This window comes from Streptomyces sp. ST2-7A (assembly GCF_021390475.1).
GTDB lineage: Bacteria > Actinomycetota > Actinomycetes > Streptomycetales > Streptomycetaceae > Streptomyces.
In genome coordinates this window covers 57,672-115,342 of the sequence record NZ_JAJUWS010000003.1, presented here as the reverse complement: position 1 = coordinate 115,342, position 57,671 = coordinate 57,672, and the positions used below count along the sequence as shown (strand labels likewise).

Annotated in this window: 41 protein-coding genes and 4 pseudogenes (2 of these 45 cut by a window edge); 23 read left to right on the top strand and 22 right to left on the bottom strand. The window is 73.5% G+C overall.

The window, feature by feature from the left end; genetic code table 11:
- The 5 genes and pseudogenes from leuS to LZF96_RS03055 all read left to right on the top strand — a co-directional run.
- Positions 1 to 2,156, top strand: partial view of a leucine--tRNA ligase gene (gene leuS / locus LZF96_RS03075; protein ID WP_233865363.1) — the 3' portion only. Its footprint begins 712 nt before the window's first position; the window shows 2,156 of its 2,868 coding nt (coding positions 713-2,868); the start codon falls outside the window, past its left edge; the stop codon is at positions 2,154 to 2,156.
- Positions 2,157 to 2,343: 187 nt separating this feature from the next.
- Entirely contained in the window at positions 2,344 to 2,979 is a 636-nt protein-coding gene (locus tag LZF96_RS03070) for a hypothetical protein (RefSeq protein ID WP_233865362.1), read from the top strand.
- 25 nt (positions 2,980 to 3,004) lie between these two features.
- The gene (locus LZF96_RS03065; RefSeq protein ID WP_233865361.1) at positions 3,005 to 3,865 is read left to right on the top strand and encodes a DegV family protein; all 861 of its coding nucleotides are present in this window, start codon (positions 3,005 to 3,007) and stop codon (positions 3,863 to 3,865) included.
- A gap of 1,057 nt (positions 3,866 to 4,922) precedes the next feature.
- Positions 4,923 to 5,675: a ComEA family DNA-binding protein gene (locus LZF96_RS03060; protein ID WP_308294137.1), complete on the top strand. Its 753-nt coding sequence runs from the start codon at positions 4,923 to 4,925 to the stop codon at positions 5,673 to 5,675.
- Between the two features lie 359 nt (positions 5,676 to 6,034).
- Positions 6,035 to 8,041: pseudogene (locus LZF96_RS03055) on the top strand (ComEC/Rec2 family competence protein); the annotation flags it as partial.
- A gap of 334 nt (positions 8,042 to 8,375) precedes the next feature.
- Here the strand turns inward: LZF96_RS03055 and LZF96_RS03050 are convergent.
- A complete protein-coding gene (locus LZF96_RS03050; RefSeq protein WP_233865489.1) occupies positions 8,376 to 8,603 on the bottom strand; it encodes a hypothetical protein in 228 nt (75 codons plus the stop codon).
- A gap of 157 nt (positions 8,604 to 8,760) precedes the next feature.
- On the opposite strand from LZF96_RS03050, the gene holA reads away from it, so the two are divergent.
- A complete protein-coding gene (gene holA / locus LZF96_RS03045; protein WP_233865359.1) occupies positions 8,761 to 9,783 on the top strand; it encodes a DNA polymerase III subunit delta in 1,023 nt (340 codons plus the stop codon).
- Positions 9,784 to 9,886: 103 nt separating this feature from the next.
- Here holA and LZF96_RS03040 read toward each other — a convergent pair whose 3' ends face one another.
- Both LZF96_RS03040 and rpsT read right to left on the bottom strand, forming a co-directional pair.
- Positions 9,887 to 11,011 carry a hypothetical protein gene (locus LZF96_RS03040; protein WP_233865358.1) on the bottom strand — a complete coding sequence of 375 codons (1,125 nt, stop codon included), beginning with the start codon at positions 11,009 to 11,011 and terminating at the stop codon, positions 9,887 to 9,889.
- Positions 11,012 to 11,534: 523 nt separating this feature from the next.
- Positions 11,535 to 11,801 carry a 30S ribosomal protein S20 gene (gene rpsT, locus LZF96_RS03035; RefSeq protein ID WP_233865356.1) on the bottom strand — a complete coding sequence of 89 codons (267 nt, stop codon included), beginning with the start codon at positions 11,799 to 11,801 and terminating at the stop codon, positions 11,535 to 11,537.
- 442 nt (positions 11,802 to 12,243) lie between these two features.
- On the opposite strand from rpsT, the gene lepA reads away from it, so the two are divergent.
- Positions 12,244 to 14,112, top strand: coding sequence for a translation elongation factor 4 (lepA, locus tag LZF96_RS03030; RefSeq protein ID WP_233865354.1), 1,869 nt, complete (start codon positions 12,244 to 12,246; stop codon positions 14,110 to 14,112).
- A 534-nt stretch (positions 14,113 to 14,646) separates the two neighbouring features.
- A complete protein-coding gene (locus LZF96_RS03025) occupies positions 14,647 to 16,533 on the top strand; it encodes a long-chain fatty acid--CoA ligase (protein ID WP_233865346.1) in 1,887 nt (628 codons plus the stop codon).
- Positions 16,534 to 16,653: 120 nt separating this feature from the next.
- Here the strand turns inward: LZF96_RS03025 and hemW are convergent, their stop codons facing one another.
- From hemW to LZF96_RS03010, 3 genes are all read right to left on the bottom strand, one after another.
- Complete coding sequence (gene hemW / locus LZF96_RS03020) at positions 16,654 to 17,886, bottom strand: radical SAM family heme chaperone HemW (protein WP_233865344.1); 1,233 nt, start codon at positions 17,884 to 17,886, stop codon at positions 16,654 to 16,656.
- An 80-nt stretch (positions 17,887 to 17,966) separates the two neighbouring features.
- Positions 17,967 to 18,827 carry a DUF3097 domain-containing protein gene (locus LZF96_RS03015; protein ID WP_233865488.1) on the bottom strand — a complete coding sequence of 287 codons (861 nt, stop codon included), beginning with the start codon at positions 18,825 to 18,827 and terminating at the stop codon, positions 17,967 to 17,969.
- A gap of 138 nt (positions 18,828 to 18,965) precedes the next feature.
- Positions 18,966 to 19,715: an MBL fold metallo-hydrolase gene (locus LZF96_RS03010; RefSeq protein WP_233865342.1), complete on the bottom strand. Its 750-nt coding sequence runs from the start codon at positions 19,713 to 19,715 to the stop codon at positions 18,966 to 18,968.
- 538 nt (positions 19,716 to 20,253) lie between these two features.
- Here LZF96_RS03010 and hrcA point away from each other — a divergent pair.
- The 3 genes from hrcA (at position 20,254) to LZF96_RS02995 (ending at position 23,224) form a co-directional block, all read left to right on the top strand.
- A complete protein-coding gene (gene hrcA, locus LZF96_RS03005; protein ID WP_233865332.1) occupies positions 20,254 to 21,270 on the top strand; it encodes a heat-inducible transcriptional repressor HrcA in 1,017 nt (338 codons plus the stop codon).
- Positions 21,271 to 22,401: a molecular chaperone DnaJ gene (dnaJ, locus tag LZF96_RS03000; RefSeq protein WP_233865331.1), complete on the top strand. Its 1,131-nt coding sequence runs from the start codon at positions 21,271 to 21,273 to the stop codon at positions 22,399 to 22,401.
- Between the two features lie 64 nt (positions 22,402 to 22,465).
- Complete coding sequence (locus LZF96_RS02995; RefSeq protein WP_233865329.1) at positions 22,466 to 23,224, top strand: 16S rRNA (uracil(1498)-N(3))-methyltransferase; 759 nt, start codon at positions 22,466 to 22,468, stop codon at positions 23,222 to 23,224.
- A gap of 127 nt (positions 23,225 to 23,351) precedes the next feature.
- Here LZF96_RS02995 and LZF96_RS02990 read toward each other — a convergent pair whose 3' ends face one another.
- Both LZF96_RS02990 and LZF96_RS02985 read right to left on the bottom strand, forming a co-directional pair.
- Positions 23,352 to 23,543, bottom strand: a complete 192-nt coding sequence (locus LZF96_RS02990) for a methionine/alanine import family NSS transporter small subunit (protein WP_233865328.1) — start codon at positions 23,541 to 23,543, stop codon at positions 23,352 to 23,354.
- Complete coding sequence (locus tag LZF96_RS02985; protein ID WP_374203077.1) at positions 23,543 to 25,195, bottom strand: sodium-dependent transporter; 1,653 nt, start codon at positions 25,193 to 25,195, stop codon at positions 23,543 to 23,545. The genes LZF96_RS02990 and LZF96_RS02985 overlap by 1 nt, the downstream gene beginning before the upstream one ends.
- 446 nt (positions 25,196 to 25,641) lie before the next feature.
- Between LZF96_RS02985 and LZF96_RS02980 the strand changes: the two genes are divergently transcribed.
- Positions 25,642 to 28,950 (top strand): S41 family peptidase, encoded by a 3,309-nt coding sequence (locus tag LZF96_RS02980; RefSeq protein WP_233865326.1) that lies wholly within the window; start codon positions 25,642 to 25,644, stop codon positions 28,948 to 28,950.
- Positions 28,951 to 29,088: 138 nt separating this feature from the next.
- On the opposite strand, the gene LZF96_RS02975 is transcribed toward LZF96_RS02980, so the two are convergent.
- On the bottom strand, positions 29,089 to 30,498 hold the full coding sequence (locus LZF96_RS02975; RefSeq protein ID WP_374203072.1) for an HTTM domain-containing protein: 1,410 nt from the start codon (positions 30,496 to 30,498) through the stop codon (positions 29,089 to 29,091).
- Positions 30,499 to 30,738: 240 nt separating this feature from the next.
- Here LZF96_RS02975 and LZF96_RS02970 point away from each other — a divergent pair, with 240 nt between their 5' ends.
- Positions 30,739 to 31,098, top strand: coding sequence for a histidine triad nucleotide-binding protein (locus LZF96_RS02970; RefSeq protein WP_233865324.1), 360 nt, complete (start codon positions 30,739 to 30,741; stop codon positions 31,096 to 31,098).
- 68 nt (positions 31,099 to 31,166) lie between these two features.
- Positions 31,167 to 32,090: a ribonuclease Z gene (locus LZF96_RS02965; protein WP_233865487.1), complete on the top strand. Its 924-nt coding sequence runs from the start codon at positions 31,167 to 31,169 to the stop codon at positions 32,088 to 32,090.
- Positions 32,091 to 32,371: 281 nt separating this feature from the next.
- On the opposite strand, the gene era is transcribed toward LZF96_RS02965, so the two are convergent.
- The 6 genes and pseudogenes from era to LZF96_RS02935 form a co-directional block, all read right to left on the bottom strand.
- Positions 32,372 to 33,325 (bottom strand): GTPase Era, encoded by a 954-nt coding sequence (gene era / locus LZF96_RS02960; protein ID WP_233865486.1) that lies wholly within the window; start codon positions 33,323 to 33,325, stop codon positions 32,372 to 32,374.
- Positions 33,326 to 33,354: 29 nt separating this feature from the next.
- Positions 33,355 to 33,717: a cytidine deaminase gene (locus LZF96_RS02955; RefSeq protein WP_233865323.1), complete on the bottom strand. Its 363-nt coding sequence runs from the start codon at positions 33,715 to 33,717 to the stop codon at positions 33,355 to 33,357.
- 513 nt (positions 33,718 to 34,230) lie between these two features.
- Positions 34,231 to 35,538 (bottom strand): annotated as a pseudogene (locus LZF96_RS02950) (hemolysin family protein); the annotation flags it as partial.
- A 94-nt stretch (positions 35,539 to 35,632) separates the two neighbouring features.
- Positions 35,633 to 36,130, bottom strand: a complete 498-nt coding sequence (gene ybeY, locus LZF96_RS02945; protein WP_233865322.1) for an rRNA maturation RNase YbeY — start codon at positions 36,128 to 36,130, stop codon at positions 35,633 to 35,635.
- Positions 36,131 to 36,143: 13 nt separating this feature from the next.
- A complete protein-coding gene (locus tag LZF96_RS02940; RefSeq protein ID WP_233865320.1) occupies positions 36,144 to 37,247 on the bottom strand; it encodes a PhoH family protein in 1,104 nt (367 codons plus the stop codon).
- 147 nt (positions 37,248 to 37,394) lie between these two features.
- The gene (locus tag LZF96_RS02935; RefSeq protein WP_233865485.1) at positions 37,395 to 38,540 is read right to left on the bottom strand and encodes a PfkB family carbohydrate kinase; all 1,146 of its coding nucleotides are present in this window, start codon (positions 38,538 to 38,540) and stop codon (positions 37,395 to 37,397) included.
- Positions 38,541 to 38,728: 188 nt separating this feature from the next.
- Between LZF96_RS02935 and LZF96_RS02930 the strand changes: the two genes are divergently transcribed.
- Positions 38,729 to 40,156, top strand: coding sequence for a 6-phospho-beta-glucosidase (locus tag LZF96_RS02930; RefSeq protein ID WP_233865318.1), 1,428 nt, complete (start codon positions 38,729 to 38,731; stop codon positions 40,154 to 40,156).
- A 384-nt stretch (positions 40,157 to 40,540) separates the two neighbouring features.
- Here LZF96_RS02930 and LZF96_RS02925 read toward each other — a convergent pair whose 3' ends face one another.
- Positions 40,541 to 41,215, bottom strand: coding sequence for a zinc ribbon domain-containing protein (locus LZF96_RS02925; protein WP_233865316.1), 675 nt, complete (start codon positions 41,213 to 41,215; stop codon positions 40,541 to 40,543).
- Positions 41,216 to 41,579: 364 nt separating this feature from the next.
- Positions 41,580 to 43,319, bottom strand: a complete 1,740-nt coding sequence (leuA, locus tag LZF96_RS02920) for a 2-isopropylmalate synthase (protein WP_233865484.1) — start codon at positions 43,317 to 43,319, stop codon at positions 41,580 to 41,582.
- Between the two features lie 654 nt (positions 43,320 to 43,973).
- On the opposite strand from leuA, the gene LZF96_RS02915 reads away from it, so the two are divergent.
- The 5 genes and pseudogenes from LZF96_RS02915 to LZF96_RS02895 all read left to right on the top strand — a co-directional run bounded on the left by LZF96_RS02915 (position 43,974) and on the right by LZF96_RS02895 (position 50,696).
- Positions 43,974 to 46,217, top strand: coding sequence for an MMPL family transporter (locus tag LZF96_RS02915; protein ID WP_233865314.1), 2,244 nt, complete (start codon positions 43,974 to 43,976; stop codon positions 46,215 to 46,217).
- 107 nt (positions 46,218 to 46,324) lie between these two features.
- Complete coding sequence (locus LZF96_RS02910; RefSeq protein WP_233865312.1) at positions 46,325 to 47,782, top strand: sensor histidine kinase; 1,458 nt, start codon at positions 46,325 to 46,327, stop codon at positions 47,780 to 47,782.
- A gap of 437 nt (positions 47,783 to 48,219) precedes the next feature.
- A complete protein-coding gene (locus LZF96_RS02905) occupies positions 48,220 to 48,885 on the top strand; it encodes a response regulator transcription factor (protein WP_233865483.1) in 666 nt (221 codons plus the stop codon).
- A pseudogene (recO, locus tag LZF96_RS02900) lies at positions 48,882 to 49,625 on the top strand (DNA repair protein RecO); the annotation flags it as partial. The gene LZF96_RS02905 and the pseudogene recO, both read left to right, overlap by 4 nt.
- Positions 49,626 to 49,853: 228 nt before the next feature.
- Positions 49,854 to 50,696 (top strand): isoprenyl transferase, encoded by an 843-nt coding sequence (locus LZF96_RS02895; RefSeq protein ID WP_233865310.1) that lies wholly within the window; start codon positions 49,854 to 49,856, stop codon positions 50,694 to 50,696.
- A gap of 109 nt (positions 50,697 to 50,805) precedes the next feature.
- Here LZF96_RS02895 and LZF96_RS27250 read toward each other — a convergent pair.
- The 5 genes and pseudogenes from LZF96_RS27250 to LZF96_RS02875 all read right to left on the bottom strand — a co-directional run.
- Positions 50,806 to 51,126, bottom strand: a pseudogene (locus LZF96_RS27250) (dihydrofolate reductase family protein); the annotation flags it as partial.
- Positions 51,127 to 51,610: 484 nt separating this feature from the next.
- Positions 51,611 to 52,066 carry a Fur family transcriptional regulator gene (locus LZF96_RS02890; RefSeq protein WP_308294136.1) on the bottom strand — a complete coding sequence of 152 codons (456 nt, stop codon included), beginning with the start codon at positions 52,064 to 52,066 and terminating at the stop codon, positions 51,611 to 51,613.
- 65 nt (positions 52,067 to 52,131) lie between these two features.
- Positions 52,132 to 53,049, bottom strand: a complete 918-nt coding sequence (locus LZF96_RS02885; RefSeq protein WP_233865481.1) for a metal ABC transporter permease — start codon at positions 53,047 to 53,049, stop codon at positions 52,132 to 52,134.
- Between the two features lie 113 nt (positions 53,050 to 53,162).
- Positions 53,163 to 53,918: a metal ABC transporter ATP-binding protein gene (locus tag LZF96_RS02880; RefSeq protein ID WP_233865306.1), complete on the bottom strand. Its 756-nt coding sequence runs from the start codon at positions 53,916 to 53,918 to the stop codon at positions 53,163 to 53,165.
- An 88-nt stretch (positions 53,919 to 54,006) separates the two neighbouring features.
- Complete coding sequence (locus LZF96_RS02875) at positions 54,007 to 55,185, bottom strand: metal ABC transporter substrate-binding protein (RefSeq protein ID WP_233865304.1); 1,179 nt, start codon at positions 55,183 to 55,185, stop codon at positions 54,007 to 54,009.
- A gap of 237 nt (positions 55,186 to 55,422) precedes the next feature.
- On the opposite strand from LZF96_RS02875, the gene LZF96_RS02870 reads away from it, so the two are divergent.
- The 3 genes from LZF96_RS02870 to dusB form a co-directional block, all read left to right on the top strand.
- Positions 55,423 to 56,805, top strand: a complete 1,383-nt coding sequence (locus LZF96_RS02870; RefSeq protein ID WP_233865303.1) for a glycine--tRNA ligase — start codon at positions 55,423 to 55,425, stop codon at positions 56,803 to 56,805.
- A 415-nt stretch (positions 56,806 to 57,220) separates the two neighbouring features.
- Complete coding sequence (locus LZF96_RS02865) at positions 57,221 to 57,532, top strand: hypothetical protein (protein WP_233865302.1); 312 nt, start codon at positions 57,221 to 57,223, stop codon at positions 57,530 to 57,532.
- 118 nt (positions 57,533 to 57,650) lie between these two features.
- Positions 57,651 to 57,671 carry the 5' end (the start) of a tRNA dihydrouridine synthase DusB gene (dusB, locus tag LZF96_RS02860; RefSeq protein ID WP_267940381.1) on the top strand. Its footprint extends 1,215 nt past the window's final position, so only the first 21 of its 1,236 coding nucleotides appear in the window; its start codon is at positions 57,651 to 57,653; its stop codon lies off the right edge, out of view.

Genomic DNA, 57,671 nt, shown 5'->3' with positions numbered 1-57,671 from the left:
GCCGTTCCGAGCGCGGCAACTTCCCAGTCTTCAAGTCCCGTCTGCGGCAGTGGAACATGCGGATCACCGCCTACGCCGACCGCCTGCTGGACGACCTGGAGCCGTTGGACTGGCCCGAGGCCATCAAGCTGCAGCAGCGCAACTGGATCGGCCGCTCCGAGGGCGCCCGGATCGACTTCACCGTCCCGGCGGCCGAGGGCGCCGAGGGCAACGGCGGAGCCGAGCACGCCGTCGCGGTCTTCACCACCCGTCAGGACACCCTGTTCGGTGCCACCTACATGGTCCTGGCGCCCGAACACCACCTGGTCGACGCCGTCGTCCCCGAGGCATGGCCCGAGGGCACCCGACCGGCCTGGACCGGCGGCCGGGCCGATCCCCGTGAGGCCGTCGCCGCCTACCGCAAGCGGACCGCCGCCAAGTCCGACGTCGAGCGGCAGGCCGACGCCCGGGAGAAGACCGGTGTCTTCACCGGCGCCTTCGCGGTCAACCCCGCCAACGGTGAGCGGGTACCGATCTTCATCGCCGACTACGTGCTGATGGGCTACGGAACCGGCGCCATCATGGCCGTTCCCGCCCACGACTCCCGCGACTTCGCCTTCGCCCGCGCCTTCGACCTGCCGATGCGCTGTGTGGTCCGGCCCACCGACGGTCGGGGCACCGACCCCGCCGGGTGGGACGACGCCTTCGTCTCCCACGAGGCCGAGATCATCGACTCCGCCGGCCCCGACATCATCCTGGACGGTCTGGACGTGCCGGCCGCCAAGAAGCGGATGACGGCCTGGCTGGAGCGCGGGGGCGTCGGCGAGGGCACCATCAACTACCGTCTGCGCGACTGGCTGTTCAGCCGGCAGCGGTACTGGGGGGAGCCCTTCCCCATCGTCTACGACGAGGACGGGATCGCCCATGCCCTGCCCGAGTCGATGCTGCCGCTGGAACTGCCGGAGATCGACGACTACAGCCCCCGCACCTTCGACCCCGAGGACGCGGACACCCGGCCCGAGACGCCGCTGTCACGGAACCGGGAGTGGGTGGAGGTCGAGCTGGACCTGGGCGACGGGCCGCGCCGCTACCGGCGGGAGACCAACACCATGCCCAACTGGGCGGGCTCCTGCTGGTACGAACTGCGCTACCTGGATCCCCGGAACACCGACCGCCTGGTCGACCCCGGGGTCGAGCGGTACTGGATGGGCCCGCGCGACGGGATGCCGCTGGGCGGCGTGGACCTGTACGTCGGCGGGGCCGAGCACGCCGTGCTGCACCTGCTGTACGCCCGCTTCTGGTCCAAGGTCCTGTACGACCTGGGACACATCTCCTCCGCCGAGCCCTTCCACCGGCTGTTCAACCAGGGCATGATCCAGGCGCACGTCTACCGGGACTCCCGCGGCTTCCCGGTGCCCGCCGGCGAGGTCGAGGAGCGCGACGGCCGCTGGTACCACGGTGACGAGCCCGTCGGGCGCGAACTGGGCAAGATGGGCAAGTCACTGAGGAACGCGGTCACCCCCGACGAGATCTGCGCCGAGTACGGCGCGGACACCCTGCGGCTGTACGAGATGGCCATGGGGCCGCTGGACGTCTCCCGACCGTGGGACACACGTGCCGTGGTCGGTCAGTTCCGTCTGCTGCAGCGCCTGTGGCGGAACGTGGTGGACGAGACCACCGGTGAGTCGGTGGTGGTCGACGAGCAGCCGGACGAGGCAACCCTGCGGGCGATGCACAAGGCCATCGACGGCGTCGGCCGCGACCTGGACGCCCTGCGGTTCAACACGGCGATCGCCAAGATCACCGAGCTGAACAACCACGTCACCAAGCAGCCCCGGGTGCACCGGGAGGTCGCGGAGACGCTGGTCCTGCTGATCGCCCCGCTGGCCCCGCACATCGCGGAGGAGTTGTGGAGCCGGCTGGGCCACACCGACTCGGTGGTCCACCGGCCCTACCCGCTCGCCGACCCCGCCTATGTGGTGGACGAGACGATCACCTGTGTGATCCAGATCCGGGGCAAGGTCAAGGCACGGCTGGAGGTCGCGCCCGACATCGCCGAGACGGAGCTGGAGAGCATCGCACTGGCGCACCCGGTGGTTCGCGGTGCCCTCGGGGACGCGGGGATCCGCAAGGTGATCGTCCGGGCGCCGAAGCTGGTCAACATCGTGCCCGCCTGAAACGGTCCCCGGGGCGGCCCCGCGCGCTCCTCGGCACCCCGGTCCGTCCCCTAGGGGGCGGGCCGGGGGCCTTCCGGGGGGCGGAGGAGTGCCGTCCGGGCCCCCGGCCCTCTACCCTGGGGAGGGGACGGGCGCCGACCGCCCGTCGTCCACCGACGGCGCAACGCCGAGAGAGACGGAGCGGCTCATGGATATCCTGCTCACCGTGCTCGCACTGGGACTTCTGGCCTTCCTGGTGTTCGTGGCACTCGTGGTGCGCGGGGCCCGGGCCGCCAAGCGCCACATCGACCGGGGGGTCCGCGAGGCCCGCCGCTCCTTCTCGGACGCCGGCCTTCGCGCCCGCGGGGCCCAGCCCGGCCCGATCGGCGAATTGGCACGCGTCCGCCGGGAGATGCGGATGTCCCTGGACCACACCCGCAAGGTGCTCGAGTCCGGATCCTCCGACGACCCGGCCCTGGCCGAGGCCCTGGCCCTGGTGGAGCGACTCGGTGAGCACGCCGGTGCCCTGGATCGGGAGATGGGGGTGCTGATGGACCACGAGCCGAACCGCGCGAGGGTGGCCGAACGCCTGCCCGAGCTTCGGGAACGCGCCGGACGCATCCGGAGCTCGGCCGACTCGCTGCGCAACGCGGCCCTGGACCGGGTGCACCATCACGACGCCGACGAGATCGACGGGCTGCACCGTCAGATCGAGATCGAGTCCGGGGCCCTGCGCCACTGGGATCCGGTCCGGCCGGCCCCGGGGCCGGCGGAGGAGAAGCTGCCGCCCACTGCCGGGTACCGGCGGCTGACCGACCGGAACCGACCACGCGACGCACACTGACGGGGCCTGTCGTATTCTCCGAGCCATGTCCCGGAGATCCGCCTCCCGAGCCCTGGCCGTCGTCACCGATTCCACCGCCTACCTGCCCCGGGCGGAACTCGGACGTCACGAGATCACCGAGGTGCCGCTGACCGTGGTCATCGAGGGCCGCGCGTTGGAGGACGGCACCCCGGAAGCGGCCCGTCGGCTCGAGCGGGCCCTGGGCCGACACGGCTCGGTCACCACCTCGCGCCCCAACCCGGAGACCTTCGCGGCCACCTATGACGAACTCGCCGAGGCGGGTGCCCGGGAGATCGTCTCCCTGCACCTGTCGGCCGAGATCTCCGGGACCCGGGACGCCGCCCTGTTGGCCGCCCGGGAAGCCCCCGTCCCCGTGCGGGTCGTGGACACCCGCATGGTCGCCATGGGACTGGGCTTCGCCGTCCTCGCCGCCGCGGCCGTCGCCGGGGCGGGCGGCACCGCCGAGGAGGCCGAGGCGGCGGCCCTCGAGCGCACCGCCTCCACCCGGGCGCTGTTCTGCGTGGACACCCTGGAACACCTGCGACGCGGTGGGCGCATCGGCGCCGCCCGCGCCCTGCTGGGCTCCGCCCTGGCGGTCAAGCCGATCCTGGAGCTGGCGGACGGGCGGATCGAGATGCTGGATCGGGTGCGGACGACCAACCGGGCGGTGGCCCGGCTGGAGGAACTGGTGGTGGAACACGCCGGCGACCGCCCCGTGGACATCGCGATCCACCACCTCGCGGCCGGCGAACGCGCCGAACAACTGGGGACCCGGCTGCGGGAGCGCCTGAACGCGTCCGCGCCGCCGCACATCAGCGAGGTGGGCGCGGTGCTCGGCGCGCACACCGGCCCCGGACTGCTGGGCGCCGTCGTCGCCCCGCGCTGATCCGGGGGACGCGCCCCTCCGCTCCGCGCCCCGCCGCCGGTCGACCTGCCCGGGGCCGCCGGGGGCCCCGCAGAACCCCGCGCCGTCGTCGCCGTCGTCGCTCTCGTGCTCATGTCGCCTCCCCGACCGCGCCGCCCGGGCGGTCACCGGGCGGGAGGGGCGCCGGCCCGGGCCGTCCGGCATGCGTGCCGGGAGCGAGCGCCCTCACCCCTTATGACGTTCCGGAAGGGCCGTTACCGCGCACGTCGGCGGCTCCTTCATCCGATCGGGTGAGCGAGTTGTCCACAAGCGGGGTGTCATCCACAGAAAAACACCGTCCCCGGCGGGGGATCCGGGTGGTTGCCTAGGGTCCCCGCCCATGAGACACGGATTCCACGACGGCACGGTCGCCGACGAACCCGCGGTCGGTCCCGCCGACGAATTCGGCGCCGGGCCACCCCGGGGCACCGGCCGTCGGCGTCGGGCGGGCACCGGCGACCACCTTGACCCGGGACTTCCGCGGGTCCTCGTCCGACCCGCGGAAGCCCCGGTTCCGGGGTCCGTGGGTTCCGGTCGGAAGGGGGAACCCCGCCCCACCGTTCCCGTACCGATCGACGGAACGGAACCCCCCGGCCTCCCGGTCCCCGCGCCACCGGAGGGTTCGCCGGTCCCCGATCCGGCGGCGCTCGTTTCCCCCCGGGGCACGGTCCGCCACCCCGCGGACGCCGACGGGTACCGAACCGACCGGGACCCGGCCCCGGGGGAGTGGTGGAAGCCGGTCGCCCCCGACGAGCGCCGCGCCCCGGCGTGGCCCGCGACCGGGACTCCCGATGAGCCCCCGACGACCGGCGACGCCCCTTCGGCCGCCACCGGTCCCGGGGCGTCCCCCCGTCCACCCGCCGCGTCGGGTGTCCCGGGTCTTCCCGGTACCCCGGGTACCCATGGTTCGCCCGGCGCGTCGGGCACCCACGATCTTCTCGACACATCGGGGAACGGCGTCCCCCGGGCCCCCGGCATCCCCGGTCCTCCCGGCACCTCGGGTGCTCCCGGTCCTCCCGGTATGCCCGATCGACCGGGGGTGATCGATCCGTCGGCTCCGACGGCGGGAGAGCCGACCGGGGCCCTCCCCGCCGCTCCCGTACGCCCCGTCCTCGCCGAGGCGCTCACCCGCCTGCGGTCGCGGTGCGGGATGGAACCGCGAACCCTTCTCGCACTGACCGTCCTCCTCGTGGTGGCGGTCGGTTTCGCGGTGCACCACTGGTCCTCCTCGCGGCCCCGCCCGGTGCCGGTCGTCGCGGCCTCCCCGGGAGCCCCGGACGGCACCGTCGCCGGAACCGACCCGTCCGAGGGGAACGGCCCACCGGAGGCGGGGCTCCCCCTGGTGGTCGATGTGGCCGGGGACGTCCGGCGTCCCGGCTTGCAGACACTCCCACCCGGCTCCAGGGTCGGGGACGCCATCGAGGCGGCGGGCGGGCTTCTGCCCGACGCCGACCCGGGGGTCCTGAACCGGGCGCGGCCGATCACCGACGGCGAGCACATCCTGGTGGGCACGGCCGGGCTCCCCGACGAGCCCGCTCCCTCCGGGGGAGTCGGTCCCGGTGTTCCCCACCACTCCGCGCCGGGAGTGGCACCCGACGGCCGCATCCTGCTCAACCTCGCGGACGCCGACCGGCTGCGCGAACTCCCCGGAGTGGGCCCGGTACTCGCCGGCAACATCGTCGCCCACCGGGAACGCCACGGTCCCTTCGCCTCGATCGAACAACTGCTGGACGTCTCCGGCATCGGACAGCGGCGGTTGGAGGACATCCGGGAACTGGTGGTGATCCCGTGACCTCCACAGCCCGAACCGGGAGGCCACCGGTCCACCCGACAGGCACCTCCCACCGTCCGCCCGACGGGTCCCACCACGCCCGCCACCCCCGTCACATCGAGGCGGGACGCCTGGGCGATTCCCACCCGCGCGACGAGGGTCCCGTCGACCTCAGGCTCGTTCCCCCGGCCGCCGCCTGCTGGGCGGGAGCGGTCCTCGCTCCCCTGACGCCCCGCCCCCTCCTGCTCCCTCTCCTCGCCCTGTGCGCGGTGGGGGGAGCGATCCTCACCGCCGCGGCCCTGCGGTCGCGCCGTCGTTCCCGACCCTCCGGTCCGACCGGCGCGCGGCCCCGGACCCCGGTGATCTGTGCCGTGGTGCTGATGTGCGCCGCGACCGGCGGCACGGTGGCGGTCCTGCACGCCTCGGCGGCCCGGGCCGGCCCTCTACCCGGGGCGGCCCGGGAGGGCGTCCCGGTGTTCGCCGAGGTCGAGATCACCGGGGACCCGAAACCGGCCCGCGCACCGTCCTTCGGCGGTGCCCGCCCCCTGCTGGTGACGGGTACCGCGCGCCGGGTCTCCACCGACGCCCCCGGTACCGGTGCCGGGACGACGGCGACCCGCACCCCCGTCCTGCTGGTGATCGAGGACGCGCATCCCGGATGGGTGGGGCTGCTGCCCGGGACCACCGTCTCCCTGACCGCCCGCCCCGCCGTGCCGAAGGGGGACCGCCCCGACGGACCCACGGCGATCCTTCGGGTGCGGGGCGGACACGCCCCGGAGGTCATCCGGGGGCCACCCCTCGCGCAACGCGTGGCGGGCCGACTGCGCGCGGGTCTCGTGGAGGCCGTCGCCGACCTGCCGGAGGCCTCGCGCGGGCTCCTGCCGGCCCTGGTCATCGGGGACACCACCGGCCTTCCGCCCGATCTCCTGGACGCCGTCCGGGCGGTGGACATGTCGCACCTCGTCGTCGTCAGCGGCGCCCACCTCGGCGTCCTCCTGGGGGTGCTGCTCGGTTCCCCCGGCAGGGCGGCCCTGGCCGAACGCGGTGGCCTGGCGGCCCGACTGGGACTGTCGTTGCGCACCACCGCCCTGCTCGGGAGCTGTCTGGTGGTCTTCTTCGTGGTGCTGTGCCGCCCCGGCCCGAGTGTCCTGCGGGCCGCGGTCTGCGGTGGGATCGCCATGGTCGCGCTGGCCACCGGCCGAACCCGATCCCTGCTGCCGGCCCTGGCCGCGGCCGTCCTGCTGCTCGTCCTCCACACTCCCGGTCTGGCCGGCTCCTTCGGATTCCTGCTCTCGGTGGCCGCCACGGCCTCCCTGCTGACCATCGCGCCACGCTGGAGCGCGACGCTGCGGCGGCGGGGGATGCGGGCCGGACCGGCCGACGCGCTGGCCTCCGCCGCCGCGGCCCAGGCGGTGTGCGCACCGATCGTCGTGGTGTTCACCGAGCGGATCAGCCCGGTGGCGATCCCGTGCAACATCCTCGCGCAGCCCGCCTTCACGCCCGCTCTGGTCCTGGGGTGGGCCGTACTGGCACTGGCCCCGTTCCTGCCCGGGCCGGCAGCCCATCTCGCCCGGTGGGCCTCCTGGCCCACCGAGTGGATCGCCGGGGTGGCGGTGGTCGGCTCCTCGCTGCCCGGAGCGGGGATCGGGTGGCCGGGAGGCTGGTGGGGAGCGCTGCTGCTGGGAACGGTCACCCTCGCCCTGGTCGCCCTTCTCCGCGGGGTTCCCCGGCGGCCGCGTGGCCGGCCGGTGGTCGCCTGTTGCCTGGTGCTGCTCTTCCTGGCCGTGGTTCTGCGCCCGGCGGGTATCGACCCCCTGCTGCGCGGTCTCACCGGCTGGCCGCCGGGGGGATGGCGGTTGGTCGCCTGTGACGTCGGTCAGGGGGACGCCACGGTGCTCGCCGCCGGACCCGGCACCGCCGTTGTCGTGGACGCGGGTCCCGATCCGGCCGCGATCGACGGCTGCCTGCGCGGATTGGGGGTGCGACGGGTGCCGCTGATCGTCCTCACCCATTTCCACGCCGACCACGTGGCGGGGCTTCCGGGCGTACTGCGCGGCCGGTCGGTCGGGACGGTGCAGGTCTCACCGGTGCGGGACACCCCGGGGCAGGCGGAGTTCGTGGACCGGGTGACGCGGGAGGCGGGAGCGCCGGTGGTGACCTCCCGTCCCGGTGAGCGTCGCTCGGTGGGCCCCGACCTGGAATGGGAGGTCCTCTGGCCACCGGAGGACTTCCGGGGCCACGGTTCCAACGACTCCAGCGTCACGCTGCTGCTCCGCACCGCCGGGATGACGGTGCTGTTGCCCGGGGACGTGGAACCCCCGGCGCAACGGGCCCTGCTGGCCGAGCACCCCGATCTGCCGGCGGTGGACGTGCTGAAGGTGCCGCACCACGGATCGGCGCACCAGCACGCGCCGCTGCTCGAACGCCTCGCCCCCCGCACGGCGTTGATCAGCTGCGGGGTGGGCAACCCCTACGGTCATCCCGCCCCGGAACTGGTCGCCGAACTGGAGGCGGGGGGCGCGACGGTGCTGCGCACCGACCTCCACGGAGGGGTGGCGATCCTGCCGGGTGTCGGGGAGGGGGACGAGCCCCGGGCGGTGTCCCACCGGCCGCCGAAGGCCTCGGAGGAGGACACCGCGGCGGAACCGGGAGAGGAGGATCCCCCCACCGATCCGGGCCCCGGGGCGGTGAACGGCCCGCCGCCGGGGTCGGAGGCGGGGATCACCCCTCCTCCAGCCACCCCTCCCGCGACTCGGCGATCTCCCGCAGCACCCCGGGGTCGTAACGACCATCCGGGTCCTCCAGGACGATCAGCCACTGGGCGTCCTCGGCGTCGTCGTCACCGGCCAGGGCCTCCCGCACCGGTCGCGGCTCCTCGGCGGGCGGGGGGTCGAGCAGCCCCGTCAACTCCGCCGCGAGTTCCTCGGCCGCCTCCCGGTCGGGCAGCACCAGGATGTAGGGGGAGGGGCGGTCGGTACCGGGTGCCTCCCGGTGCCCCCGCGGGGCGGTGTCCTCGCTTCGATCGGTCCTCACCCCCGCAGTATCGCCGATCCCCGGGACGGCACCTGCGGTCGGTTGTCGGCTGGACGTGGGATGCTGGGCCGCGATGGTGGAGAAGACGGGTGCGAAGGCGGCGGGGCGGGGTGCGGCGGGCGCGGGTGGGCGTTCCGGGCCGGACGCCCCCCTGACCGTGGCCGTGGGCCAGGAGGGGTTGCTGCTCGACCGCGCGGTGCGGGAGGTGATCGCCGCCGCCCGGGCCGGTGACCCGGACACCGACGTGCGCGAGTTGAACCCCGGTGACCTCTCGCCGGGCACCCTCGACGAGTTGACCAGCCCCTCGCTCTTCGCCGAGCGCAAGGTGGTGGTCATCCGACAGGCTCAGGACCTGGGCGTCGACGTGATCAAGGACATCAAGTCCTATCTGGCCTCGCCCGCCGAGGAGATCACCCTGGTCCTGGTGCACGCCGGCGGTGCCCGGGGCAAAGGGCTCCTGGACGCGGCACGGAAGGCGGGCGCGCGAGAGGTCGCCTGCCAGAAGTTGACCAAACCCGCCGACCGGTTGGCCTTCGTCCGCGACGAGTTCCGCCGGGCCGGGCGCAGCGCGTCACCTGCGGCCTGCCAGGCGCTGGTCGATGCCCTCGGCAGCGACCTGCGGGAGTTGGCCTCCGCCTGCGCGCAACTGGTCGCCGACATCGAGGGCACGATCGACGAGGCCGTCGTCGCGCGGTACTACACCGGCCGGGCCGAGGCGTCGAGCTTCGCCGTCGCCGACTGCGCGGTCGAGGGGCGGGCGGCGGAGGCGTTGGAGGCGCTGCGCTGGTCCCTGTCCACGGGGGTGGCGCCGGTCCTGCTGACCAGCGCGCTCGCCCAAGGGGTGCGGTCCATCGGCAAGTTGACCTCCGCGCCCTCCGGGATGCGCTCGGCGGACCTGGCCAAGGAGCTGGGAATGCCTCCCTGGAAGATCGATCGGGTGCGTCGTCAACTACGGGGGTGGTCCGCCGCCGGCGTCTCCACCGCGCTGCGGGCCGTGGCGGATGCGGATGCCGCCGTCAAGGGGGGCGGCGAGGACCCGGCCTACGCGTTGGAGCGCGCCGTGGTCACCATCGCCCGGGCGGCCCGTTCACGCTGACACCCGGCGGGGGCCGGCGGGCGTCGGGAGAGCCGCCCCGGGAGGGTCGTCGTCGAGGGCTTCGGGACCGGGGAGGGTGTCGCGTTGCACCGCGCCGGGGCCCTCACTCCGGTGCGGGCGCGGGCGCGGGCTTCCGCAGCGCCTCCAGCGCCGCGAGGGCCGCCTCGTCGAGCAGTTCGGGGAGTTCCGGGAGTGCCTCGGAGCCGGGGGAGGGCCAGTACTGCCAACTCATCCGCAGCTCCATGCGCGCCTCGCGCACGCTCATGGTGCCCCAGACCGGCCCCGAGGGACGCGAGGTGGCGTCGACGACCAACAACGCCTCGTCCCCCACCCCCGGGCGTTCCTCCACCGTGTAGACGGGGTCGTCGATCATCTGGTCGAGACCTCGGAACTCGGCCCGGGTCGCGAAACCCTCGGCCGGGTCGTGCCGGTGGTGCAGGACGGTCTCGACGGTCAGCATCAACTGGCGGTGCACCTCCGCCATCGCCTCGCCCTCGTCCCCGTCGAAGCCGTGCTCCAGGTAGACCGTGCAGCGGGCCATGTCCCAACTGTCCCGTTCCAGCGCCATGGATTGCGGCTGGTAGGCCGGGACCCCGAAAGCCTCCTCGAAGGGGGAGAAGTCCAAGGTCGAACACAATTCCGGATGGTGGTGATGCGGCCCCGGGGTGGCGATCACCGGCACATCCCGGGCGGTGAGTACGACCCCCCAGGTCAGAGAGGCGATCAGCGCTCCCACCAAGCCGGCGCGCAGACGCGTTCCCGAGGGGCTGTCGGCCCGCCACCGGTCGGCCCGCCACCCACCGGTGGGCCTCTCCCGGGCACGCTCCTCGGCCTCCGCGCCGTCGCCCTCGCCGGTACCCCCGCCACGATTCCTGTCCGGTCCCCCGTCCCCGTGTCGACCGTCCGGTCCGAAACGGTGTTCGCCGGAGCGGTCGACGGCGCCCACCCCACCGCTCACCCCGGCCGGGGCCGTGTCACGGTGCCCGGGGACGAACCGTCCGGGCCCCGGGTCGGCGGTCACCCGGCCGGGTGTGTTCACCCCCGGCGGTCGCGCGGCGCCCCACAGTTCGGGCTCACCGATCACCCCGGAGACCGCTCCGTGCGCGGCGGACCGGTCCGAAGCCCGCTCGCGCCGCCCGCCGGCTCCCCGGGGCCGCTCGGGCCCGTCGACCCGTCCATCCCGGCCCTCGCCGTCGTCAGGGGTGTCCCGGCTGCGGAAGAGCGTCATCCGCTCACTGTAGCCGGCGGCCGTTCCGCTTCGGACCCCTCGCGGTCAACCGCACCGACCGACACGGCATCGACCCGCATCGACCGGCACGGCACAACGCGACGAACCCCCGACGGCCGGGGAGGCGGGGGATCCGCGGGGGAAAGCGGGATGACACCGGGAACGGCGTGCCCCCGTGCGCCCGGAAGCGGGGAAGCGGGAGGGGCGGCGTTCCCGAACCCCGGACGGGACCGGAAACGCCGGACCCGGCCTCCCGTTGGGGGCCGGGTCCGGGGGAAACGTCACTCGATCGGGAAACCCGGTGCTCGACTCGCCGGAGGCGGTCTCGAGTTCACCGGGGCGGGCGCCGCACGCACGCACGTGGCGAACGTCGGACGTGTGCGGGGTCCGCCACCGTCCGGGGCGGAGAGAGGGGCCGCCGGTTCCGGAACGGGGTCGACTCGGAGGAGTGCGCGTTCCCCGTGCGGGTACCGATTCATCCGGCCCGACTCCGGACCGGACGGGAACCGTCACCCGCGAGAGGTCAGGCGTTCAGCGCCCCGAGCTTCTTGGCCAGCGCCGACTTCTTGTTGGCGGCGTTGTTGGGGTGCAGCACACCCTTGCTGACGGCCTTGTCCAGCTTGCGGGAGGCGGTGCGGGTGGCGGCGTCGGCCTGCGCGGCGTCACCGGCGGCCACGGCCTCGCGGGCGCGACGGATCGCGGTCTTCAGCTCGGACTTGACGGCCTTGTTGCGCTGCCGGGACTTCTCGTTGGTCTTGATGCGCTTGATCTGGGACTTGATGTTCGCCACGAAATGAGCCTTCTCGGGTTCGGGTTTTCCGATACGGACTGTTTCCGATACGGATGGTGGTGCGCGAGTGGTGCCGGGTCCCGTCCGCGGGTCGATGCCGACGCGCGCGGGGGAAGAGGCACGGCAGTCGACTCTACCAGCGGGCCGAGCCCCGGTCCCAATCGGTGGTCGGGGTCGATCGGTGGCGCGGCGGTCTCCGGGGCGAGCCGGCGTGCGATCCACCCGGGACCCGCCGGTGGAGCACCGCCGGAAGCCGCCGGAAAGCGGGTCGGGAACGGGTGTCGGGCCCCGGGCGCGACGGGCACGACGGTGGGGTGCGGGTGTCCCGCGCCGTCATGGGAGCATTGGGGGAGAACCCCTATCATCCCGGGAACCGCCGGGCCCCGGCCCACCGGACCCTCCCGGCCGCAGATTCCCAGACCTCCACCCGACAGGACCCCGCGTGCCCGCGACGACCCTTTCGAACGCTCCGGAGCCGAGCCGCACCGATCCGGCCGTCATCCGCAACTTCTGCATCATCGCGCACATCGACCACGGCAAGTCGACCCTCGCCGACCGGATGCTCCAGCTCACCGGGGTGGTGGACAACCGGCAGATGCGCGCCCAGTACCTGGACCGGATGGACATCGAACGGGAACGCGGCATCACCATCAAGTCGCAGGCCGTGCGGATGCCGTGGGGGTACGAGGACGCCGCGTACATCCTGAACATGATCGACACCCCCGGTCACGTGGACTTCACCTACGAGGTGTCCCGTTCGCTGGCCGCCTGCGAGGGGTGCGTCCTGCTGGTCGACGCGGCCCAGGGCATCGAGGCGCAGACGCTGGCCAACCTGTACCTGGCGATGGAGAACGACCTCACCATCATCCCGGTCCTCAACAAGATCGACCTGCCGGCCGCGCAGCCGGAGAAGTTCGCCGGTGAGCTGGCGCACCTGATCGGCTGCGAGCCGGAGGAGGTGTTGCGGGTCTCGGCGAAGACCGGCGAGGGCGTGGGGGAGCTGCTGGACGAGGTGGTGCGTCGGGTGCCGCGTCCCGTCGGTGACGCCGACGCCCCGGCCCGCGCGATGATCTTCGACTCGGTCTACGACGCCTACCGGGGCGTGGTGACCTACGTGAAGATGGTCGACGGTCGGCTGGGCCACCGCGACCGGATCCGGATGATGTCCACCGGCGCCGTCCACGAGCTGCTGGAGATCGGCGTCAGCTCCCCGGAGATGACCGTCGCGGACGGCCTGTCGGTGGGCGAGGTGGGCTACCTCATCACCGGTGTGAAGGACGTGCGGCAGTCCAAGGTGGGCGACACCGTCACCCACCAGCACAAGGGGGCCACCGAGGCGCTGGGCGGGTACAAGGACCCCAAGCCGATGGTCTTCTCCGGCCTGTACCCGCTGGACGGCTCGGACTACCCGGACCTGCGCGACGCCCTGGACAAACTCCAGCTCAACGATGCCGCGCTGGTCTACGAGCCGGAGACCTCGGCCGCGCTGGGCTTCGGTTTCCGGGTGGGCTTCCTGGGGCTGCTGCACCTGGAGGTCATCCGGGAGCGTCTGGAGCGGGAGTTCGGCCTCGACCTGATCGCCACCGCACCCAACGTGGTCTACACGGTGACGATGGAGGACCACACCGAGCACGTGGTCACCAACCCCAGCGAGTACCCGACCGGCAAGATCGCCGAGGTCCGGGAGCCGGTGGTACGGGCCACGCTGATCGCGCCCAGCGAGTTCATCGGCGCGATCATGGAGTTGTGCCAGAACCGGCGCGGTGCCCTGCAGGGCATGGACTACCTCTCCGAGGAGCGCGTCGAGCTGCGGTACACCCTGCCGCTGGCCGAGATCGTCTTCGACTTCTTCGATGCCCTGAAGTCCAAGACCCGCGGGTACGCCTCCCTGGACTACGAGACCATCGGGGACCAGGCCGCCGACCTGGTGAAGGTCGACATCCTGCTGCACGGCGACAAGGTGGACGCCTTCTCGGCGATCGTGCACCGGGACAAGGCCTACGCGTACGGCGTGAGGATGGCCTCCAAGCTGCGGGAGTTGATTCCCCGGCAGCAGTTCGAGGTCCCGATCCAGGCGGCCGTGGGGGCGCGGGTCATCGCGCGTGAGACGGTGCGCGCCATCCGCAAGGACGTGCTCTCCAAGTGCTACGGCGGTGACATCTCCCGCAAGCGGAAGCTGCTGGAGAAGCAGAAGGAGGGCAAGAAGCGGATGAAGGTCGTCGGCCGGGTGGAGGTCCCGCAGGAGGCGTTCATCGCGGCGCTCTCCTCGGACTCCGACGGCGGCGGGGAGAACAAGGGTCGCGGCAAGTAGTCGGCGGAGGGTCGACGAGAGGTCGGCGGGCGGGAACGGTCGGGGGACGGGCGGCCCCCGGCCGTGCGCCCCGATCCCCGGCCGTTCCGGTCCCCGGGGCCGCCGCGGGCCCCCGTCCCCGTCGGTTCGATTCCGGAGACCGCGCCCGTGGCACGGTCCCGAACCGGGACCCGGTACGAACCGGTCCCGCCGTTCGGGGCCATCCGTTCCCCCGGACGGGGGAACGGGGCGAATTCCCGGACACTCGCCGGAACGCCCCGCCACCGGTCCGCTCCCGGTCCGCAAGTGGCGGACCGGGGCGGCCCGATGGTCGTGGAACGGGCGCCCCCGGGGACCTTCGGGGACGGGGAACGCCGGGCCGGCTTCGGTACGATGTTGCCCCCCACCAGGCGACACCCGGCGCCGTAGGATGGGCACAGGCTCATATCGACCGGCACGTGGACCCTTACGTACGAGCGCCGACACATCTAGTGTGAGCGCCACTCGAGGTTACTCGTGAGTCACCCCAAAGAAGTGCGGGACCCGGAGGAAGTCGTGAGCGAGAAGCAGAATCCGATCGAGAATCGTCCGCCGTCCGTGGCGCATCTGTTCCTCGATCGGGTCGAGACAACCCCCGACAAGGAGGCGTACCGCTACCCGGTGCCCTCCGCCGGCGACGGGCCCGATGACTGGCGCAGTTACACCTGGGCCGAATCCGCGCAGCGCGTCTTCGCCATCGCCGCCGGGCTGATGGCCCTGGGCATCCGTCCGGAGGAGCGGGTGGCCATCGCCTCCGCGACCCGGGTGGACTGGATCCTCACCGATCTCGCCGTCCTCTGCGCCGGTGCCGCCACCACCACGGTGTACCCGCAGACCAACGCGGACGAGACCGCCTTCATCCTGAAGGACTCCGGTAGCCGGGTGCTCGTCGCCGAGGACGCCGCGCAGTTGGCGAAGGCCCGTGAGCGCCGCTCCGAGCTGCCGGACCTGGCGCACGTGGTCATCATCGAGACCGCCGACGCGGTGGCCGCCCCGGACGACCCCGAGGGCTGGGTGCTGTCCCTGGAGGAGCTGGCCGAGCGCGGGCGCGCCCACCTGGAGAAGAACCCCGAGGCGGTGCGGGAGTCCGTCGCCTCCCTGCGCGCCGACCAGCTGGCCACCCTCATCTACACCTCGGGCACCACCGGTCGGCCCAAGGGCGTACGGCTGCGCCACGACTCGTGGTCCTACATGGGCCACGCCATCGAGGCCATCGAGCTGTTGAACTCGGAAGACCTCTCCTACCTGTGGCTGCCGCTGGCGCACGTCTTCGGCAAGGTGCTGATCGCCGGCCAGGTCAAGGTCGGTCACTCGGCCGCGGTGGACGGTCGGGTCGAGAAGATCATCGAGAACCTGCCGGTGGTCCGCCCCACCTACATGGCGTCCGTGCCGCGCATCTTCGAGAAGGTCTACAACGGCGCCGCCAACAAGGCCCGCGAGGGCGGGGGGGCGAAGTACAAGATCTTCCTCTGGGCGGCCCGGGTGGCCAAGGAGTACGGTCGGGTCACCCAGGACAACTTCTTCCGCACCGGGGCCCGCACCGCCCCGATGGGCCTGCGGGTCCAGCACGCGATCGCCGACAAGCTGGTCTACTCCAAGCTGCGCGAGCGCTTCGGCGGTCGCATGAGGGCCTGTGTCTCGGGTTCCGCCGCGCTCGCCCCGGAGATCGGCTACTTCTTCTCCGGCGCCGGCATCCACATCCTGGAGGGCTACGGCCTGACCGAGACCAGCGCCGCCAACTTCGTCAACCCGGGCTCCGCCTACCGCACGGGCACCGTCGGCAAGGCCCTGCCCGGGCTGGAGGTGCGCGTCGCCGACGACGGCGAGATCCTGGTGCGCGGCCCCGGCGTCATGGAGGGGTACCACGGGCTGCCGGAGAAGACCGCCGAGGTGCTGGAGCCGGACGGCTGGTTCCATACCGGTGACATCGGCGAGCTGTCCGACGACGGCTACCTGCGGATCACCGACCGCAAGAAGGACCTGTTCAAGACCTCCGGCGGCAAGTACGTCGCGCCGACCGAGGTCGAGGGCCGGTTCAAGGCGGTGTGCCCCTACGTGTCGAACATCCTGGTCATCGGCGCCGACCGGAACTTCTGCAGCGCGCTGATCGCCCTGGACGAGCTCGCCCTGATGGCCTGGGCCCGGGAGAACGGCATGGAGGACATGACGTACGAGCAGGTGGTGGCCGATGCCCGCACCCGGGAGATGGTCGACGGCTACGTGCGGCAGCTCAACGAGGACCTCCAGCGCTGGCAGACCATCAAGCAGTTCCGCGTCCTGCCGCGCGACCTGGACGTGGAGCACGGGGAGCTCACCCCGAGCCTGAAGCTCAAGCGTCCGGTGGTGGAGAAGGAGTACGGCCACCTCATCGAGGAGATGTACGAGAGCTCGAGGGTCGGCTGACCGGTCGGCTCATTCGGCGAGGGGCGGGGTCCGACGGGCTCCGCCCCTCGCCGTGCGAGGGCGGGTGCGCGGGGCCGGGCGTCGACGCCCGGCCCCGGGTCCGGCCGCGTCCGCCCGGGCTCAGTCGACGAGGTCCCGCGCCACCGCGTCGGCCAGCAGCCGACCGCGCAGGGTCAGCGCGGCACGGCCCGCTCCGAAGGAGTCCTCCCGCAGCAGCCCGTCGGCCAGATACCGTTCGGCGGCGGCCCGGCCGGCGGGCTCCAGCAGCGTCAACGGGCAGCCCTCGACCATCCGCAGCTCGAGCAGGATCCGCTCGGTGCGCCGTTCGGCGGGGCTCAGGATCTCCCGCCCCGAGCCCGGCGACCGTCCCTCCGCCAGCGCCCGGGCGTACGCGCCGGGGTGGCGCGCGTTCCACCACCGCACCCCGCCGACGTGGCCGTGCGCGCCGGGGCCCGCGCCCCACCAGTCGCCGCCGTTCCAGTACAGCTCGTTGTGCCGGCAGCGCCCGGCGGGGGAGGTCGCCCAGTTGGAGACCTCGTACCAGGAGAACCCGGCGGCCGAGAGCATCTCCTCGGCGATCAGGTACCGGTCGGCGTGCACGTCGTCGTCGATGGGCGGGATCTCCCCCCGCCGCACCCGGCGGGCCAGCGCGGTGCCCTCCTCCACGATCAGCGAGTACGCCGACACGTGGTCCGGACCGGCCCCGATCGCCGCGTCCAGGGAGGCCCGCCAGTCGTCGTCCCCCTCGCCCGGGGTGCCGTGGATCAGATCCAGGCTGACGTGCTCGAACCCGGCCGCGCGCGCCTCGGCCACGCACTCCTCCGGGCGTCCGGGCCGGTGCCGGCGATCCAGGATCCGCAGCACGTGCTCGCGGGCGCTCTGCATCCCGAAGGACACCCGGGTGAAGCCCGCCGCGCGGAGGGCGGCCAGGTGGGCCGGGTCCACCGACTCGGGATTGGCCTCGATGGTGGCCTCCGCGTCCGGGGCCAGGCCGAACTCCTGGCGCAACGCCTCCAGCAGCCGCCCCGGGTCGTCGACCGGCAGCAGGGTGGGGGTGCCGCCGCCCAGGAAGACCGTCTCCACCGGCCGCGGGTCGTCCCCCAGGACCTTCCGGGCGAGCCGGATCTCCTCGATCAGCAGATCGGTGAAGTTCTCCCGGTTCACCCCGGCGCCGTCCGGGCCGCGCAGTTCCTCGGCGACGTAGGTGTTGAAGTCGCAGTAGCCGCAGCGGGAGGCACAGAAGGGGACGTGCAGGTAGAAGCCGAGGGGGCGCCCGGCGGCGCCGTCGAGCGCGCCGGGCGGCAGCGAACCGTCGGTGGGGACCGGCTCGCCCTCGAGGGGGATGGAAGGCATGGGGCCCATTCTCCCGGGCCCGTGCGGAAGGCGTTTCCCGACGGGGTTCCGGGGCACCGGAGGCGGCCGGTGGGTGGGGGTCAGAGACCGAGGGGGCCGTTGGGGCCGCCCACGGTCACGTGGTCGATGAGGTGTTCCACCGGCCCGAGCAGGGCCGGCTCCAGGTCGCGGTAGGAGTGCACCGAGCCCAGGACGCGACGCCAGGCCGCGCCGGTGTTCTCCGGCCAGCCCAGGGCCCGGCAGACACCGGTCTTCCAGTCCTGCCCCCTCGGTACCCGGGGCCAGGCGTCGATGCCCACCGAGGCGGGCTTGACCGCCTCCCACACGTCCACGAAGGGATGGCCGGTGACCAGCACGTGCGGACCGGAGACACCGGCCGCGATGCGGGACTCCTTGCTGCCCGGCACCAGGTGGTCCACCAGCACGCCCAACCGGGCCTCCGGGCCGGGGGAGAACTCCGCGACGATCGCCGGGAGGTCGTCGATGCCCTCCAGGTACTCGACGACGACGCCCTCGAGGCGCAGGTCGTCGCCCCACACCTTCTCCACCAGTTCGGCGTCGTGGCGCCCCTCGACATAGATCCTCCCGGCGCGCGCCACCCTGGCGCGCGCTCCGGGCACGGCCACCGACCCGGAGGCGGTCCGCCCCGGCGTGACGGCGCCCGGTCGGTCGGGGGCGTCGGTCGGGCGCGGACGCGCCAGGGTCACCGGACGCCCCTCCAACAGGAAGCCGGCCGGTTCCAGGGGGAAGACCCGCTGCTTGCCGAAGCGGTCCTCCAGGGTGACGGTGGGGCCCTGCGCGGTTCGCTCGCAGCGGATCACCGCGCCGCAGAAGCCGGTGGACACCTCCTCCACCACGAGATCCGGTTCGGCGGGCACCTCGGACACGGGGGTCCGCTTCCGCTTCCACGGCGGGGTGAGGTCGGGGCCGTACTCACGCATGCGCACCGACCGAGTCTAGAACGGTGTCCCCGCGCCGCCGGTCATCGCGCGGGGGTGTCGGCGGAGTGCCGGCGGGAGCATCGGCGGGAGGAGGCGGGAGTGTCGCGAGGTCCGGTCCGGGCCGATCACCCGCGGCGGTCACCCGGTCTCGGGTGTCCCGAACCGCGTGGCGAGCGCCCTGCGTTGGGCGCGCAGGAAGGCGGCGTCCACCACCGCGCCGTGGCCGGGTACGTAGCGGGCGTCCGCGCCGCCGAGGCGCAGCAGGCGGTCGATCGCGTCGGGCCACCCGTCGGGGTGGGCGTCCGGGCCGGCCTGCGGCTCGCCGGACTCCTCCACGACGTCCCCGCAGAAGACCACCGGCGGTACCCCCGGCGCGCCGGTCACCAGCAGCGTCAGGTCGTGGCCGGTGTGGGCGGGGCCCGGTGCCATCGCCACCACCCGGCGACCCGCGGGGGCCGTGCCGGTCGGGAGGGGAGCGCTCGACGGGGGAGCGGCCGGGCCCGGCTCGGCGCCGGGTGGGAACACCTCCCGCCACTCCCACCGGCCGGCCACGAGGGCGTCCATGGCGGTGTGCACCGACGCCGGGTCCAGACCGTGCCGGACGGCGTCCGCCCCGATCTCCTCCGCCCCGGGGCCGGTGATCACGTCCTGGGTGCCGGCCGCGGCCCACAGCACGGTGTCCGGCAGACCGCCGACGCCCAGCAGGTGGTCGAAGTGCGGATGGGTGAGGACGACGTGCCGCACGGGAACGCCCGCGGCGCGTTCCGCCGAGCGGCGCAACGCCGCGCCCTCGGAGGGGCCGGCACCGGTGTCCACGAGCGTCGCCCCGGTGGGACCGACGATCAGGCCCACCGTGGCGTCCCAGCCGGGCAGTCGGCGACGGAGCACACCGGGAACGATCTCCTCCCACCCCTCCCGGTCCGGGGGCGAAGGGGCGGACCCGGAGGCCACCGGCTCCGGTACGGGTTCGGTGATCGGGGTCGTGTCCGGCGTCGGCGTCGGCGTCGGGCCGGGGTCCGGAATCGGTTCGGTGACGGGTCCGGGATCCGGGTCCGGGCCGGGTGTCCGGGAGGCGCCCGCCCCCGTCGGTCGGTCGCCGGGCGTCCCCGCCCGTCCGGCCCGCGGGCCCCCGTCGTTCCCGTGCTCCCGGGACTCCCCGTCGGTTCCCTCGGTCCGCGCCATGCCGTCGACCGTACCCTTACCGGTGGCCCCCGGCCCCGGTGTGCGGGGATCGCCGGTCCGCTCCGGCGTCACGCGCTCGTCACCGGGGCCGGCGCGGGGGCACCGTCGCGCGATACCGTCGAGCGGGCGGGCTTTCCCCGGCCCCGGTACCCGGCCGTACACTGGCTCCGGGACCTCTGGCACTCACCGGACGGGAGTGCCGGCACAGCAGAGCGGGTAACGGGCCGGACGGGAGGTGCGCGGCATGCTGAGCGAACGCAGACTTCAGGTGCTGCGGGCGATCGTCCAGGACTACGTGGGCACGCAGGAGCCGGTGGGGTCCAAGGCCCTCACCGAGCGGCACAACCTGCGGGTGTCCCCGGCCACGGTCCGCAACGACATGGCGGCGCTGGAGGACGAGGGGTACATCGCCCAGCCCCACACCAGCGCGGGGCGGGTGCCCACCGACAAGGGGTACCGGCTCTTCGTGGACAAGCTGGCCGACGTCAAGCCCCTCTCGCGGGCCGAGCGGCGGGCGATCCGCAGCTTCCTGGAGAGCGCGGTGGACCTGGACGACGTGGTGGGCCGTACGGTGCGGCTGCTCGCGCAGCTGACCCGGCAGGTCGCCGTGGTCCAGTACCCCTCGCTCTCGCGTTCGACGGTGCGTCACGTGGAGTTGCTCGCACTGGCCCCCGCCCGGGTGATGCTGGTGCTGATCACCGACACCGGCCGGGTCGAACAACGGGTGATCGACTGCCCCGCCCCCATCGGCGAGACGTCCCTGGCCGACCTGCGCGCCCGGTTGAACGCCCGCATCGCCGGGGAGCGGTTCACCGAGGTCCCGCACCTGGTGAGGGAGCTTCCGGACTCCTTCGACGCCGAGGACCGGGGCACGGTCCAGAGCGTGTTGGCCACCCTCCTGGAGACGCTGGTCGAGGAGACCGAGGAACGGCTGATGATCGGCGGTACCGCCAACCTCACCCGTTTCGGGCCGGACTTCCCGCTCACCATCCGTCCGGTGCTCGAAGCGCTGGAGGAGCAGGTGGTGTTGCTCAAGCTGCTCGGTGAGACCGAGGACTCGGAGATGATCGTCCGCATCGGGCGGGAGAACGTCCACGAGGGGCTGACCTCCACCTCGGTGGTGGCGGTGGGATACGGTTCCGGGGACGAGGCCGTGGCCAAGCTGGGCGTCGTCGGCCCCACCAGGATGGATTACCCCGGAACCATGGGTGCCGTGCGCGCGGTGGCCCGATACGTCGGACAGATCCTCGCGGAGAAATAAGTGGCGACTGACTACTACGCCGTCCTTGGTGTGCAGCGAGATGCCTCGCAGGATGAGATCAAGAAGGCGTTCCGACGTCTGGCCAGGGAGCTGCACCCGGATGTGAATCCGGATCCCAAGACGCAGGAGCGGTTCAAGGAGATCAACACCGCCTACGAGGTGCTCTCCGACCCGCAGAAGAAACAGATGTACGACCTGGGTGGCGACCCGATGGGGGGCGCCTCGGCCGGGGCGGGCTTCGGCGGCGCGGGGTTCGGCAACTTCTCGGACATCATGGACGCCTTCTTCGGTACCGCCGCCCAGCGCGGGCCGAAGTCGCGCACCCGGCGTGGCCAGGACGCCCTGATCCGGCTGGAGATCGACCTCAAGGAGGCGGCCTTCGGCACCACCCGGGAGATCCAGGTGGACACCGCCACGGTCTGCAACACCTGCAACGGTGAGGGGGCCGCGCCCGGTACCTCCGCGCAGACCTGCGACATGTGCCGCGGGCGCGGCGAGGTCTCCCAGGTCACCCGGTCCTTCCTCGGTCAGGTGATGACCTCCCGGCCGTGTCCGCAGTGCCAGGGCTTCGGCACCGTGGTGCCCACCCCGTGCCCGGAGTGCGCCGGGGACGGGCGGGTGCGCTCGCGTCGGACGCTGACGGTGAAGATCCCGGCCGGCGTGGACAACGGCACCCGCATCCAGTTGGCCGGTGAGGGCGAGGTCGGCCCCGGCGGCGGCCCCCCCGGCGACCTGTACGTGGAGATCCGGGAGAAGCAGCACGAGGCCTTCCAGCGGCGCGGCGACGACCTGCACTGCACGGTGACCGTGCCGATGACCGCCGCCGCCCTGGGCACCAAGGTGCCGCTGGAGACCCTGGACGGCACCGAGGAGGTGGACATCCGTCCCGGCACGCAGTCGGGTCAGTCCATCCCGCTGCACGGTCGCGGTATCACCCACCTGCGGGGCAACGGTCGCGGCGACCTCGTCGTGCACGTCGAGGTGCAGACGCCGGGCAAGCTCGACGCCGAGCAGGAGGAGTTGTTGCGCCGGTTCGCCACGCTGCGCGGCGAGGACCGCCCGACGGGGCAGTTCCAGCCGGGGCAGCAGGGCCTGTTCTCCCGGCTCAAGGACGCCTGGAGCGGCCGGTGAGCCGGGCGCGCCTCCGGCTCCGTCCCGTCCACCGGCTTCCCGGGGCCCCCACGGGGGGCCGGCGGTGACCGCCCCGCTCTTCGTGCACGGAGCCGTCGCCGACGCCCTGCCCGGGGGCGAGTTGTGGCTGGAGGGGGCGGAGGGCCGGCACGCCGTCTCGGTGAAGCGGCTGCGGGTCGGTGAGGAACTGGTCCTCGCCGACGGGCTGGGCCACGGCGCGGTCGGTGAGGTGACCGGGACCGAGGGCCGCGAACGGCTGCGGATGGTGGTGACCGCCGTCCGCCGGGAGCCGGACCCCGAACCCCCGGTGACCGTGGTGCAGGCCCTGCCGAAGGGCGACCGCGGCGAGGTGGCGGTGGAGACGCTCACCGAGACCGGCGTGGACACGATCGTCCCCTGGCAGGCCGCGCGGTGCGTGACGCGGTGGCGGGCCGAGCGCGGTGGGAAGGCGTTGGCCAAGTGGCGGAACACCGCGCGGGAGGCGGGCAAGCAGTCCCGTCGGCTGCGGTTCCCCGGCGTCACCGACCCGCACACCACCCGGGAGGTGGCCGTGCTGATCGCGGGGACGGTCGGGGCCGGCGGAAGTGCCCTGGTGCTGCACGAGTCCGCGACCGAGCCCCTGGCCCGGGTCGTCGGGCCCGCCGCCGCTGGGCCGGTGACGCTGGTGGTGGGCCCGGAGGGCGGCATCGCTCCGGAGGAGCTGACCGCCTTCGAGGAGGCGGGGGCCCGGACGGTGCGGTTGGGGTCCGCCGTGTTGCGGACCTCCACCGCCGGGACGGTCGCCGCCGCGGTCGTGCTCTCCCGCACCCCGCGCTGGGGGTGACCGCCCCGCCGTCGCGGCGGTGCCCGCCCCGCGGGCGCGGCGACGGCGACCGGGACGACGGTGATCACCGCCGGGGCGTCCGGCGACAACGACCGCGACGGGGGCGAGGGCGGGGGAGCGTTCGGGCTCAGGGTCCCGGCCGGCCGGCGGGCCCGTCGGCCGGCCGGGACCCTGAGCCGGGCGGGGCGTCCGGGTGGAGGTCGGCCTCCGGCCCGGAGCCCGGGTCGGGGTGTCGGCGCAGCAGGATGATGGCGGCGATCAGGCCGCCCCACACCAGGCCGATCGAGACGATCATCATGATGACGGCGCCTGCGGACATCAGGGGTTCCCGTTCCGGTCGGTCCGACCCCGATCATCGGGACCGGAGGTGTTCGGTGGGGCCGGGCTGTTCGGGTCTCCCGGCGAACCGCCGGCGGTTCGCCGGTGTTTCGCGGCGGTACGGGTTCGCCGGCCGGTGGGCCCGTCCCTCGCGGTTTCGGCCCCCTTGGAGTCCTTCGTCGGCCCCGATCGCCCGGACAGCAGGGCCATCACCACGCCGAAGAGCACCGCCACCACCGCCACGCCCCATCCCGCCCACAGCAGGAACGACGTGGCGTAGCCCTCGTAGTTGTCGGAGAACTCGTCGATCAGGCTGTCGATCATCATCCAGCCGAGGACCAGGGGGGTGACGACGGCCAGGAAGAAGCGCCACCAGCGGCCCAGCAGGAGCGCCGAGGTGGCGTCGGCGTCCGCCTGGAGGACCGGCAGCATGCGCAGCACCCAGGAGACGGTGATCACGATCACCAGGGCGGCCAGCGCGATGCCGTACTGGTTGATGAAGTGGTCGGCCGCGTCCAGCACGTAGAGGCCGCCGTCGGTGGGGAAGAGCAGCAGGGACACCAGGGCGGTCAGGCCGCCGACCGACAGGACGGCGGGGACCCTGGCCATTCCGGTGCGGTCCTGTACGGCCGAGACCACCACCTGCACGATGCTGATCAGTGAGGAGATACCGGCGACCACCAGTGATCCGAAGAAGAGCATCCCGAAGAACCCGCCCAGCGGCATCTCCGAGATGATCTGCGGGAAGGCCACGAAGGCCAGGCCCAGCCCGGAGCTCGCCACCTCGTCCACGCCCACGCCCGCCGCCGTGGCCATGAAGCCCAGGGTGGCGAAGACGCCGATGCCGGCGAGGATCTCGAAGGAACTGTTGGCGAAGCCGGCGACCAGACCGGAGCCGGTCAGGTCGGCTCGTCGGCGCAGGTAGGAGGCGTAGGTGATCATGATGCCGAAGCCGATGGACAGCGAGAAGAAGATCTGTCCGTAGGCCGCCACCCAGACCGTGCCGGAGGTCAGCGCGTCCCAGTCGGGGGAGAAGAAGGCGTCCAGACCGATGTCGGCGCCCTCCAGGGTGAGCGCGCGGATCACCAGGATCAGGAAGAAGACGACCAGCAGCGGGATGAAGATCTTGTTGGCCCGCTCGATGCCGCGTCGCACACCCAGCGCCAAAATCGCCAGGACCGTCACCCAGACCGCGACCAACGGCCAGAACACGCCGGGCACGAAGGCGGAGAAGGCGCCCGGGGTGTCGGCGGTGCGCAGGAACTCCCCGAACAGGAAACCGTCCGGGTCGTCGCCCCAGCTCTGTCCGACCGAGAAGCCGACGTAGCGCACGGCCCACGCCAGGATCACCGCGTAGTAGGTGGCGATGACAAAGCAGATGGCGACCTGCCACCAACCGATCGCCTCGGCGGGGCGGGCCATTTGCCGGAAGGCGCCCGGCGGCGCCGCCCGGTACCGACGCCCGATCGTGTACTCCAGGATCAGCAGCGGGAGGCCCGCCGTGATCAGGGCGATGAGGTAGGGCAGGAGGAAGGCACCTCCGCCGTTCTCGTACGTCACGGCGGGAAAGCGCCAGATGTTGCCCAGGCCGATCGCGGAGCCGATCGCGGCGAGGATGAAGCCGGCCCGGGTCGCCCACTGTTCGCGGGGCATGCCCGGGACCGCGCCGGAGGGTCCGCCGGTGGGGGGCGGGGACGATTGCTGAGCCATCGCGAACTGCCCTTCGTGGTCCCCGGTGTGCCCGGTGGGTGGGCCGGTGCGGCGGGGCCGGCGCCGGTCGTCGGTGCCCGGGAGCGCGGTCGGGGACGGGTGGGATCGGGGGCGGGACACGCCCGGTCCGGTACGCCGGGATCACGCCGATCCACCTGATTGATCGGCTTATCGCACGGTAGCAGTGGGTTCGTGGATCGGCGCGTCATGCGCGTCCGGGTGCGCGGCACGACCCCTCCGCACCCCCGACACGTCCGTCCGAGACCGTCCCGGATCCGGCGCACACCACACCGTTCTCCGATACGCGCGCCCCGGGCGCGCGCGACCCGCGTCCATCGGCCGTGGAAAACACCTGTCGCCACGGGCCTCCGCCTCCTAGGGTGCGAGGCGTGACAGCTCCTTCCTATCTGCGATATCCGCATCCGAACGGTGACCTCCTGACCTTCGTCGCCGAGGACGACGTATGGGCGGCGCCGGTGGCCGGTGGTCGGGCGTGGCGGGTCAGCGCCGACTCCGTGCCCGTCTCCGCCCCACGACTGTCGCCCGACGGCGAACACATCGCCTGGACCTCCGGTCGGGACGGCGCCCCCGAGGTACACCTCGCCGCCGTCGACGGCGGGCCCTCCCGGCGCCTGACCCACTGGGGCAGCGGGGAGACCGGTGTCCGCGGCTGGCTGCCCGCGATCGGGGACGACGAGCCGGAGATCCTGGCCATCACCCCCTACGGCCAACCCTCCTCCCGCCACACCGTGGTCCGCGCGGTGCCCATGGACGGCGGCCCCTCCCGCGTCCTTCCGTACGGCCCCGTCAGCTCCGTCGCCCACGGACCCGACGGGGCCGTCCTGTTGGTGTCCGCCGGTCAGTCCAGGGGCCGTGACGGCGCCCGCTGGAAGCGGTACCGCGGTGGTACCGCCGGCAAGCTGTGGATCGACCGCGACGGCTCCGGCACCTTCGAGCGGGTGCACGCCGACCTGAACGGCAATCTCGAATGGCCCATGTGGGTGGGCGGACGCATCGCCTTCGTCTCCGACCACGAGGACACCGGCGCCCTCTACTCCTCGCTGCCCGACGGCTCCGACCTGCGCCGGCACTCCCCGCTGGACGGTGGCTACGCCCGCCAGGCCGCCACCGACGGCGAGCGGGTGACCTGGATGCGGCGCGGCGAGCTGTGGCTGCTGGAATCCCCCGACGCCGATGAGCCCCGCCCCCTGGACGGCATCCGGCTCGCCGGCCGTCGGACGCACCGGCGCCCCCGCCCCGCCCCCGCCCTCCGGCGGCTGGGTGGCGTCGCCCCCGACCACGACGGGCGCGGCAGCGCCGTGGAGACCCGCGGCACCCTGCACTGGCTGACCCATCGGGAGGGGCCGGTGCGGGCCCTGGACGTTCGGCCGGGCGTCCGGGCCCGACTGCCCCGGGTGTTCCGATCCGCCGACGCCGACGGCGAACGGGTGCTGTGGGTCACCGACGCCGAGGGGGAGGACGCCCTGGCGATGGCCCCCGCCGCCCCCGCCGCCGAGGAGGAGGGCGTCCCGCCCCGCCTGCTGGCCTCCGGCGAACTGGGACGGGTCCTCGAGCTGGCCGTGGCTCCCGACGGCTCCCGGGCCGCCGTCGCGGCCCACGACGGCCGGTTGCTGCTGGTGGACCTCGCCGACGGCGCCGTGCACGAACTCGACCGCAGCTCCCACGGTGACGTCGACGGACTCGGCTTCTCCCCCGACTCCGCCTGGTTGGTGTGGTCCCACCCGGGGAGCGCGCCGCTGCGGCAGCTCAAACTCGCCCGGGTCGCCGACCGCGAGGTCGTCGAGGCCACCCCGCTGCGCTTCCGGGACTTCTCACCGGCCTTCACCCGGGACGGCAGGCACCTGGCGTTCCTCTCCGAGCGCACCTTCGACCCGATCTACGACGCCCACGTCTTCGACCTCTCCTTCCCCGCCGCATGCCGGCCCCACCTGCTCACCCTGGCCGCGGAGACCCCCTCGCCGTTCGGGCCGCGGCGCCACGGCCGGCCCGTGCCCGGCGCGTCCGCCGACCCCGCCCCCGGTGGTGCCGACGGCGACACCGGTGACGGCGCCGACGGCGCCGACGGGACCGCCACCGGCGGTGGGGAACCCGGGAACACCGGCGCCCCGGCCACCCGGGTGGACGTCGAGGGGCTCGCCGACCGGATCATCCCCTTCCCCGTCGACGCGGGCCGCTACTCCGACCTGCGCGCCTGGTCCGACGGCGTACTGTGGCTGCGCCAACCGATCAGTGGCACCCTGGGAACCTCCGCCGGCGCCCCCGACGGCAAGCGCCCCGGCAACACCGTGGAGCGGTACGACCTCACGCGACTGCGGACCGGCACGCTCGCCTCCGACATCCGGGGCTTCGAGGTCACCGGTGACGGCAAGCGTGTCCTGCTGCGCATCTCCGGCGGGCTGCGCCTCGTTCCGGCCGACTCCACCAATCCCGGCGAGGACGACGAGCAGAGCGTCACCCCCGACCTCGGACGGGTGCGCCTGACGGTGGACCCGTCCGCCGAGTGGCGCCAGATGTTCGACGAGACCGGCCGACTGATGCGAGATCACTTCTGGCGGGCCGACATGAGCGGTGTCGACTGGGACGCGGTGCTGGCCGAGTACCGGCCCCTGGTCGAGCGGGTCGCCACCCACGACGATCTCGTGGACCTGTTGTGGGAGGTCCACGGCGAGTTGGGCACCTCACACGCCTACGTCACACCCCCCGCCTCCCCGGTCCCCGCCGCCCGGCGCCAGGGCCTGCTCGGCGCCGACCTGGCCCGCGACGCGGACGGCACCTGGCGGGTGGAGCGGGTGCTGCCCTCGGAGACCTCCGACCCGCAGGCCCGCTCACCGTTGGCCGCGCCCGGCGTGGCGGTGCGGGCCGGTGACGCGATCCTGGCGGTGGACGGCGTGCCGGTGGACCCGACCGCCGGACCCGGCCCACTGCTGTCGGGCACCGCCGACCGGGCGGTGGAACTGACCGTCGCCCCGGCCGACGGCTCGTCCCGCCGCCACGCGGTGGTGGTCCCCCTCGACAGCGAGGAGCAACTGCGGTACCACGACTGGGTGGCCGGGCGCCGGGCGGCGGTCCGGGAACTCTCCGGGGGCCGCCTGGGCTACCTGCACGTGCCGGACATGGTCAGCAGTGGCTGGGCCCAACTCCACCGCGACCTGCGCATCGAGATGGGGCGCGAGGGGTTGATCGTGGACGTCCGCGAGAACCGCGGCGGCCACACCTCGCAGTTGGTGATCGAGAAGCTCGCGCGGCGGATCATCGGCTGGGACCTGCCCCGCCACCAGGAGCCGCTCAGCTATCCGGAGAACGCCCCGCGCGGTCCGATCGTCGCCATCAGCAACGAACACGCGGGTTCCGACGGTGACATGGTGACCGCCGCGATCAGGACCCTGGGGCTCGGTCCGGTGGTCGGCACCCGTACCTGGGGTGGTGTGATCGGTATCGACATGCGCTACGACCTGGTGGACGGCACCGCCATCACCCAGCCGCGCTACGCGATCTGGCTCAAGGGCCACGAGTGGTCGGTGGAGAATTACGGTGTCGAACCGGACATCGAGGTCCCCATCCCGCCCCACGAGTACGCGGCCGGTCGCGACCCGCAGTTGGAGACGGCCGTGCGGCTGGCGCTGGAGGAGTTGGAGCGCAATCCGGCGGCCGTGCCACCGGGCCTGCCCCCGCTCTGACGGTTCGACGGCCCCGGCCGGCCCCGTCGGATTCCCGGCCCCGGCCCCCGGTTCCCACCGGAGGGGCCGGGGCCGGTCCCGGGGCCGCGCACCGTCGCCGTGCCGCTCCCGTGCCGCCGTGGTGCCGTGCCGGCGGGCTCACCCCCCGTCGGCGCGGCGCAGCGGCTCCTCCAGGGGGAGTATCCACTCGGCCGCGCCCCACCGGGGTATCGGCACCCGGGCGAGGTCCACCTCCGGATCCACCAGCGGGGCGGGTTCACGGCCGTTGAGCGAGACATCGGCGACCACCCGCACCTCGGCGTCGTCGTGCTCCCGCGACAGGTGGCGGGCGAAGAGCGCCAACCGCTCGGGATGTCCCGCCATCAGGCGCTCCTGCGCCGGGGTCAGGTATGCCGAGGGATCCGCCCGCCATACGCGCTCCCCGTCGCTCAGTCGGAACTCCGCCTCGCCCTGCTTGGCGCGCAGCATCATGTGCCAGGCGAAGCGGTGCCCCTCCTCGGTCCAGTTCACGGTGCCGGGGAGGACGAGGTGCCGCAGGGGGAGCAGCACCTGGACGAGCACCCACAGGGCCAGACAGCCCGTCACGAGCCCCCGCACCCACCCGGTGCGGGCCACCCGGTGCGGGCTCCGGTCCGGCCGGATCCCCGGCACCGCCGGGTCCCCCGGGAAGCTCCCGACCGCGCCGACGGCACCGACCGGCCCGGGGGCGTTGTGGGGGGATGCCCCCGGCCCCGGCCGGCGGCCGAACCGGGACCGTGTCCACCGGCCCAACCGCTCGGGCCAATCGGGCCGGAAGAACAGGGTGGTCGCGGCGATCATCAACCAGGGGAAGACGTAGAGGCCGAACAGTCGGGCGTTGAGCAGGTGGAAGCAGAGGGCCACCGCGAAGGCGTACGGCCGGGTGCGCGGGTGCAGCAGGAAACCGACCACCACCAGGTCGAAGACCAGCGAGCCGTAGGTCATGAACCACACCACCGGCTCGTGCTCGAACAGCGGGCCGATGAGCTGGACATGGGTGCGTTCGGTCAACCACATCCGCAGCGGTTCGCCGCGCAACCAGTCGTGGTTGATCTTGGCCACGCCACCGAAGAAGTAGGGCACCGCGATCTGGAACCGCAGCAACCACATCATCCACGCCGGGATCGTGCGGCCCCCGACCTCCGGGCGGCGCCGCGCGTCCAGCGACCACCGGCGATGCAGGGGAAGGAAGATCATGAGGAAGGACAACAGCGAGATCAGGTACTCGTGGTTCTGGAACCAACCGGAGTCCAGCAGGAAGACGTAGGTGGTGAGCGCGCAGAACACGGCACACGAGGCCCGGTACCACAGCCCCGCCGCGATGCAGAGACCCAACAACCCCATCGCCGTGTAGACGGCGTACATCCCCGGGCCGGGCAGCGGCCGGACGAACTCCAGTGGCGGGTAGCCGAAGGAGAAGCCCGGGGCGATGTAGTGCTCGTGCACCAGGTACGGCAGGTAGAGCAGGACGTTGACGGTCATGGCGACGCCGAAGGCGATCCGGAACACCGCCCCACCCGCCGCGTTCACCGGTCGGGAGCCCGCGTCGATCAGTCGGGCGCCGGGCCCGGGGGGTCGATGTGTCCGAGCCCGGGCGTCGCCGATCCCTCCGCCCCGGCGTGCCTCCGCCGTCCCCGTGTCGTCGGTCCCGCCCGTTCCGGTCCCCGCCCGTATCACCCGTCCACACCCCGATCCCGACCGTCGTGATTCCGTCCCTGCCGTCCGCCCGGCATCCTACGAGGCGTCCCGGGAACCGGTAGCATCCCCGGCATGGCTGGAGAACCCGACGCGAACTGCCTGTTCTGCAAGATCGTGGCCGGTGAGGTTCCGGCGACCGTGGTCCTGGAGACGGAGACCACGGTGGCCTTCCGGGACATCAACCCCCAGGCCCCCACGCACGTCCTGGTGATCCCCCGCGCCCACTACCCGGACGCGGTCTCCCTGGCGGAGGGCGCCCCACTGATCGCCGCCGACCTGCTGGCGACCGCCGGGGTCGTCGCCGAGCGGGAGAAGGTCGCCGACACCGGGTACCGGATCGTGCTCAACACCGGCGCGGGCGCCGGGCAGACGGTCTTCCACGTTCACGCGCACGTGCTGGCCGGTCGCGGCCTGGAGTGGCCCCCCGGCTGATCCCGACCCGCGTTACCGTCAGGCCCGTCCGTCCCCACCCCACCGGCCCACCGGCCCACCGGCGAGAGATCCCCGTGCGCGAACTCGTGGTGCTCGGCACCGCCAGCCAGGTGCCCACCCGGCACCGCAACCACAACGGCTACCTGCTGCGCTGGGACGGCGAGGGCATCCTCTTCGACCCCGGCGAGGGCACCCAGCGGCAGATGGGCCGGGCCGGGGTCAGCGCCCACGACATCACCCGGATCTGCGTCACGCACTTCCACGGCGACCACTGCCTGGGTCTGCCCGGCGTGATCCAGCGCATCAACCTCGATGGCGTCCCCCACCCGGTCACCGCCCACTTCCCGGCGAGCGGACGGCACTTCTTCGAACGCCTGCGGTACGCCACGGCCTATCGGGAGAGCGTGGCGCTGCGGGAGGAACCGGTCGCCGCCGACGGCGTGATCGCCCGGGTTCCCGCCTTCACGCTCTCCGCCGCGCGGCTCTCCCACCCGGTGGAGTCCTTCGGCTACCGGCTCCGCGAACCGGACTCCCGGCGGATGCTGTCCGAACGGCTGGCGGAACGCGGCATCACCGGCCCCGACGTGGGCCGACTGCGACGGGAGGGACGGCTGCGGGGGGTAGCCCTGGAGGAGGTCAGCGAGGAGCGGCCGGGGCAGGTCGCCGCCTTCGTCATGGACACCCGCCTCTGCGACGGAGTGCGCGAACTGGCCGCTGACTGCGACCTGTTGGTCATCGAATCGACCTTCCTCGACGAGGACGTCGCGCTCGCGGAGGAACACGGTCACCTCAGTGCCGGCCAGGCCGGGGGAGTGGCAGCCGAGGCCGGGGTCCGCCATCTGGTGCTGACCCATTTCAGCCGCCGCTACCGCGATCCGGAACCCTTCGCCCGACAGGCCCGGGCGGCCGGTTTCACGGGGGAGTTGACCGTCGCCGAGGACCTGACGCGGATCCCGGTGCCGCCACGCCGCCGGCCGGCCGGCCGGGACTGAGCGGCCGACCACGGCGCCGGACGGCCCGGTGCGGCCCGGCGGCGTCGGGCCGGGTCCGGTCCCCGGCCTGTGGTGTCCGGTTCCGGGCGGCGCCGGGGGCGGGTGGGTCGGACCACGGCCCCGCGCCGCGCCCCCGCCGCTCGCCGCATCCGGAGTCCGGGGAGTGGCGCGGTGCCGGGCACCGGGGCGCGGGGCGCGGGGGAACGTCGCCCGGTGGGTGTCCGGGCCCCGAACGGCCCGAACGGCCCCGACGGGGGTACCGACCCGGGGCCGATCGGACGTCAGAAGCCCAGGCGACGCAACTGCTTGGGGTCGCGCTGCCAGTCCTTGGCCACCTTCACGTGCAGATCCAGGAAGACCGGCGTCCCGAGCAGCGCCTCGATCTGTCGCCGGGAGGAGGTGCCCACCCGCTTCAGCCGGCTGCCCTTGGGCCCGATCACGATGCCCTTCTGACTGCTGCGCTCGATGAAGATGTTGGCGTGGATGTCCAGCAGCGGGCGGTCCGCCGGCCGGTCCCGTCGCGGCAGCATCTCCTCGACCACCACCGCGATCGAGTGCGGCAGCTCGTCCCGCACACCCTCCAGGGCCGCCTCGCGGATCAGCTCGGCCACCATGACCTGCTCCGGCTCGTCGGTCAGGTCCCCCTCGGGGTACAGCGTCGGCCCCTCGGGCAGCAGCGGCACCAGCAGGTCGGCGAGCAGGCCCACCTGCCGGTCGGCCACCGCCGAGACCGGGATGATCTCGGCCCACTCGATGCCCAGGTCACGGCCGAGTCGGTCCACCGAGATGAGCCGCTCGGCCAGTTCCCGCTGGTCCACCAGGTCGGTCTTGGTGACCACGGCGACCTTCGGGGTCCGCTTGACGCCGGCCAGTTCCTGCGCGATGTACCGGTCGCCGGGACCGACCTTCTGGTCGGCCGGCAGGCAGAACCCGATCACGTCCACCTCGGCCCAGGTGGCCCGGACCACGTCGTTCAGCCGCTCCCCGAGAAGGGTGCGCGGTTTGTGCAGGCCGGGTGTGTCCACCAGGATCAACTGGGCGTCGGGTCGGTGGATGATGCCGCGCACGGTGTGCCGGGTGGTCTGCGGGCGATTCGAGGTGATCGCGACCTTGGTTCCCACCAGGGCGTTGGTCAGAGTGGATTTCCCCGCGTTGGGGCGCCCGACGAAACAGGCGAAACCGGAACGGTGCGGGGCCTCGGAGGGGGCCGGGGTGGGAGCGGTCATGCCCGCCATTCTCCCCGATGCGGGCACCGGGTCGGGGGTCAGCCCGCCGTCACGGTTGTCCGGGGCGTGCCGTCCGGGGCGGCCAGCAGCACCGGGGTCCCGGCACCGCCGAGATCCCGCACCGCAGCCAGATCCTCGACGCCGGGTTCCCCGGCCTCGGAGACGATCGCCGCCGCCTCCAGCGAGCGGGCGCCGCCGGCGACGGCCATGGCGACGGCCGTGCGCAGGGCGCTCAGCCGCAGGGACTCCAGCGCGACGGTGGACGCCACGTAGGTGCGGCCGGTCTCGTCACGGACCGCCGCTCCCTCGGGGGCGCCGTTGCGGGCCCGGGCGCTGCGCGCCAACGTGATGATCTTGCGGTCCTCGGGGTTCAGCGCGTCATCGCTCATGGCGAGCAGCATAAGGGCTGTTGGGCGCCCTCCGACGGGCGCGGTGGGCGGGCCCGGGTGTCCGGCACGCCGACCGGCGGGAGGGTTGCCCGGCCATCGGGTCCGCCCCCCCCGATGTCGCGACGCCGCGTGTTCGGGACGAGTCGCCGACGGGGTCCGGGCCGGCCCCATGGGGAGGAGTGACCGGCGCCCGGTACGGCGTCCGCCGGTCACTCCCTCACCGATCGGTGATCAGGGGCGGCGGGAGTCCTTTCCCGGGTCGGGTGTACCGCCGGCATCGGCGGTGTCGATCTCCATCCCGGCCGGGTCGTCGTGCCTCCCCGGGGCGCCGGGAGAACCGGGAGCCCCGTCATCACCGGAACCACCCCGAGTACCCGGCTCGCGGGGTGTCCCGGGCTCGCGGCGGTCGCCGGGTTCCCCGGGGCCGGCGACCTCACCGTGAGGGCCGGGGTCGCCGGGTCCCCCGGCCCCATCGGGGTCGTCGGCATACCCGGGGGCGTCGTCCACCGGTATGCCGCCGGCGTCCTCCTCCGTCGCCCGGTCACCCGGCCGGATCGGTTCGACCAGCACCGTGAGGATCCGGTTCCGCCGTCCCGCCGGGGATTCCGCGGTCAGCCGCAGCCCCGCCAGGTTCGGCGTCCCGTGTTCCCGGGTGAGGTCGACCTCGGCGGTCGCCCCGGCGATCGGCACCCGTCCCAGTTGTTTGGCGAGCAGCCCGCCGACGGTCTCCACGTCCTCGTCGTCCAGTTCGATGCCGTACAGCTCGCCGAGGTCGCCGAGGTCCAGCCGGGCGGTGACCCGGTGCCGGTCGCCGTCCAGCGGGGTCACCGGCGGCAACTCCCGGTCGTACTCGTCGGTGATCTCGCCGACGATCTCCTCCAGGATGTCCTCGATGGTGACGATGCCGGCCGTGCCGCCGTACTCGTCGATCGCGACCGCCACATGGATGTGGTCGCGCTGCATCTCGCGCAGCAGGTCGCCCGCGTTCTTGGTGTCGGGCACGAAGGTCGCCGGCCGCATCGCGGTCTCCACCGGGTCGGTCTCGGAGTCGCGGCTGACGTGCACCCGGCGCACCAGGTCCTTGAGGTACAGCACCCCCATGATGTCGTCGTCGTTCTCGCCGGTGACCGGGATGCGGGAGAATCCCGAGCGCAGTGCCAGGGTCAATCCCTGGCGCAGGGTGTGGTCGCGGGGAATCGTGACCAGGTCGGTGCGCGGCACCATCACCTCGCGCACCATGGTGTCGCCCAGCTCGAAGACCGAGTGCACCATGCGGCGCTCCTCGTCCTCGATGAGCCGGTCGCGACCCGCCAGGTCCACCATGGCGCGCAGCTCCGCCTCGGAGGCGAACGGTCCGCGCCGGAAGCCCTTGCCGGGGGTCAGGGCGTTGCCCAGCAGGATCAGCAGTTGGGTGAGCGGCCCCAACACCCTGGCGAGCGGCAACAGGACATGGGCGGCCGCGGTGGTGGTGGTGACCGGGTGCTGTCGGCCGATGGTGCGCGGTGAGACGCCGACCGCCACGAAGGAGATCAACAGCATGATGCCGAAGGCCAGCCCCAGGGCCTGCCGGGTGGAGTCGAGGGACACCAGGCAGGCGTAGGCGACCAGTACGGCGGCGGCGGTCTCGGCGGCGACCCGCAGGAGGAGCGCGAGGTTGAGGTAGCGCACCGGATCGGCGGCGACCGCGGCCAGTTTGGCCGCGCCCCGTTTACCGGCCCGTACCGCCTCCTCGGCGCGGTAATTGTTGATACGGGCGATGCCCGCCTCCGCGCAGGAGGCGAGCCAGGCCAGCAGCACCAGGACCACGACGCCGGTGAGCAGGGAACCGGTCATGTCGTCGTCACACCGTCATATCGGCAATGGGTGGACGGGTGCCCCGGTGCCCGGGCACCGGGGCACCCGGGCGGACCGGGGCTCGGGCGCCCGGTCACGTCGTCGTGGGGGCCGGTGAGGGGCCGGTGAGCCCGTGCTCGTCCCGCCAGCCGTCCACGATCGCCTTCTGCAGGCCGAACATCTCGGCCCGCTCCGGGGCCTCCTCGTGGTCGTAGCCGAGCAGGTGCAGCACTCCGTGCACGGTGAGCAGCTGCAGCTCCTCGTCCATGGAGTGCGCCGTGGGCGCGGCCAGACCCTGGGTGCGGGCCACCTCGGGGCAGAGCACGATGTCCCCCAGCAGGCCCGGTGGGGGCTCCTCCTCGTCCTTGCCGGGGGGACGCAGCTCGTCCATCGGGAAGGACATCACGTCGGTCGGTCCGGGCAGGTCCATCCACTGCAGGTGGAGCTGCTCCATCGCGGCGCCGTCCACCGCGATGACCGACAGCTCGCACTGCGGATGGATCCGCATCCGGGCGAGCGCGTACCGGGCGATGTCGAGTACGGCCTTCTCGTCGAAGTCCAGACCGGACTCGTTGTTCACATCGATCGCCATGACCTGTGGCCCGTCACCTTCCGGTGCGGCCGGTGCGGCCGGACCGATCGCGGCGCCCGTCGTCGGCAGACTCGCCGCGCCCGGTCCGGGAGTCCTGCTCCGCACGCTCCCGCTCGCGATCGTCGAACCGCTCGTAGGCGTCGACGATCCGACCGACCAGCTTGTGCCGGACCACGTCCGAGCTGGTGAGACGGGAGAAGTGGACGTCCTCGACACCGGTCAGGATCTCCTGGACCTGGCGCAGGCCGCTGCGGGTGCCGCCGGGCAGGTCCACCTGCGTCACGTCACCCGTGATCACGATCTTGGACTCGAACCCGAGCCGGGTCAGGAACATCTTCATCTGCTCGGGGTTCGTGTTCTGCGCCTCGTCCAGGATGATGAAGGCGTCGTTGAGGGTACGACCGCGCATGTACGCCAGCGGCGCCACCTCGATGGTGCCCGCCGCCATCAGCCGGGGGATCGAGTCCGGGTCCAGCATGTCGTGCAGGGCGTCGTACAGCGGCCGGAGGTAGGGGTCGATCTTCTCGTAGAGGGTGCCGGGCAGGAAGCCCAGCCGCTCCCCGGCCTCGACCGCCGGCCTGGTCAGGATGATGCGGTTGACCTGTTTGGACTGCAGCGCCTGCACGGCCTTGGCCATCGCCAGGTAGGTCTTGCCGGTGCCCGCCGGGCCGATGCCGAAGACCACGGTGTGCCGGTCGATGGCGTCCACGTAGTGCTTCTGGTTCAGCGTCTTGGGGCGGATGGTGCGGCCGCGGCTGGAGAGGATGTTCTGGGTCAGCACGGAGGCGGGGCTCTCCGCGCCGTCCCCGCCGCGCAGCATGGCGATGGCGCGCTCGACGGCGTCCTCCGTCATGGGCTGCCCGGTGCGCAGCACCAGCATCATCTCGTCGAACAGACGCTGGATCAGGGCGACCTCCTGTGGGTCGCCGGCGGCGCTGATCTCGTTGCCGCGGACATGGATGTCGGTCGCCGGGAAGGCCTGCTCGATGACCCGGAGCAGGGAATCGCCGGAGCCGAGCACCGTCACCATGGGGTGCTTGGCCGGCACGGTGAAGCGGGCGGTGGCCTCGGCGGCGGTGGCTTCTCCCACCGCGCGGGGTGTCGATGTCTGAGTCATGGGCGGCCCGAGGGGCCCGTCATCCCTCTCTGCTCCTCGAGGATCGGACCTCAAGGGTACGACGCCGCGCCGACTGGGGGCGGGTCGATTTTCCGAGTCCGTCGGGAACCGCCGGCCCCGACCGCCGGCGCGGATTCGGCGTGCGTCTCAGTGCGAGTGGTCCCCGAAGCCCAGCGTCGGCACCGCCCGGCGCAACGGGCGGCCCGGCACCGGGCCGTCCGTCCGCGTCCCGTCGCCGGGGCCGCCGCCCGCCCCCGGTTCGATGTCCACGATCAGGGCGTCCAGGAAGTCGTAGCGGGCCGGTGCGCCGCCGGCGCGCAGGGTGCGGCGGCGCCAGGCGGCGATCTGGTCCCAACAGGGCGCGGAGAGCGAACCGCCGAACTCCTGCACCGACAGTCCGGCGGTCAGCGCGGCGAAGGCCAGCCGGTCGGCCGGCGGCCACCCGGCGAGGGTCCCGGTCACGAAGCCCGCCATGAAGACGTCCCCGGCCCCGGTGGGGTCCAGCACCGTGACCGGCAGGGCGGGGACCTCCACCAGCTCACCGGTGCCGGCGTCGGCGGCCACCGCGCCCCGGGCGCCCATGGTCACCACCGCCAGCGGGACGTGCTCGGCCAGCGCCCGCACCGCCCGGTGCGGGGAGTCGGTGCGGGTGTAGCGCATCGCCTCCTCGGCGTTGGGGAGGAAGGCGGCGCAGTGCGCCAGGCCGTCCAGCGAGGACAGGTCCCAGCGTCCGGTCTCGTCCCAGCCGGTGTCGGCGAAGACCACGGAGCCGGCCCCGGCCGCCCGCGCGATCCACTCCTGCGGCTCTCCGGGGGCGAGGGAGGCCACACAGGAGCGTGCCGGGTCGGGGGCCCGACCGCCGGTCGGGGCGGTCGGCGAGAGGGGCGCGAGGTGGCCGTGCGACACCATGGTGCGCTCGCCCTCGTAGGCCATCGAGACGGTCACCGGGGAGTGCCAACCCGCCAGTACCCGGGAGGGTGACAGGTCGATGCCCTCGTCGCGCTCCAGGGTCTCCCAGCAGTACTCGCCGTACCGGTCGTCCCCGAAGGCCGCCGCGAGGCGGGTGCGCAGCCCCAGCCGGGCCAGCGCGGTGGCCATGTTCGCGACCCCGCCCGGGCAGGACCCCATGCCCCGGGCCCAGGTCTCGGTGCCGCGCACCGGGGCGCCGTCCAGGCCGGTGAAGACGATGTCGAGGAAGACCGTGCCGGTGAGGTGCGCGTCGCAGGCCGGATCGCCCGGCCGTCGCAGGTGGGCGAGCGGGTCGGGGCGACGCGGTCCGTCGGCCGTCGGCACGGCGACGGGGGGGACGGCTGGACGGGGGGTACCCGGCGTGGTCACGGTGGAACTCCCGGCACGAGATGCGGAGGGGACCCGCGGTGGGTCGCGGGCCGGCGGGCGGTCGGGAACGACGACGGCCGGGGACGGCCGATCCCCGTTCCGGGTCCCGCGTCGCCGGTGGGTTCTACGGTACTTTCCGGGGCATGAGGCTGACGATCATCGGTGGTGGGGGATTCCGCGTTCCCCTGGTGTACCGCGCCCTGCTGGCGGCGGCCGGGTCGGTCCCGGTCGATGAGCTGGTCCTGTACGACACCGATCCCGCGCGCACGGCGGTGATCGCCCGGGTGTTGCGCGGTCTGCGCGCGGTCGCCGGCCCGGTGGTGGGGGAGGGGCCCGCGGTGCGGGTGGAGACCGATCCCGCCGCCGCCCTGCGCGGCGCGGACGCGGTGCTCTTCGCCATCCGTCCCGGTGGCACCGTCCGGCGGGCCCGCGACGAACGGATGGCCCTCGCCGAGGGGGTGCTGGGCCAGGAGACGGTGGGCGCGGCGGGTGTCCTCTACGCCCTGCGCGCGGTGCCGGAGGCGGTCCGTTTCGCCGAACTGGTGCGCGAGGTGGCGCCCGGGGCCCGGGTCGTCAACTTCACCAACCCGGCGGGCATCGTCACCGAGGCGATGTCGGCCGTCCTCGGCCCCCGGGTGATCGGGATCTGCGACTCACCGGCCGGGCTGATCCGCCGCGCCGCACGGGCCGCCGGCGCGGACCCGGAGACCGTGCGCGCCGACTACGTCGGCCTCAACCACCTGGGCTGGCTGCGCTCCCTGACGGTCGGGGGCCGCGACCTGCTCCCCGACCTGTTGGCCGACGACCGGGCGCTGGCCTCCTTCGAGGAGGGTCGGCTGTTCGGCGGCCCCTGGTTGCGGGCCCTGGGCTCCCTGCCCAACGAGTACCTGTACTACCACTATTTCCGGCGCGAGAGCTTGGAGAAGACGTGGGAGGCGGCCGAGACGCGGGGGGAGTTCCTGGACCGGCAGCAGTCCGCCTTCTTCGCCGAGGCGGCCTCGCTCGGCCCCGCGGACCCCGCCGACGCCGGGGACGGACCCGGCGCCGAGGAGGCGGCCCGCGAGACCCACCGCCTGTGGGAGAGCACCCGACGCGAACGCGAGGAGACCTACCTCGCCGAGGCCCGGCGGGCCTCCGGGGGGTGGAGTCGCGACGAGCGGGACCTCGCCGAGGGCGGCGGCTACGAGTGGGTCGCCCTGGACGTGCTTCGGGGACTGTTCGGCGGGGAGGGGGGTCGGCGCCGGTTGGTGCTCAACGTCCGCAACGCCGACACCCTGCCCGCGCTGGGGCCCGGGGCGATCATCGAGACGGTCTGCGAACTCTCCCCGGAGGGGGCCCACCCGGTGCCCTGCGCCGCGCCCGGCCCGGCGGAGCTGGGATTGATGTTGCAGGTGAAAGCGGTGGAGCGGGCCGTGATCGAGGCGGCCCTGACCGGTTCGGAGACGGCGGCGCTGCGGGCGATGGCCCTGCATCCGCTGGTCGACTCACCGGCGGTGGCCGCGCGATTGCTGGCCCGGGCCCGCTCGGGGAGCGGGCACGACGCGCCCCGCACCGGAGACGCCCGGGAGTGAGGCGGGACACCGGCGCGCGGGAGGGAGGCCCCCGGTTGCGGGTGCCGTTCCGCCCGCCGAGACCGGAGGTCGTGCCCGGGCGCCCCCCGGAGCACGGTCGTCGCCCGTCGGCATGTGGATCGGTGCGGGCGCCCCGACGGCGCGGCACCGGTGTGACGTGGACATCGCCCGTTCCCCGGGGAGCACCCGGGACGTCCCGGTCCCGTGCCGGGTGGTAGCGGTGGTCGTGTCACCGGGACCGGTCGGTGCCGTGCCGGGGGCGGCGGGTCCCGGGCGGTGCCCTGATCTGCCGGTACCGTGCCCGGTCCCGAACCGGCGGGGAACCCGCCTCCCGGCGCCCCCGGTCCCGGCCGGGACCGACCCCGGAGGCCCGACCCCGCCGGCTCAGGACGGCGTGCGAGCGGCGGTCAGCAACCGCGCGGTGTCCGCCGGCGCGAGGTCCAGCCGGCGGCCGATCCCCGCCAGCACGGTGCTCTCCGCCGCCAGGTACGGCCCGTCGGCCAACGCGATGCGGGCACCGCGCAGCAGCAGCGACTCCCGGCCGGGAACGGCCAGCAGCGGCGCCAGCGGGTCCAGCGCCTGGCCCAACTCGGTGTCCGCGCCGCGCGGCCCCTCCGCCGAGACCACGGCCAGCAGGGTCAGCAGCCGCTCCTCGGTGCAGTCCGGGTACCCGGCCTCGTGGATGACCTCCACGGCGGTCCGACGGGTTCCCCGGTCCTCGGCGCCGCCCGCCGCGAGTACGGCCAGCGCGACGGCGTGCACGGCGTCGCGGAGCATCCCGGCCAGCCGCATCGTGGTGGGGACCGTCACCGCCGAGGGCGGGAAGTGGCCCCGGCAGGCGGCGCAGGCCACCACCGGATCCGCCGCGCCGCGCGGCAGCACCGACACGCCCAACACGGCGAACCGGCGCCGGCCGGTCAGTTCCTGGTAGCAGCGGTCCCCGCCGCAGCGGGGACAGAAGAATTCCCCGTCGCCGGTCACCCGCCAGGCGGTCCGGGTGCCCAGCACCCGGCGCCGATGCCCGTCCCCGCGGTCGTCCCGACCCCTGGAGTGCACCACGTCGTACCTCCGTCGTCATCCGGCAATCGCCCCATTGCCCGTGACCGTCCGCGCGGCGCCCCGGCCGGGTGCGGACGACCCCCCTCGCGACAACGCGAGGGGATGAGTGATGTTAGCCACATCCGGGGGCTGCCGTCAGTAGTCCGGTCGGCCCTCTCTCCCGGGCGAAGCGGGGCAAGTCGGGGCGCGCCGGTACGCGAAACGGCCGGAACGACGCCCTCCGGGGCCGAACCGCCCCCGTCCCGGGCGAACGCCCGGGACGGGGGCGACGGAGTGGGACCGACGGGGCCGCGGGGGCGTTCCCGACGGGAGCCGGACGCCCTCCCCGGCCCGCCCCGGGGACCGGGGAGGGCCGGAAGGACGATCAGTCGCGGAAGGCGCGGTTCACGGCGGAGGCGACCGCCAGCAGCGACGCCCGGACGATGTTCGCGTCGATGCCGACGCCCCAGTGGATCCGGTCGCCCACGGCCAGTTCGATGTAGGCGGCGGCCCGGGAACCGGCGCCCGCGCTCATGGTGTGCTCCACGTAGTCCAGCAGGCGCACCTCCCCGGCCGTCCCCGCGTCCGCGCCGTCGCCCGGCACGTCGTCGAAGACCCCGGCCCGGCGCAGCGCGTCGAAGAAGGCGGCGATCGGTCCGTTGCCGCTGCCGACCAGCGTGGTGTCCGTGCCGTCCACCACGGCCTCGACGGTCAGCTCGTCCCGGCCCTCGTGGCTGCTGGACGCCTGGGCCGAGCGCAGCGCGACCCGGCCCCACGGCCGCTCGGGCACCGGCAGGTACTCGTCGCGGAAGGCGTCCCAGATCTGTGCCGGGGTGACCTCGCCGCCCTCGGCGTCGGTGCGGGCCTGGATGACCCGGGAGAACTCCACCTGCATCCGGCGCGGCAGGTCCAGTTGGTGCTCGTTCTTCAGGACGTAGGAGATGCCGCCCTTGCCGGACTGCGAGTTCACCCGGATGACCGCTTCGTAGGTGCGGCCCACGTCCTTGGGGTCGATCGGCAGGTAGGGCATCTCCCACACCAGCCGGTCCACGGATACGCCCTCGCGGGTCGCCTGCTCCTCCAGCGCCTCGAAGCCCTTCTTGATGGCGTCCTGGTGGGAGCCGGAGAAGGAGGTGTACACCAGGTCACCGGCGTACGGGTGGCGCGGCGGGACCTGCATCCGGTTGCAGTACTCCCAGGTGCGGCGGATGTCGTCGATCCGGGAGAAGTCGATGCCCGGGTCCACGCCCTGGCTGAACAGGTTCAGTCCCAGCGTCACCAGGTCCACGTTGCCGGTGCGCTCGCCCTGACCGAACAGGCAGCCCTCCACCCGGTCGGCGCCGGCCATGACGGCCAGCTCGGCGGCGGCCACCGCCGTACCCCGGTCGTTGTGCGGGTGGGCCGACAGGCAGACGAACTCCCGCCGGGACAGGTGGCGCGACATCCACTCGAAGCGGTCGGCGTGCGTGGAGGGGGTGGAGCGCTCGACGGTGGCGGGCAGGTTGAGGATGATCTCCCGGCCCTCCTCCGGCTGCCACACGTCCATCACCGCCTCGCAGACCTCCAGCGCGAAGTCCGGCTCGGTGTCGGTGAAGATCTCCGGGCTGTACTGGTAGCCGAAGACGGTCCGGTCGTCGAGCAGCTTCTCGGCGTACTCCATCACCAGGCGGGTGCCGTCCACGGCGATCTGCCGGACCTCGTCCCGGCCGCCGCGGAAGACCACCCGGCGGAAGACGGGGGCGGTCGCGTTGTACAGGTGCACGGTGGCGTTGGGGGCGCCGATCAGCGACTCCACGGTGCGCTCGATCAGTTCCTCGCGGGCCTGGGTCAGCACCGAGATGGTCACGTCGTCGGGGATCGCCCCCTCCTCGATGATCGACCGCACGAAGTCGAAGTCGGTCTTCCCCGAGGCGGGGAAACCGACCTCGATCTCCTTGTAGCCCATGCGGACCAGCAGGTCGAACATCTCCCGCTTGCGGGCCGGTGACATCGGGTCGATCAGGGCCTGGTTGCCGTCCCGCAGGTCGGTGGAGAGCCACCGGGGGGCGGCGGTGATGCGCCTGCCGGGCCAGGTGCGGTCGGGCAGGTCCACCGTCTCGAAGGGACGGTAGCGGTGGATCGGCATGCCGGAGGGGCGCTGCTTCACCGAGGCCGCGGTGATCGGCGTCGGGCCGTGCAGGCGGTTCGCGGCGATCGCGTCGGCGTCCGCCGAGCGGGGGGACGGGGCATCGGGGGACTCCGGCGAATCGGCGGAGTCGGGGGAATTCGAGGAGGAATTCGGGGAGAAAGAGGCGCTCATGATGTTCCGGGTGCTCCAGGGATGACGGGGATCCGAGGACCGACGGGCAGGGCCGACTCCGCGGGGAGGGGGCCGGTCCCGTGGACTACAGACCCTCGCCGCGGCGGCTAAGAAGGAGCATCCCGTAGCGCTTCATCGCGCTCAGCGTAGCCGAACGGAGACCCGCGCGCCGCTCGTCGCCCAGCATACGAGACATCCCGGTTCGGGCCTTTCGTCGGCTCGCGGGCTCGCGGGCTCGCGGGCTCGCGGGCTCGCGGGCTCGCGGGATTTCGGGAGGCCGCCACCGACCCCGGTCGGGGTACTCCGTCCGGAGTACCCCGACCGGGGGAACCCACCGTCGCCGTACCGGGGACTCCCCTCCGGGGAAGGACGCCCCGCCGCCCCGAAGGGGGAAGGCTGGACCTCACGGCCGGCCCCGACCGGCCGTGAGCGCACACCGGCGGGCCCCGTCCCGCCCCGAGACCCCCGGAGGCCCCGCCGATGGCGGCCCATTCCCCGTCCCCCGCCGACGGGCGGTCCCCCCGCCCGCACGGCCGCCCCGACGGCCCCGACGACGCCCCGCCGTCCGGACGCCGTCGTCTGCTGCCGTGGGCGGTCATCCTGCTGTGGGTGGCCCTGCTCGCCGTCGTCGCGCCGTTCGGGGGGCAGCTGAGCGAAGTGCAGAGCGATGACTCGGTGGAGTACCTGCCGGAGACCGCCGAGTCCACCCGGGTGGCCCGGATCCAGCAGGACCTCCCCGGCGGCGGCACCACCGATCTGCTGCTGGTCTACGAGCGGGAGGACGGCCTGACCGATGACGACCGGCGGATCGCGGACGAGCGGGTCGCCGGGATCGCCGACCGTTGGGAGGCCGCCGGCGAGCCGCGCGGTGTTCCCTCCGAGGACGGCACCGTCCTGCTGTACCCGCTCTCGCTGCCCGCCCCGACCGGGGCGGACTCCGCCGACGAGGGCGACGCCGACGAGGGCGACGAAACCGTCTTCGAGGTCCGGGAGGCCGCCTCGGCCGACCTCCCCGACGGCCTGACCGCCCTGGTCGGCGGCCCCGGGGCCTTCGGCGCGGACGCCGGTGAGGTCTTCGGCACCATCGACACCACCCTGCTGATCGCCACGGTGGCGGTGGTGACGGTCCTGCTGATCCTCATCTACCGCAGTCCCGTGCTGTGGCTGTTGCCGCTCGTCTCGGTGGGCGTCGCCGCGATGACCGCCATGGCTGTGGTGTACGGCCTGGTCCGGGCCTTCGACCTCACCGTCAGCACGCAGAACACCTCGATCATGACGGTGCTCGTCTTCGGCGCGGGCACCGACTACGCCCTGCTGCTGGTGGCCCGCTACCGCGACGAGCTGCGCCGTTTCGCACACCCGGCGAACGCGATGGCCGCCGCGCTGCGCGGCGTGCTGCCGGCCCTGCTGGCCTCCTCCGGCACCGTCGCCGCCGGTCTGCTGTGCCTGCTCGCCGCCGACCTCAACAGCAGCAGCGGCCTGGGACCGGTGGGCACCGCCGGCATCCTGTGCGCGCTGCTCGCCATGACCACGCTGCTGCCCGCGCTCCTCGTCGTGGCCGGTCGTCGGGTGTTCTGGCCGCTGATCCCCTCGCCCGACGCCCCGCCCCGGGAGGAGCGGAGCCTGTTCGCGCGGTTGGGTGCCTCCGTCTCCCGCCGCCCCGTGGTGGTGCTGGTCACCGGCGTGGTCGCGCTCGGCGCGCTGGCGCTCGGGACCCTCAACCTGCCCGGCCCGCTGAAGGACGCCGACTTCTTCACCACGCCCCCCGAGTCGACCGTCGCCGCCGAGACCCTCGGCGAGGCGTTCCCGGAGCGCAGCACCCGCCCGATCACCGTTCTGGCACCGGAGGACACCGCCGAGGAGGTCCTGTCGACGGTCTCCGCGACCGGCGGGGTGGAGTCCGCCGAGCCGGGCCGCTCGGGGGCCGGTTGGACCGAGATCGACGTCTTCGCCGAGGACGCCCCGGAGAGCGAGGGGGAACGCGACACCGTTCGGGCCCTGCGCGAGGACCTCGCGGGCGCCGACGGCGGGGAGTCGGCCGCCCTGGTCGGCGGTTCCACCGCGCAGGCGGTGGACCTGGACGACACCAACGCCCGGGACCGCCTCATCGTCATCCCGCTGGTCCTCGTGGCCGTCCTGGTCATCCTCATCGCCCTGCTGCGCTCCGTGGTCGCCCCGCTGGTGCTGCTCGCCGGCGTGGTGCTCTCCTGGGGCTCCGCCCTGGGCCTGGGCGGCCTGTTCTTCGGCCCGGTGTTCGGCTTCGACGGCATGGACGGTTGGATCCCCCTGCTGACCTTCGTCTTCGGCGTCGCGCTGGGCGTGGACTACGGCATCTTCCTGATGCACCGGATGCGCGAGGAGGCCCTGGGTGGCGCGGACACCCGCACCGCCGCGCTCACCGCGCTGCGCGCCACCGGCGGCGTGATCGCCTCGGCGGGCATCGTCCTGGCGGCGACCTTCTCGGTGCTGATGACGCTGCCGCTGGTGGTCATGGTGGAGCTGGGCTTCGTCGTCGCGGTGGGCGTGCTGCTGGACACCTTCGTGGTCCGCACCTACCTCGTCACCTCGGCGGCGTGGCTGTTGCGCGAGCGGATGTGGTGGCCCGGCCCGTTGTGGCGCCGTCCCCCGCCCGTCGCGGCGACCGCCGTCGGGAAGGGGCCCGGCCCCACCGGACCGGACACCGGGGCCGGGGCCCCGCGCACCGGGGTCCCGGACCGCGCGTGAGCCCCCCGGCACGGGGGGGGGGGGGGGGGGGGGGGGGGGGGGCGGCGGTCCGGATGGTGACCGCCGCCGCACGCCGTGCCCGCGCCGGAGGCGGCAGGATGAGAGGGATGAGCACCGAAGCCCCCGTCCACCGGCCGGCCGGTCGCGCGGATCGCGACGGGCGGGTTCGCCGGCATCTCGGACCCGACCGCCCCGAGCCCTCCGACGCCGCGCTGACCGCGGCCGTCGCCCTGCTCGGCGCGGTCCTGGCCCTGATCCCCGGTGACGGGGCGTATCCCGACGCCCGGGGGTGGATGCTGCTGGCCGGCGCGACCCTCCCGCTGGTGTGGCGGCGGCGCTACCCGTTGGGCGTGCTCACGGCGGTGGTGCTCTGCGTGGGGCCGTACCACGCGCTGGGTTACGCCCACGCCGCCGCCGTCCCCGCGTCGGTGGTCGCGGTCTACACGCTCGCCGTCACCGGGCCCCGGGTCCGCACCGTCCTGGCCGGGGCCGGGGTGGTGCTGCTCGGGGTGTCGATCATGGCGGCGGTGGACACCCACACCGGCGCCGAGATGCTGCGGGTCGCCGGATGGGTGCTGGTCGTCCTCGTCTTCGGCGAGGCGGTGCGCATCCACCACGACTTCGTGGACGCCGTCCGCGAGCGGGCCGAACGGGCGGAGCGGACCCGGGAGGAGGAGGCGGCCCGCCGGGTCGCCGAGGAACGCGTGCGCATCGCCCGCGACCTGCACGACCTGCTGGCCCACGGCATCACCCTGATCGGGGTGCAGACCGCCGTCGCCTCCCACCTGCTGCGCAACGACCCCGAACGGCTGGACCGCGAGGCGCTGGCCCGCTCCCTGGAGGGCATCGCCGACACCTGCCGGGACGCCCGCTCCGAACTGCGCCGCACCCTGCGGGTGCTGCGCGCCGACGACCCCCCGCACGGGGCGGGGGAGGGGCCGGAGGAGGACATGCCCTCCGGCCCGCTGCCGGACCTGGCGGGCATCCCGGACCTGGCCCGTTCCGCCCGGGCGGCCGGAGCCGTCGTCGACCTCGAACCGGCCGAACCCGCCGATCTGGCGGCGGACGGCCCGGTGCCACCGGTGCCCGCCGCCGCCGCGTACCGGATCGCGCAGGAATCCCTGACCAACGCCGTACGGCACGCCGGGCCGCGGGTCCGGGTACGGGTCCGGCTGGAACGGACCGCCGACGCGCTCCGGATCACCACCACCGACGACGGGGGCGACGGGGACGCCGGGCGTGCCGGGGGAGACCGCGCCGACCGGGACGCGGAGGCCGTGGCGTCCGACCGGACCGACCGACCCGATCGCGCGGTCCCCCCGGGGGAGCGATCCGGGCGTCACGACGGGGACCCGCCCGCGCCGGGCTTCGGCATTGCCGGTATGCGCGAACGGGCCCGCAGCGTGGGCGGCACGCTCGAGGCCGCCCACCGCCCGGACGCCCCCGGCTTCGTGGTGACGGCGCTCCTCCCGCTGCGGAGTCCCGTGTCGGGACCCGGGGCCGCGCCGACGGCCCCGGGCCCGACGGGGGCCCCCGTCGGGCCGGACGGGCCCACCACCCGGTGACCTGGGGGGCGGGACCGGTCCGGGCGGCGGCTGGGCGGCGAACCCGGCGATCGGCGGGCCGTCCCGGCGCGGGACCGGGTCCGTCCGGCGCGTCGCCGGGGACGGTGTCCCGTCGTGATGCCGGGCCGAGCGGGGTGGTCTTTCCCGGGGGAGGCGGCCGACCGTCGGACGGGGGCCCGCGCGCCGGGACACCCGCACGGGACCCCGGGCATCCCGGCGCGGGGCGGCGGGGCGGCGGGCCCGATCCCCACCGTGGTTCCGGGTCCCGGCCGGAGCGGGCTCGGCGCGGCCCCCGACCGGCCCGGCACTAGGCTGACGCCATGACGACGGCAGGGGCGGACACCGCCGGCGGGGCCGACCCCGGGAGCCCGTCGGGCCCCACCCCGATCCGGGTACTCCTCGCCGACGATCAGACACTGGTACGGGCGGCCTTCGCCATGCTCGTGGACTCGGCCCCGGACATGGAGGTGGTCGGCCAGGCGGCGACCGGTCGCGAGGCGGTGGCGCTGGCCCGTTCCGCCCGCGCCGATCTGGTGGTGATGGACATCCGGATGCCCGATCTCGACGGCATCGGGGCCACCCGTCTGATCGCGGCAGAGGAGGATCTGGCCGGTGTGCGGGTCCTGGTGCTCACCACCTACGAGACCGACGAGAACGTGATCGGGGCGCTGCGCGCCGGCGCCTCCGGGTTCCTCGTCAAGGACACCCGGCCCGCCGAGCTGTTGGACGCGATCCGCACCGTCGCCGCCGGTGACGCCCTGCTGTCGCCGGGCCCCACCGCCCGGCTCATCGCCCGCCTGCTGCGCACCCCCGCCCCGCCGACGAACGGGGACGGCGACCCCGGCGGCGCGGTGGGACGTGCCCGGCTCACCGACCGCGAGCGGCAGGTGCTGGCCCTGGTGGGTCGCGGCCTGACCAACGCCGAGATCGCCGAACTCCTCTCGCTCTCCCCGTTGACGGTGAAGACGCACGTCAGTCGGGTGATGAACAAGCTCCCGGCCCGCGACCGCGCCCAGTTGGTGATCGCCGCCTACGAGTCGGGGCTGGTGGTACCCGGTGGGGGCGGTGGGGAGGGTGCCGCCCGGGGGAGAATCGGGGCATGACCCTCTTCCGCGACGACGGCATCGTGCTGCGCACACAGAAGCTGGGAGAGGCGGACCGGATCATCACCCTGCTGACCCGTCACCACGGCCGGGTCCGGGCGGTCGCCCGGGGGGTGCGGCGCACCAAGTCGAAGTTCGGTGCCCGTCTGGAGCCCTTCTCCCATGTGGACGTGCAGTTCTTCGCCCGCGGTTCCGACCTGGTCGGACGCGGTCTGCCGATGTGCACCCAGACGGAGAGCATCGCCGCGCACGGCCGGTCCATCGTCGCGGACTACGCGCGCTACACCGCCGGGACGGCGATGCTCGAGACGGCCGAGCGGTTCACCGACCACGAGGGCGAGCCGAACGTCCAGCAGTACCTGCTGCTCGTCGGAGGGCTGCGGACCCTGGCCGCCGGGGAGCACGCGCCGGGCCTGGTGCTGGACGCCTTCCTGCTGCGCTCACTGGCCTGCGGCGGCTACGCCCCCAGTTTCGACGCCTGCGCCCGCTGCGGGATGTCGGGACCCAACCGGTTCTTCTCGCTCGCCGCCGGCGGCTCGGTGTGCGCGGACTGCCGGGTGCCGGGGAGCGTGGTGCCCTCACCGGGAGCACTGCGGCTGCTGGGCGCGCTGCTGTCCGGGGACTGGGCGACGGCCGACGCCGCCGAGTCCCGCCACGTCCGCGAGGGCAGCGGGCTGGTCTCCGCCTACCTGCACTGGCATCTGGAGCGGGGGTTGCGCTCCCTGCGCTACGTCGATCGCCGGCCCCCGGAGGCACCTTCCCCCGGGACGCCCGCACCGGCGACACCCTCCCCGCCCGGTGCCGTGGCCCCTGGACCCTCCGCGCGGCCCGGGCCGCCCGGCTGAGCCCCGGCAGCCGTCCCCCTCCGCCGGGACCGGCCGACGCCTCCCGGGGCCGCCCCGACCGGCCGTCGACGGGGTTCGGCTACGCTCGCCCCCGACGTCCGAACAACCCCACGGAGTGACCCCATGGCCCGCCGCGGAACACCCTCCCGGCCGCGTCGCGAGTACCGCGCCCCCGACCCGCACCCCTCCGGGGCACGGCCCCCCGCGCTGCCCGCCGAGCTGACCCCCCGGCACGTGGCCATCGTCATGGACGGCAACGGACGGTGGGCCAAGGACCGCGGTCTGCCCCGCACCGAGGGGCACCGGCGCGGTGAGGCCGTGGTCCTGGACGTGGTCAAGGGCTGCCTGGAACTGGGGGTGCGCAACCTCTCGCTGTACGCCTTCTCCACCGAGAACTGGAAGCGTTCGCCCGACGAGGTGCGGTTCCTCATGGGCTTCAACCGGGACGTCATCGACCGCCGCACGGAGGAACTCGGCGAAATGGGGGTGCGCATTCGTTGGGCCGGGCGCGAGCCCCGACTGTGGAAGTCGGTGGTCCGCAAGCTCCAGGACGCCGAGGAGCGCACCCGCGACAACGACGCGATGACGCTGTACATGTGCGTGAACTACGGCGGGCGGGCGGAGATCGCCGACGCCGCCGCCCGACTGGCCGCGGACGTGCGAGACGGACACCTGGACCCGAACAAGGTCAACGAGGAGACCCTGGCCCGCTACCTGTACTTCGCGGACATGCCGGACGTGGACCTGTTCATCCGGCCCTCGGGCGAGCAGCGCACCTCCAACTACCTGTTGTGGCAGAGCGCCTACGCCGAGCTGGTCTTCCAGGACATCCTGTGGCCGGACTTCGACCGCCGGCACCTGTGGAACGCCTGCGTGGAGTACGCCTCCCGGGACCGTCGCTTCGGTGGCGCGCTCCCCAACGAGAGCACCGTCCCCGGTGGTGTCGCGGAGACGCACTCCGGCTGACCTCCCGTCGACCGGCCTCTCCGCCCGGCCCCTCCGGGCGGAGAGGCCGGGGCCGCACCAGGTAGCGCAGGTGGGTCACGGCGGGGGAACCGATGACCCGGGTCTGCTCCAGGCGCACCCCTCCCGGCACCGGCCCCTCGAACAGTCGGGTGCCACCGCCGAGCAGGACCGGCACCAGGCGCAGTCGCAACTCGTCGAGCAGCCCGGCCGGCAGGAACCGCCGGATGGGCAGCGCCCCGCCGGCGACCGCGACCCTGCCGTCCCCGGCGTGTGCGCGGGCCTCGGCCGGCGCCTCGCCGGGGCCACCGGTGACGAATCGGAACAGGGAGCGTCCCCGCCGCAGCGGCTCGCGCGGCGCGCGGGTGAGGACCAGCGCCGGGGCCCGGAACGGTGGCTCCCGCCCCCGGGCCCCCTCGGCGTGGGCGAACATCCGCGACCCCATGATCACGGCGCCGACGCCCTCGGCCTGTTCGGCCGGCACCTCCGCGTCCGGCCCGCCCTCCCCGCCGGGCAGGCCGTGTGCCTCCCGCCGGCCGTCCAACCGGCACACCCAGTCGTGCGGCCGTTCCCCGCCGAGCCCCGGGGGGGGCATCGGGGGAGGGGGCCGGACCGGTGGCGTACCCGTCCAGGGAGACCGACAGATCGGCCGTGACCAGGGTCATGACGCCCCACCTCCCGCATCCTCCGCCCCGGGTGCCCCGGACATCCCGGGCGCCGCTTCCCCCGTACCCACCGGACGGTACCCGGGGAAGTCACCCGGGAAGTCACCCGGAAGATACGACAATGGCCCGTCGTGATCACCGGAATCCTCCGGATCCGACAAACGGATCGATACCCGGCGTGGGGCACCACATCGACGCCCGGGCCGACGTGATGGGAGTGGGAGAGGGTGGGAGCCGGTGGGCGGCGCGGGCTCAGGCGTGGTCGTGCCCGCCGGTGCCGGGGGTCGCCCCCCCGTGTCGCGTCGCGGCGCAGTCACCGCAGGTGCCGAAGACCTCGACGGTGTGACTCACATCCACGAAGCCGTGTTCGGCGGCGACGGTGTCGGCCCACTTCTCCACCGCGGGCCCCTCGACCTCGACCGCCTTCCCACAGACCCGGCACACCAGGTGGTGGTGGTGGTCGTCGGTGCTGCACCGGCGGTAGACGGCCTCGCCCTCACGGGTGCGCAGCACGTCCACCTCACCCGCGTCGGCGAGCGACTGCAACGTGCGGTAGACCGTGGTCAACCCGACGGAGTCGCCCCGGTGCTTGAGCATGTCGTGCAGCTCCTGGGCGCTGCGGAACTCGTCCACCTCGGCGAGTGCCGCGGACACCGCCGCGCGCTGTCGTGTGGACCGGCCGCGGACCGGCGGTCCTGCCGTCGCCACCATTGCCTCCCGAAATAGCCCCGGCTCCCGTACTCGGCTGCCATTGTGCCAGGCGATCGGAGGGTTCAGCCGGAGGGGAGGGAGGAACGGCCGGGATCGGCGGGCGCGGGCACCGTCGGTCGCTCGCCGGCGGCCCCGCCCAACGGGGGTGTCGGGCGCCCCGCCCGGCGGGCCCGCCGCCGGGCGATCGGCCGGGTCAGCACGGCCGTCAGGGCGAACAACCCCATGGCGATCAGCACGATCGTCGCCCCGGGCGGCACGTCGGCGTAGTAGGAGGTGATCGTGCCGGAGACCGAGACCACCACCCCGAAGCCGCACGCGACGGCGAGGGTCCCGGCGTAGCTGCGGGTCGCCTGCTGCGCCGCCACCACCGGGATCACCATCAGCGCGCTGACCAGCAGCAACCCCACCACGCGCATGGCGACCGTCACGGTCGCGGCGGCGGTCACCGCGAGCAGCAGGTTCAGCGCCCGCACCGGTAGCCCGGTCACCCGGGCGAACTCCTCGTCCTGGCAGACCGAGAACAGTTGGCGGCGCAGGCCCAGGCCGACCAGCAGTACGAAACCCGCCAGGACCAGGATGGCGGTGATGTCGGAGGCCGAGACGGTGGTCACCGAGCCCCAGAGATAGCTGGTCAGTCCGGCAGTGGAACCGCCCGGTGCCAGATTGATGATCATCACGCCGCCGGCCATGCCGCCGTAGAAGAGCATCGCCAGGGCGATGTCCCCGCGCGCCTTCCCCGACAGGCGCAGCAACTCCATCCCGACCGCGCCGATCGCCGAGACCACCACCGCCATCCACACCGGACTGGTGTTGAACAGGAAGCCCAGCGCGACACCGGTCAGCGCCACGTGGCCGATGCCGTCCCCCATCAGGGCCTGCCGGCGCTGGACCAGGTAGATGCCGACCACCGGCGCGGTCAACCCGATCACCAGTGCGGAGATCAGGGCCCGCTGCATGAAGGCGTAGTTCAGGAACTCCAGCGCCAACGCCTGCCCGTCGGTCGACGGGAACGCGGCGCCGACGGGAGCGGCGGAGGGGAACCCGGGCGAGGATCCGGGGAAAAACCCGGGGAAGAGGAGCTGGGCAGGGGTCATCACAGGATCCCGGTGTGCAGTCGCGGCTCGGCGGACGACTCGGACGCGTCCTCCGGATGGCAGGAGTGGGCGTCGGGCAGTTGGTCGCCGTGCTCCACGATCCGCTCCACCCGGCCCCCGGAGAGCACCACGGCGCGGTTGATCAACGGCGCCATCGGGCCCAGGTCGTGCAACACGAGCAGGACGGCGGTGCCGCGTTCCACCATGGTTCGCACGGTGTCGGCGAGGACGTCCTGACCGACCAGGTCCACCCCGGCCAGTGGCTCGTCCATGATCAGCAGGTCGGGGTCGTTGGTCAGGGCCCGGGCGATCAGCACCCGCTGGTGCTGACCGCCGGAGAGGGTGGCCACGGACTCACGGGCCCGGTCGGCCAGCCCCACCGTCTCCAGCGCCCGGTGTACCGCCTCGTGGTCGGCGCGCCGCAACGGGCGCAGGCCGCGGTGGGCCAGCCGGCCGGCGGCGACCACCTCGCGCACCGTGGCGGGTACGCCGCCGGCCGCCGTCGACCGCTGCGGCACGTATCCCACCCGCCGCCACTCGCGGAACCTCGCCAGGGGCGTGCCGAACAACTCCAGCCGACCACCGGTGATCGGGACCCGACCCACGCCGGCCCGCACCGTGGTGGACTTCCCGGAACCGTTCGCCCCCAGCAGTGCGACGACCTCCCCGGCCCGCACCACGAGGTCGATGCCGCGCAGCACCGGGTGACCGCCCAGCTCGGCGGTCACCCCCTCCAGGGATATGACGGTTTCCATGGCAACTCCGTGTGGTGGGCCGGGTGCCGCGGCCGGGACGCCCGGCGCGACGGCGCGCCCCTCCGGGGGTGCGCCGGATGCGCGTCGGTCAGCCGGCGCCGAGAGCCTGCCGCAGGGCCTCGAGGTTGGCGCGCATGACCTCGAAGTAGTCATCGCCCCGGGACCCCTCGGTGATTCCCTCCAGCGGGTCCAGGACATCCGTCTCCAGGCCGAGGTCGTCGGCGAGGGTGCGGGCGGTGGCGTCGGAGGCCAGGGTCTCGAAGAAGACCGTGCTCACCCCTTCATCCTCCGCGATGTCGTGCAGGGCGCGCATCCGGGCGGCGCTGGGCTCGGACTCGGGGTCCAGGCCGGCTATCGACTCCTCGCGCAGCCCGTAGCGCTCGGCGAGGTAGCCGAAGGCGGCGTGGGTGGTGATGAAGACGTCGGAGGTGCGGTTGGCCAGACCCTCCTCGAACTCCGTGTCCAGGGCGCGCAACTCCTCGGCGAGGTCCTCGGCGTTCCGCCGGTAGTCGGCGGCGTTGTCCGGGTCGGCGGCGGAGAGGGTCTCGGCCACGCCCTCGGCGACCTCGGCGTACTTGATCGGGTTCAGCCAGACGTGCGGGTCCTCGGCGCCGTGCGCGTGGCCGTGGTCGTCCTCGTCGGCGTGGTCCTCGTCGTGGCCGTGCTCGTCCTCGTGGTCGTGGGTGCCGTGCTCGTTCCCGTGACCCTCATCGGCGTGCTCGTCGTCCCCGTGGCCGTGGCCGTGGTCGTCCTCGTGACCGTGCTCGTCGTCCCCGTGGCCGTGGTCGTCCTCGTGACCGTGCTCGTCCTCGTGGCCGTGGTCGTCCTCGTGACCGTGCTCGTCCCCGTGGTCGTGGTCGCCGCGGTACTCGGAGAGTTCGGTGAACTCCCCGGCCTCGGCCACGTGCTCCACGCCGGACTGCTCGACGGCCTCGTCCACCGCCGGCTGCAGGCCGGCCAGGTACACCACCACGTCGGCCTCGGAGAGCTCGCCCACCTGTCGGGGCGAGAGTTCCAGGTCGTGCGGCTCCACGCCGGGCTCGGTGAGGGTGGAGACGGAGACGTGCTCGCCGCCCACGCGCTCGGCCAGGAACTCCATCGGGTAGAAGGAGGCGACCACGTCCAGCGTGCTCCCCGCCGCGCCGGTTTCCTCCTCGTCGGCCGCGCCCTCGGTGCCGCAGGCGGCCAGGGCGAGGACGGCGAGGGCGGTGGTGACGGCCGGGGCGGTGGCCGTGCGGCGGACTCGGGGGATTCTGTGAGCGGTCATGAAGTCCATTTTCAGATGAGATGGAAACCGTTGTCAATTTCCTCAACCCTATTGTGACCGGCGCCTCCTCGCAGCTTCCACCGGTTCATCCCGTTCCCTCCCGGGGTGCCTTTTCGGTCGATCGCGCGGGTCGGAACGAGCATGTCCGGCGCCCCGGACCCGATTTGCCGCCGCCCCCCGCACCGCCGGTAATCTGAGGCGATTCCTTGCCTCCATCGCCATCATGAAGAGAGCACCGTGGCAGCCGACAAGATCGAGACCATCGTCAGCCTCAGCAAGCGCCGTGGCTTCGTCTACCCGTGCAGTGAGATCTACGGCGGCCAGCGCGCCGCGTGGGACTACGGACCGCTGGGCGTCGAGCTGAAGGAGAACATCAAGCGCCAGTGGTGGCGTGCCATGGTCACCTCGCGGGACGACGTGGTCGGTCTCGACTCCTCGGTCATCCTGGCCACCGAGGTGTGGGAGGCGTCCGGCCACGTGGCGACCTTCAGCGACCCGCTGACCGAGTGCACCTCCTGTCACAAGCGCTACCGCGCCGACCACCTGGAGGAGGCGTACGAGGAGAAGCACGGTCGCCCCGCCACCGGTGGGCTCGCCGACCTCAACTGTCCCCACTGCGGAAACAAGGGCACCTTCACCGAGCCCAAGGAGTTCTCCGGACTGCTCTCCACGCACCTGGGCCCCACCCGTGACTCCGGTTCGGTCGCCTACCTGCGGCCGGAGACCGCGCAGGGCATCTTCACCAACTTCGCCCAGGTCCAGCAGACCTCCCGGAAGAAGCCGCCGTTCGGCATCGCCCAGATGGGCAAGTCCTTCCGGAACGAGATCACGCCGGGTAACTTCATCTTCCGGACCCGTGAGTTCGAGCAGATGGAGATGGAGTTCTTCGTCAAGCCGGGCGAGGACGAGGAGTGGCACGAGTACTGGATGGGGCGGCGCTGGGACTGGTACCGCGGGCTGGGCATGCAGGAGTCCAACATGCGGTGGTACGAGCACCCGAAGGAGAAGCTCTCCCACTACTCCAAGCGCACCGCCGACATCGAGTACCGCTTCAACTTCCAGGGCTCGGAGTTCGGTGAGCTGGAGGGCGTCGCCAACCGCACCGACTTCGACCTGAGCTCGCACTCCAAGGCCTCCGGCCAGGACCTGAGCTACTTCGACCAGGAGGCCGGCGAGCGCTGGACCCCCTACGTCATCGAGCCGGCGGCCGGTGTGGGTCGCGCGATGCTGGCCTTCATGCTCGACGCCTATATCGAGGACGAGGCGCCCAACGCCAAGGGCAAGCTGGAGAAGCGCGTCGTGATGCGTCTGGACCCGCGCCTGGCCCCGGTCAAGGTGGCGGTCCTGCCGTTGTCCCGCAACCCGCAGCTCTCCCCGAAGGCCCGTGGTCTGGCCGAGGCGCTGCGTCGGCACTGGAACATCGAGTTCGACGACGCGGGCGCCATCGGCCGCCGTTACCGTCGTCAGGACGAGATCGGCACGCCGTACTGCGTCACCGTCGACTTCGACACCCTCGAGGACGACGCGGTCACCGTGCGCGAGCGCGACAGCATGAAGCAGGAGCGTGTCTCGCTGGACCGGATCGAGTCCTACCTCGCGGGTCGTCTCATCGGTTGCTGAGGTCCGTTCCGGCGGTGGTGTCCACGGAGCACCCGCCGGGCCCCGGGCGTGACCGGACGCCGTGCGAAACGTCGGCCCGGGGGTCACCCCATCCGGCTGTTCGAGGGGTCGAGGGCCCGACGCCTGGATGAGGTGAGGGTCTGATGATGCGAGGAATCGAAGATCGGGTGGCCTGACGGTCCGATCGCATGAAAGTCGGGTGGTCCGACATTTCGATGAATAAGCGATCGGGTTGTCGGGCCACCGGATCAACGCCTGTGACGGTTCGGTCACGAGCTCGCCACAACGCCCGTCCCCGGGCCCCAACGGGCCTTCCGGGGGCGGGCGTTGTGCTTGACTGGGGCCCTCTTGACAACGGCGTCCCGAGCCGTTATTTGCCGACCCGGGGTGCCCCGAATCACACAGGGGAGGACGGATGCTGACCACCGGCACCGTCACCGGAACCACCGAATCCGGGACCCGGCACTCCATGCGCATCGGACGCGGTTTCGGCGAGGTGCGCCGACTCGAGTGCGACACCTGCGGCTACCGTCGGGTAGCCCAGTTCGACGTACTCGGCAAGGCCGACCGCCACCTCGCCGACCACGGCGTGTGCACGGCGGGGGAGTGCGAGGGCGCCGGCGCGGAGACCGCCGTCCGTGACCTCGGCCCGCTTCCCTGGCTGCTGTGCGGCCTCGGAATGTTGACCGTCCTCGTCGTCGTGGTCCTGCGCACCGTCGCGGGCTGACCGCCCGGCCGGTGGATCGACCGCCCGGCCGGGGACGGGAGGACATGCGGGACAATGGGTGATCGGACCCGCCCGCACCGGCCCCGGCCGGCCCAGATCCGCCGAGGACGACCACCGCATGACCGCCCCCACCTCCACG

What these genes read in the sequence shown, in the direction of transcription:
- leuA (WP_233865484.1), bottom strand. Translation starts at nt 43,319, where the DNA reads ATGCCGATCCACCGCTACCGTCCCTTCGAGACGGTGGACCTGCCCGAC.
- LZF96_RS02915 (WP_233865314.1), top strand. Translation starts at nt 43,974, where the DNA reads ATGGCGGCCCATTCCCCGTCCCCCGCCGACGGGCGGTCCCCCCGCCCG.
- LZF96_RS02955 (WP_233865323.1), bottom strand. Translation starts at nt 33,717, where the DNA reads ATGCTGCTCGCCATGAGCGATGACGCGCTGAACCCCGAGGACCGCAAG.
- LZF96_RS02865 (WP_233865302.1), top strand. Translation starts at nt 57,221, where the DNA reads ATGCTGACCACCGGCACCGTCACCGGAACCACCGAATCCGGGACCCGG.
- LZF96_RS02940 (WP_233865320.1), bottom strand. Translation starts at nt 37,247, where the DNA reads ATGACTCAGACATCGACACCCCGCGCGGTGGGAGAAGCCACCGCCGCC.
- holA (WP_233865359.1), top strand. Translation starts at nt 8,761, where the DNA reads ATGGTGGAGAAGACGGGTGCGAAGGCGGCGGGGCGGGGTGCGGCGGGC.
- LZF96_RS02895 (WP_233865310.1), top strand. Translation starts at nt 49,854, where the DNA reads ATGGCCCGCCGCGGAACACCCTCCCGGCCGCGTCGCGAGTACCGCGCC.
- LZF96_RS02905 (WP_233865483.1), top strand. Translation starts at nt 48,220, where the DNA reads ATGCTCGTGGACTCGGCCCCGGACATGGAGGTGGTCGGCCAGGCGGCG.
- LZF96_RS02985 (WP_374203077.1), bottom strand. Translation starts at nt 25,195, where the DNA reads ATGCCCCGCGAACAGTGGGCGACCCGGGCCGGCTTCATCCTCGCCGCG.
- LZF96_RS02990 (WP_233865328.1), bottom strand. Translation starts at nt 23,543, where the DNA reads ATGTCCGCAGGCGCCGTCATCATGATGATCGTCTCGATCGGCCTGGTG.
- LZF96_RS03070 (WP_233865362.1), top strand. Translation starts at nt 2,344, where the DNA reads ATGGATATCCTGCTCACCGTGCTCGCACTGGGACTTCTGGCCTTCCTG.
- LZF96_RS03065 (WP_233865361.1), top strand. Translation starts at nt 3,005, where the DNA reads ATGTCCCGGAGATCCGCCTCCCGAGCCCTGGCCGTCGTCACCGATTCC.
- LZF96_RS02875 (WP_233865304.1), bottom strand. Translation starts at nt 55,185, where the DNA reads ATGACCGCTCACAGAATCCCCCGAGTCCGCCGCACGGCCACCGCCCCG.
- LZF96_RS03040 (WP_233865358.1), bottom strand. Translation starts at nt 11,011, where the DNA reads ATGACGCTCTTCCGCAGCCGGGACACCCCTGACGACGGCGAGGGCCGG.
- LZF96_RS03015 (WP_233865488.1), bottom strand. Translation starts at nt 18,827, where the DNA reads ATGCGTGAGTACGGCCCCGACCTCACCCCGCCGTGGAAGCGGAAGCGG.
- LZF96_RS02970 (WP_233865324.1), top strand. Translation starts at nt 30,739, where the DNA reads ATGGCTGGAGAACCCGACGCGAACTGCCTGTTCTGCAAGATCGTGGCC.
- hemW (WP_233865344.1), bottom strand. Translation starts at nt 17,886, where the DNA reads ATGCCTTCCATCCCCCTCGAGGGCGAGCCGGTCCCCACCGACGGTTCG.
- era (WP_233865486.1), bottom strand. Translation starts at nt 33,325, where the DNA reads ATGGCGGGCATGACCGCTCCCACCCCGGCCCCCTCCGAGGCCCCGCAC.
- ybeY (WP_233865322.1), bottom strand. Translation starts at nt 36,130, where the DNA reads ATGGCGATCGATGTGAACAACGAGTCCGGTCTGGACTTCGACGAGAAG.
- LZF96_RS02910 (WP_233865312.1), top strand. Translation starts at nt 46,325, where the DNA reads ATGAGCACCGAAGCCCCCGTCCACCGGCCGGCCGGTCGCGCGGATCGC.
- LZF96_RS02930 (WP_233865318.1), top strand. Translation starts at nt 38,729, where the DNA reads ATGAGGCTGACGATCATCGGTGGTGGGGGATTCCGCGTTCCCCTGGTG.
- LZF96_RS02880 (WP_233865306.1), bottom strand. Translation starts at nt 53,918, where the DNA reads ATGGAAACCGTCATATCCCTGGAGGGGGTGACCGCCGAGCTGGGCGGT.
- hrcA (WP_233865332.1), top strand. Translation starts at nt 20,254, where the DNA reads ATGCTGAGCGAACGCAGACTTCAGGTGCTGCGGGCGATCGTCCAGGAC.